This is a genomic window from Brevibacillus laterosporus, from assembly GCA_007833815.1.
Classification (GTDB): Bacteria; Bacillota; Bacilli; order Brevibacillales; family Brevibacillaceae; genus Brevibacillus_B; species Brevibacillus_B laterosporus_D.
In genome coordinates this window covers 780,858-838,528 of the sequence record CP033464.1, presented here as the reverse complement: position 1 = coordinate 838,528, position 57,671 = coordinate 780,858, and the positions used below count along the sequence as shown (strand labels likewise).

45 protein-coding genes and 4 pseudogenes (1 of these 49 only partly in view) are annotated in these 57,671 nt (G+C 38.4%); 33 read left to right on the top strand and 16 right to left on the bottom strand.

The annotated features are described in order from the left end of the window. Positions 1–96: 96 nt before the first annotated feature. The 7 genes and pseudogenes from EEL30_05150 (at position 97) to EEL30_05120 (ending at position 7,024) form a co-directional block, all read left to right on the top strand. Positions 97–342, top strand: a complete 246-nt coding sequence (locus EEL30_05150) for a DUF3307 domain-containing protein (GenBank protein QDX91809.1) — start codon at positions 97–99, stop codon at positions 340–342. 48 nt (positions 343–390) lie between these two features. Beyond that, a complete protein-coding gene (locus EEL30_05145) occupies positions 391–2,403 on the top strand; it encodes a methyl-accepting chemotaxis protein (GenBank protein ID QDX91808.1) in 2,013 nt (670 codons plus the stop codon). Between the two features lie 387 nt (positions 2,404–2,790). Further along, a complete protein-coding gene (locus EEL30_05140) occupies positions 2,791–3,174 on the top strand; it encodes a BlaI/MecI/CopY family transcriptional regulator (protein QDX91807.1) in 384 nt (127 codons plus the stop codon). Between the two features lie 89 nt (positions 3,175–3,263). Beyond that, positions 3,264–4,744, top strand: a pseudogene (locus EEL30_05135) (M56 family metallopeptidase). A gap of 459 nt (positions 4,745–5,203) precedes the next feature. Next, the gene (locus tag EEL30_05130) at positions 5,204–5,902 is read left to right on the top strand and encodes a DNA-binding response regulator (protein ID QDX91806.1); all 699 of its coding nucleotides are present in this window, start codon (positions 5,204–5,206) and stop codon (positions 5,900–5,902) included. A 38-nt stretch (positions 5,903–5,940) separates the two neighbouring features. Then, positions 5,941–6,081: pseudogene (locus EEL30_05125) on the top strand (vancomycin resistance histidine kinase VanS). Positions 6,082–6,163: 82 nt separating this feature from the next. Next, positions 6,164–7,024, top strand: coding sequence for a D-alanyl-D-alanine carboxypeptidase family protein (locus tag EEL30_05120; GenBank protein QDX91805.1), 861 nt, complete (start codon positions 6,164–6,166; stop codon positions 7,022–7,024). 424 nt (positions 7,025–7,448) lie between these two features. On the opposite strand, the gene EEL30_05115 is transcribed toward EEL30_05120, so the two are convergent. After that, on the bottom strand, positions 7,449–8,003 hold the full coding sequence (locus EEL30_05115) for a helix-turn-helix domain-containing protein (GenBank protein QDX91804.1): 555 nt from the start codon (positions 8,001–8,003) through the stop codon (positions 7,449–7,451). A 162-nt stretch (positions 8,004–8,165) separates the two neighbouring features. Here EEL30_05115 and EEL30_05110 point away from each other — a divergent pair, with 162 nt between their 5' ends. Further along, complete coding sequence (locus EEL30_05110; GenBank protein ID QDX91803.1) at positions 8,166–9,527, top strand: D-serine ammonia-lyase; 1,362 nt, start codon at positions 8,166–8,168, stop codon at positions 9,525–9,527. A 352-nt stretch (positions 9,528–9,879) separates the two neighbouring features. On the opposite strand, the gene EEL30_05105 is transcribed toward EEL30_05110, so the two are convergent. Continuing rightward, positions 9,880–11,547, bottom strand: a complete 1,668-nt coding sequence (locus EEL30_05105; protein ID QDX91802.1) for a hypothetical protein — start codon at positions 11,545–11,547, stop codon at positions 9,880–9,882. Between the two features lie 265 nt (positions 11,548–11,812). Here EEL30_05105 and EEL30_05100 point away from each other — a divergent pair, with 265 nt between their 5' ends. From EEL30_05100 to EEL30_05075, 6 genes are all read left to right on the top strand, one after another. Continuing rightward, a complete protein-coding gene (locus EEL30_05100) occupies positions 11,813–12,541 on the top strand; it encodes an amino acid ABC transporter ATP-binding protein (protein QDX91801.1) in 729 nt (242 codons plus the stop codon). Between the two features lie 42 nt (positions 12,542–12,583). Continuing rightward, complete coding sequence (locus EEL30_05095) at positions 12,584–13,432, top strand: glutamate ABC transporter substrate-binding protein (protein QDX91800.1); 849 nt, start codon at positions 12,584–12,586, stop codon at positions 13,430–13,432. Positions 13,433–13,525: 93 nt separating this feature from the next. After that, positions 13,526–14,179 carry an amino acid ABC transporter permease gene (locus EEL30_05090; GenBank protein ID QDX91799.1) on the top strand — a complete coding sequence of 218 codons (654 nt, stop codon included), beginning with the start codon at positions 13,526–13,528 and terminating at the stop codon, positions 14,177–14,179. Positions 14,180–14,193: 14 nt separating this feature from the next. Beyond that, positions 14,194–14,844: an amino acid ABC transporter permease gene (locus EEL30_05085; GenBank protein ID QDX91798.1), complete on the top strand. Its 651-nt coding sequence runs from the start codon at positions 14,194–14,196 to the stop codon at positions 14,842–14,844. Between the two features lie 80 nt (positions 14,845–14,924). Then, complete coding sequence (locus EEL30_05080) at positions 14,925–16,211, top strand: sensor histidine kinase (protein QDX91797.1); 1,287 nt, start codon at positions 14,925–14,927, stop codon at positions 16,209–16,211. Then, positions 16,193–17,125, top strand: a complete 933-nt coding sequence (locus EEL30_05075; GenBank protein QDX91796.1) for a response regulator — start codon at positions 16,193–16,195, stop codon at positions 17,123–17,125. Before EEL30_05080 ends, EEL30_05075 begins: the two co-directional genes overlap by 19 nt. Before the next feature lie 53 nt (positions 17,126–17,178). Here the strand turns inward: EEL30_05075 and EEL30_05070 are convergent, their stop codons facing one another. From EEL30_05070 to qoxA, 10 genes and pseudogenes are all read right to left on the bottom strand, one after another. After that, entirely contained in the window at positions 17,179–18,513 is a 1,335-nt protein-coding gene (locus EEL30_05070) for an MFS transporter (protein QDX91795.1), read from the bottom strand. 3 nt (positions 18,514–18,516) lie between these two features. After that, entirely contained in the window at positions 18,517–19,569 is a 1,053-nt protein-coding gene (locus EEL30_05065; protein QDX91794.1) for an ABC transporter substrate-binding protein, read from the bottom strand. A 19-nt stretch (positions 19,570–19,588) separates the two neighbouring features. After that, a complete protein-coding gene (locus EEL30_05060) occupies positions 19,589–20,374 on the bottom strand; it encodes a DUF3919 family protein (protein ID QDX91793.1) in 786 nt (261 codons plus the stop codon). A gap of 85 nt (positions 20,375–20,459) precedes the next feature. After that, positions 20,460–21,880 (bottom strand): annotated as a pseudogene (locus EEL30_05055) (sensor histidine kinase). A gap of 8 nt (positions 21,881–21,888) precedes the next feature. Then, on the bottom strand, positions 21,889–22,560 hold the full coding sequence (locus EEL30_05050; GenBank protein QDX91792.1) for a DNA-binding response regulator: 672 nt from the start codon (positions 22,558–22,560) through the stop codon (positions 21,889–21,891). A gap of 116 nt (positions 22,561–22,676) precedes the next feature. Next, positions 22,677–23,627 (bottom strand): mannose-6-phosphate isomerase, class I, encoded by a 951-nt coding sequence (gene manA / locus EEL30_05045; GenBank protein QDX91791.1) that lies wholly within the window; start codon positions 23,625–23,627, stop codon positions 22,677–22,679. A 365-nt stretch (positions 23,628–23,992) separates the two neighbouring features. After that, on the bottom strand, positions 23,993–24,277 hold the full coding sequence (gene qoxD, locus EEL30_05040; GenBank protein ID QDX91790.1) for a cytochrome aa3 quinol oxidase subunit IV: 285 nt from the start codon (positions 24,275–24,277) through the stop codon (positions 23,993–23,995). Between the two features lies 1 nt (position 24,278). After that, a complete protein-coding gene (gene qoxC / locus EEL30_05035) occupies positions 24,279–24,875 on the bottom strand; it encodes a cytochrome aa3 quinol oxidase subunit III (GenBank protein QDX91789.1) in 597 nt (198 codons plus the stop codon). Continuing rightward, positions 24,872–26,809: a cytochrome aa3 quinol oxidase subunit I gene (qoxB, locus tag EEL30_05030; GenBank protein ID QDX91788.1), complete on the bottom strand. Its 1,938-nt coding sequence runs from the start codon at positions 26,807–26,809 to the stop codon at positions 24,872–24,874. Before qoxB ends, qoxC begins: the two co-directional genes overlap by 4 nt. A gap of 31 nt (positions 26,810–26,840) precedes the next feature. Further along, on the bottom strand, positions 26,841–27,803 hold the full coding sequence (qoxA, locus tag EEL30_05025; GenBank protein QDX91787.1) for a cytochrome aa3 quinol oxidase subunit II: 963 nt from the start codon (positions 27,801–27,803) through the stop codon (positions 26,841–26,843). Positions 27,804–28,731: 928 nt separating this feature from the next. On the opposite strand from qoxA, the pseudogene EEL30_05020 reads away from it, so the two are divergent. The 10 genes and pseudogenes from EEL30_05020 (at position 28,732) to EEL30_04975 (ending at position 40,378) form a co-directional block, all read left to right on the top strand. After that, positions 28,732–28,869: pseudogene (locus EEL30_05020) on the top strand (GNAT family N-acetyltransferase). A gap of 150 nt (positions 28,870–29,019) precedes the next feature. Beyond that, complete coding sequence (locus tag EEL30_05015; GenBank protein ID QDX91786.1) at positions 29,020–29,634, top strand: class I SAM-dependent methyltransferase; 615 nt, start codon at positions 29,020–29,022, stop codon at positions 29,632–29,634. A gap of 40 nt (positions 29,635–29,674) precedes the next feature. Then, positions 29,675–31,189: a DEAD/DEAH box helicase gene (locus EEL30_05010; GenBank protein QDX91785.1), complete on the top strand. Its 1,515-nt coding sequence runs from the start codon at positions 29,675–29,677 to the stop codon at positions 31,187–31,189. 159 nt (positions 31,190–31,348) lie between these two features. After that, positions 31,349–32,614, top strand: coding sequence for an MFS transporter (locus EEL30_05005; protein ID QDX91784.1), 1,266 nt, complete (start codon positions 31,349–31,351; stop codon positions 32,612–32,614). Positions 32,615–32,700: 86 nt separating this feature from the next. Next, entirely contained in the window at positions 32,701–33,927 is a 1,227-nt protein-coding gene (locus EEL30_05000) for a Bcr/CflA family efflux MFS transporter (protein ID QDX91783.1), read from the top strand. Positions 33,928–34,334: 407 nt separating this feature from the next. After that, positions 34,335–35,105: a hypothetical protein gene (locus EEL30_04995; protein QDX91782.1), complete on the top strand. Its 771-nt coding sequence runs from the start codon at positions 34,335–34,337 to the stop codon at positions 35,103–35,105. 86 nt (positions 35,106–35,191) lie between these two features. Next, positions 35,192–35,881 (top strand): 23S rRNA pseudouridine(2604) synthase RluF, encoded by a 690-nt coding sequence (gene rluF, locus EEL30_04990; GenBank protein ID QDX91781.1) that lies wholly within the window; start codon positions 35,192–35,194, stop codon positions 35,879–35,881. Positions 35,882–36,107: 226 nt separating this feature from the next. Next, positions 36,108–38,945: a response regulator gene (locus EEL30_04985; GenBank protein QDX91780.1), complete on the top strand. Its 2,838-nt coding sequence runs from the start codon at positions 36,108–36,110 to the stop codon at positions 38,943–38,945. A 30-nt stretch (positions 38,946–38,975) separates the two neighbouring features. Beyond that, a complete protein-coding gene (locus tag EEL30_04980; GenBank protein ID QDX91779.1) occupies positions 38,976–39,821 on the top strand; it encodes a protein-glutamate O-methyltransferase CheR in 846 nt (281 codons plus the stop codon). 308 nt (positions 39,822–40,129) lie between these two features. Further along, on the top strand, positions 40,130–40,378 hold the full coding sequence (locus EEL30_04975) for a hypothetical protein (protein ID QDX91778.1): 249 nt from the start codon (positions 40,130–40,132) through the stop codon (positions 40,376–40,378). Here EEL30_04975 and EEL30_04970 read toward each other — a convergent pair. Then, entirely contained in the window at positions 40,367–40,894 is a 528-nt protein-coding gene (locus EEL30_04970) for a hypothetical protein (protein QDX91777.1), read from the bottom strand. The two genes, EEL30_04975 and EEL30_04970, sit on opposite strands and share 12 nt — an antisense overlap. Positions 40,895–41,337: 443 nt before the next feature. Here EEL30_04970 and EEL30_04965 point away from each other — a divergent pair, with 443 nt between their 5' ends. Next, complete coding sequence (locus EEL30_04965) at positions 41,338–41,685, top strand: hypothetical protein (protein QDX91776.1); 348 nt, start codon at positions 41,338–41,340, stop codon at positions 41,683–41,685. 33 nt (positions 41,686–41,718) lie between these two features. Here EEL30_04965 and EEL30_04960 read toward each other — a convergent pair whose 3' ends face one another. Then, on the bottom strand, positions 41,719–42,270 hold the full coding sequence (locus EEL30_04960; protein QDX91775.1) for a hypothetical protein: 552 nt from the start codon (positions 42,268–42,270) through the stop codon (positions 41,719–41,721). A 579-nt stretch (positions 42,271–42,849) separates the two neighbouring features. Here EEL30_04960 and EEL30_04955 point away from each other — a divergent pair. Together EEL30_04955 and EEL30_04950 are read left to right on the top strand one after the other, a co-directional pair. Continuing rightward, positions 42,850–43,410 (top strand): sigma-70 family RNA polymerase sigma factor, encoded by a 561-nt coding sequence (locus tag EEL30_04955; protein QDX91774.1) that lies wholly within the window; start codon positions 42,850–42,852, stop codon positions 43,408–43,410. Beyond that, positions 43,388–44,734: a hypothetical protein gene (locus EEL30_04950; GenBank protein QDX91773.1), complete on the top strand. Its 1,347-nt coding sequence runs from the start codon at positions 43,388–43,390 to the stop codon at positions 44,732–44,734. The genes EEL30_04955 and EEL30_04950 overlap by 23 nt, the downstream gene beginning before the upstream one ends. Here the strand turns inward: EEL30_04950 and EEL30_04945 are convergent. Both EEL30_04945 and EEL30_04940 read right to left on the bottom strand, forming a co-directional pair. After that, positions 44,677–44,955, bottom strand: coding sequence for a hypothetical protein (locus EEL30_04945; GenBank protein ID QDX91772.1), 279 nt, complete (start codon positions 44,953–44,955; stop codon positions 44,677–44,679). The two genes, EEL30_04950 and EEL30_04945, sit on opposite strands and share 58 nt — an antisense overlap. Positions 44,956–44,989: 34 nt before the next feature. Then, the gene (locus tag EEL30_04940; protein ID QDX91771.1) at positions 44,990–46,126 is read right to left on the bottom strand and encodes a fused response regulator/phosphatase; all 1,137 of its coding nucleotides are present in this window, start codon (positions 46,124–46,126) and stop codon (positions 44,990–44,992) included. Positions 46,127–46,340: 214 nt separating this feature from the next. Between EEL30_04940 and recQ the strand changes: the two genes are divergently transcribed. From recQ to EEL30_04910, 6 genes are all read left to right on the top strand, one after another. Next, positions 46,341–48,113 (top strand): DNA helicase RecQ, encoded by a 1,773-nt coding sequence (gene recQ / locus EEL30_04935; GenBank protein QDX91770.1) that lies wholly within the window; start codon positions 46,341–46,343, stop codon positions 48,111–48,113. 325 nt (positions 48,114–48,438) lie between these two features. Then, positions 48,439–48,861 carry a hypothetical protein gene (locus EEL30_04930; GenBank protein QDX91769.1) on the top strand — a complete coding sequence of 141 codons (423 nt, stop codon included), beginning with the start codon at positions 48,439–48,441 and terminating at the stop codon, positions 48,859–48,861. Between the two features lie 18 nt (positions 48,862–48,879). Next, complete coding sequence (locus EEL30_04925) at positions 48,880–51,156, top strand: hypothetical protein (protein ID QDX91768.1); 2,277 nt, start codon at positions 48,880–48,882, stop codon at positions 51,154–51,156. A 270-nt stretch (positions 51,157–51,426) separates the two neighbouring features. After that, positions 51,427–52,896 carry a toxin gene (locus EEL30_04920; GenBank protein QDX91767.1) on the top strand — a complete coding sequence of 490 codons (1,470 nt, stop codon included), beginning with the start codon at positions 51,427–51,429 and terminating at the stop codon, positions 52,894–52,896. Between the two features lie 38 nt (positions 52,897–52,934). After that, positions 52,935–54,653 carry a hypothetical protein gene (locus EEL30_04915; protein ID QDX91766.1) on the top strand — a complete coding sequence of 573 codons (1,719 nt, stop codon included), beginning with the start codon at positions 52,935–52,937 and terminating at the stop codon, positions 54,651–54,653. A 477-nt stretch (positions 54,654–55,130) separates the two neighbouring features. Next, on the top strand, positions 55,131–57,671 hold the 5' portion of the coding sequence (locus tag EEL30_04910; protein QDX91765.1) for a peptidase. The gene runs 42 nt beyond the window's last position; only the first 2,541 of its 2,583 coding nucleotides appear in the window; its start codon is at positions 55,131–55,133; its stop codon lies beyond the right edge, outside the window.

Sequence of the window (57,671 nt, the reverse complement as noted above, 5' to 3'; positions counted from 1 at the left end):
AGTATGAGTATAACATATAAAAAACCATTCCTCGGTTGAATACGAAGAATGGTTTGCTTTTTTCTAAAGCTGTAACGTCCATAAAAAGGCTGGGGGATGAGGGGTTTTATATCCCGTTCCCATGGTTTCAAAAATAATAGCTGTACCACCTGGACGAAGAACTCGCTTGATCTCACTCATTACTTGATAGATATTATTCAGGTTTTCTGCTCAAGAAGAGAAGGGGTCTTTATGCTAGATCAGACAAAGATTTTGTTTGTGTTAATATTTATAAAATTTAAAATAAAAACTGTAACAGTTTGTCTATGGATTTTGTTACTCATTTGTACGATTAAAGTATAGTAGGAGAAATTCGACAACAAGGATATCAGAGAAAGTGGAGGGATTACTTTGAATTTTAGGTTTCAGTTTAAATCGATTAAAGCGCAACTGCTTTTCATTATTGGGGGGTTGCTCATTACCACATGTATTGGTCTTACGTTGCTAGCTTATTTTACAGCTCAAAAACAAATAGAACATACAGCTGAATTGATGCTTTCTCCTCTCGCTCAACAAACCGCCAATTACTATGAGGATAAGCTAATAAATGAGGTTACGTTCATCGAGGGGGTAGCATCTCGGAAAGAGATTGAAAACTATCAAGCAAACCCAGCAGAAGCCCAAGCTAGTGTTGACAAGCTTATAAAAAAACGGGGAGGAAGTACATGGGGAATTGCTGATCTCTCAGGAAATATTGTCTTGGGGCCTCAATCTAATACTAATATCTCACAGCGAGAATATTTTAATAAAGCGCGTGTTGGTCATTCCAATACGTCAGATGTGATTGTTTCCATGGACGATAATTCATTAATCATTATTTTCGCGACCCCTATTTACTTGGGAGAGAAAATAAATAGCGTGTTGTACATGGAGTATAAAGTTAATAAATTATTGGAATTAATTTCTGATCTTACTTTTAGCCAAACGGGACGAGCCTACGTTCTTAATAATCAAGGAACAGTAGTAGCCCATGAAAATATGGATTTAGTCTTTGCCCAAGATAATGTACAAAAATCAGTCGAAACCAATCCAGCCTTACAAGGATTAGCTGAGTTGGAAGAAAAGATGATCAGTGGGGTCAATGGTACGGGGTCGTATGAATATAACGGTGTGAATAAATATGTAGGTTATGCCCCTATTCCACTTACTGGAGGCGGACTTGGGATTTATATTGAACAGGATGACTTATTGAATGGAACCGTTCTAATGCGAAACTATTTACTGGCGATTTCTTCTGTCTTCCTATTACTTGGAGGCATTGCTGTTTACTACTATTCTTACTCTCTTTCGCGTTCTATTCAAAGCTTTAAAAATATCTTTTCGTTCATGGCTAAAGGAGAGTTATATACAGCCGTTGATCCGAATCTATTAAATCGTCGTGATGAAATTGGGGATATGTCACACATGTTACAAGACATGAAACATTCCTTTAGCAATTTAATTAGCGTTATTCAAAAGCAATCCAATGAAATTGATCGTTCTTCCCATAATTTACGTAACATATCTCAAGAGATGAGTACCGCTACTGAAACCGTTTCTACTTCTATTCAAGAGGTAGCCTCTGGAGTTTCTTCTCAGACTGAAGAACTAATCGAAATTAGTGAAATTCTTACTTCGTATGGTGAAAGTTTGGATGACATGGTATTATCCATCGAGGATGTCGATCATAACGGGAAAAACATTCATGCAAGAGCAAGCGACAGTAACCAAAATATGAATCAGCTCATTACATCGGTGGATCAAGTAAATCAAGTGTTCCAAGAGTTCATTGGTAGAATCGTTGCAGCAAACGAAAATTTAAATGGTGTTCATCATATCACGTCCGCTATTAATGAGATTGCAGAACAAACCAATTTATTGGCTTTGAATGCTGCCATAGAAGCTGCACGTGCCGGTGAGTCAGGAAGAGGTTTCGCGGTGGTGGCAGATGAGGTACGCAAATTAGCAGAACAATCTCGTCAATCTGCCCAAATGATCGCAGATATGATTACCTCTGTCTCTTCTGATTCCGATCAGATGCTAGAAAATGCAAAATCTATGAGTCAAGCTATGTCTGGACAAAAAACGGAAATGGATTTAGCGATGAGCTCCTTCCGGGAAATTATTCAGGAAATTGAAACTATCAATCCAAAGCTGGAGCAAATTAGTCTCTCCGCCCAGCAAATGCAAAAGCAAAAAGAAGATATTTTAGAAAAGGTGGAAACAAGCTCCAGCATCTCAGAGGAAGTAGCTGCTTCCTCGGAAGAAATCGCTGCAACTTCTGAGCAAGCATCTGCATCAGCTCAGGAGGTCCACGCAACGGCAAGTTTACTTGCTACCATGACAAAGCAAATGCAGGAAGAAGTAGAGCGTTTTAAAGTGTAAGGATTGACCCATTATCGTTAAAAATGGCGCTTCTCTTCGTAATTACCTTATCTAATGTTTCCTTACACAATGACTGCTTCTCTCTTGAAGAGGCACCGCCAGCAAAACGCGGATTTACAACAGTAAGGAATCCCCTTTCCTACATTTTTTTAAACCCCTGCTGGTAAAGGCGGGGGTTTTTTATATCATCTTAGCTAAACTTATTTGGCAATCTGATGGATCGGTTAGAGATCCATCACCGCAATGCAACCAAATCATTTTGCGTTTATCGGGACTCAATTTTTATCATCATTTTTTCTTAACGAGTTTGGTTGACACCTGTAGATTACGGGTATAGTATAAACAAAATGATTACATTTGTAATTATAAAAAAGAGGGTGAGAGTGTATGACAGAACGTCCGAAAATTTCTGATTCAGAATGGGAAGTAATGAAAATCCTGTGGTCAAAAAAATCACCTCAAACAGCTAACGATATTATCAAAGCTCTTGAGGGACACAAGGATTGGATGCCAAAAACAATACGAACGCTAATCAATCGATTGGTTCAGAAAAACGCGATATCCTATCACCAAGATAAAGGCAGGGGCTATTTCTACTATCCCGTGGTTTCTCAGGATGACTATTTGCAAGTAGAAACCAAGTCTTTCCTTCAACGCCTTTATGGCGGGGCATTACAACCATTGCTTGTGAACTTCTTGAAAGACGAGAAATTGTCCAAAGAGGAGATCAGTGAACTAAAAAACATCCTTGATAATAAGAAAGAATCCTAGCTAAGGACGGAACGAAGAAAGGAAAGATAAGCGTGGAATTCGTCAATATCTATCTTTTACCCTTCTTTAGTTGGGTGTTACAGACTTCTATGATGGCTAGCGTGATGGTAGGTCTCATCTTATTGATTAAGGCTGTGCTTGGAAACAGACTGTCCCCAAGATGGCATTATCTGTTATGGATGCTGGTTATTCTGCGGTTGCTCCTCTTATGGGCACCTGAGAGTTCGTTCAGCATCTATAACATGCTACCCTATAGTCACGAAACATCACCAACGTTCCACATAATATCTTCGCTTCCCTCAGAGGAGTCAGTTGTCCCTAGCTCATCTATGCACCATGAAGGAAAAAAAGTGGAATCAGCTAGCCTTTCCCTCTATACGCTGGGGTTATTTATTTGGATAGTGGGTGTCTTTTGCTTTGGTATGGTAGCCATTGTTGTAAATAGACGAGTATATTTGCATATCAAAAAACAATCCATCATTACCGATCCACGAGTGATTCAGCTCTTTGAACGCTGTAAAAAGAAGATGTCAGTCAAACGCTCCATTCCTTTAGTCGTATCAAATGGAATTTCAAGCCCTACGGTTTTTGGATTTATGCGCCCCCGCATTCTCCTGTCTGATACGCTCTTACAAACGCTTGGAGATAAGCAGCTACAGTTTATTTTCTATCATGAATTAGCTCACATTAAACGAAATGATGTGGGGATCAATTTGCTGATGAATGCTTTGCTCCTCTTGCATTGGTTCAATCCACTTCTGTGGTATGCGTATTACCGCATGCGAGAGGATCAGGAAATTGCATGCGATGCACGTGCGCTCACATACATTGATTCCGAACAAAAAATCGAGTACGGTCATACGATCATCCGTTTACTGGAGCATTATTCAAGAAATCAGCATCTTCCTAGTTTGGCAAATTTAGTAGGGAGTAAAAACCAACTAAAAAGAAGAATTCTCATGATTAAAAACTTCCACAAAGGATCGTATCGTTTGTCAACCCTAGGATTGGTTGCTGCCATTGTTATATCTGGCGCTTCATTAGTAAATGCCAAAGCCCCTTTTCAAAAAATCGAGAAATTGTATGCAGGAACTTACAAAAAAATCACATCTTCCGAGGCCCTTGCGGACAAGGATGTGAAAGCAGCACTCGATAGAGTGCTCAGTTTCCAGAAACAAAATCCTATGAGATTAGTGCTTATGAAGATGTGGTATCAGGCGAGCATCCGCATGATAAGTATGTGATTAGACTTGAAAAAGGTTCAGAGGAATTTTTTCACTTTGCAGTAGATTCGAAAACAGGGGAAGTTAGCTATACCATACAATCATTGACGGCTTCTGAAGTTCTTTCATACGAGAATGCAAAATCCGGGGTAGATAAAATCCATGCCTTGCATCCAGAAACAAAATCCTATGAGATTACAAGTGCCAATGTTATAGACAACTTTGTAAGCAATTTTAGCAGATATAACATTACGTTTAGTGAAAAAGATTCCAAAGACTCTATCACTTTTGGAATAGATGCGAAAACGGGAGAGATTATTCCCGATAAAAAAGAAGATAACCTGTAAAAAACTCTCCATTTAAAATGAAGTGCACCCCTTGGAAATCCGATTCAAGGGGTGCATTTTTGTTTAACAGCAACAAGCGCCCGAAATTAGGAAATCGGACGCTTGTCTACATAGTACAACTCCTGATTTCATTGGATGGGCCGTCTTAAATAGAAGAGGGTTAAAAAGGGAGAGCCCATAATAACTCTTTTTTTAAATCCTCTTATTTGAATGTTTATTTACGTAAAACCTACTATCCGATCTCGTGATAATCCATTAATGTATCTCAAAAAATGGGGGTTAAGAGTAAAAGACAAGTTGCAACTAGAGACAGAATAATGGTTGTTGAATCGTTGCCGTACCTCTTTATTGTACAAACAGAGCAGACTAGTTTAAAATCGAGCGTGTGAAAATATATAATGAAAAAAATTTTTTAGAGTGCCAGTCGAATGGCAATGAAATGATATAGGGGTGTAAAAAATGAAGCAAATTTCGATTTTGGTAGCTGACGATGAGGCAGAAATTGCTGATTTAATTGCGATACATTTAGAAAAAGAAGGCTACCATGTCGTTAAAGTAGCTGATGGGCAAGAAGCTATTCGTGTTATTCAATCTCAACCAATTGATTTGGTGATTTTAGATATTATGATGCCTAAAATGGACGGTTATGAAGTAACGCGTCAAATTCGTGGGCAATATCATATGCCTATCATTTTCCTGAGTGCGAAAACATCTGATTTCGATAAGGTGACAGGACTTGTAATAGGTGCAGATGATTATATGACCAAGCCTTTCACTCCGATTGAATTAGTTGCTCGTGTAAATGCTCAGTTACGACGATTTTTACTGTTAAATCAACCGAAATCGGATGAAAATAAATTCGTTTTGGAAATTGGTGGAGTAGTCATTTATCCTGAGCAACGGACAGTTAGTCTTTACGATGAACATATTGAGTTAACGCCAAAAGAGTTTGATATTTTATATTTATTAGCGAGTCATCCGAAGAAAGTATATAGTGTGGAAAATATCTTTCAACAAGTGTGGGCCGAAGAGTATTACGAAGGCGGAAATACAGTTATGGTACATATTCGTACCTTACGGAAAAAACTTGGAGAAGATAAGAGGAAGAATAAATTGATCAAAACCGTTTGGGGGGTTGGTTATACATTCAATGGCTAAAATGGTTCGTTATGAGGATCCTTTAGCTCAATTTCGGTCAGCAAGATAGTACAGATCTTGGTTTATTTATTACGAAAAATATTGTAGAGCAACATAACGGAACGATTTCTGCCGAAAGTAATTTAATACGAACAATATTTGAAGTAAGATTACCAGCGATGGTGCTGAATCGAATTTAATAAAAATTTTAAGTTTACCCCACTTTTTATTTAAATAGTTTTCTCTATCCTATACGTAAGTAAGGTTAAGGAGGAACTAGAAATGAAAAAGTGGGTATTTTTTTCGCTTTTTATATTGTGCACAGTATGTGTTGGTATTAATATAGCACCATTATTTCAAAATGGTGTAGATGTTAAAATTGTGAAAAAGGATGATAAGGTAGCTTCTACACGTACAGAAAAAAAAGAGATTACAAAAGAGCAAATTTATAAAGGCGATTTATTATTAGTCAATAAAGATTATCCCATTCAACCAGATAGTATAAAATCCGATATTATAAATGTATTCCAAAATAAGGAATTAGTAAGAGGTTATGTAGTGCTTGATAGAAACCTTCGCTTATCAATAGATATTGTAAAAAAATTTTTGAAGGTCGTAGATGCGGCGGAAAAAGAAGGTGTTCATCATTTTTTAATTAGCAGTGGTTATCGAGATTTTGAAGAGCAAAGGGAGCTATATCAAAAAATGGGCTCTGATTATGCATTGCCAGCAGGATATAGCGAACATAATTTAGGTTTATCACTCGATGTAGGGTCTACTCAAATGAAAATGGAGAAAGCTCCTGAGGGAAAATGGATTGAAGAAGAGGTATGGAAGTATGGTTTTGTTTTACGCTATCCGAAGAACAAAGCGAACATTACAGGAATTCAATATGAACCGTGGCATATACGCTATGTCGGTTTACCTCATAGTGCCATTATGCAGAAAAATAAATTTACTTTAGAAGAATACTTAGATTTCTTGAAAGAGAAAAAGGAGATTTTAACTAATGTTGAGGGGAAAAAATATACGGTTTCTTATTATAAAATTTCAAAGAGTACGACAGTTAATGTCCCAGTGAATCAGCATCATGAAATCTCAGGGAACAATGTGGACGGAGTGATTGTGACGGTTCATGAATAGTAGCCTACTTTATAAATGAAGCCTGTCACTATGCCAACCAAGGATAGCAATAAAGCCGATTACACACCTTAGCGTGGTGAAAATCGGCTTTATTGCTATCCAGATCCCCTTACCGTTGTAAATCCGCGTTTTGCTGGCGGTACCCCTCTTTAAATAAACAACCCCCCCTACTAAATTTGTATTTAATATGCGAATTAAGTAGGGGGGGTTTATTTATATCCCATTAATAGGGTTCATTTTACTTGGCTGCTTATGAAATTGTATTTAACTCACAAGATTCTTAGCTTGTATTCAACAGGTATACTACCTTAAATAATTAGTCTTTCTATATATAACAGATTCAGGATTCTTTATCTGTATATTCAATATATGAAGCAACAACTAGTTTGCATTTGATTACAATTAACTACAAAAAAATTAGAAATTAAAAAGAAGGAGGAGTTACTCCAAATATAACAATGACGTTTTCAGAAGATACATTTTCCCATTTATGTTTGCCATACGATGGGATTTTTACACTATCTCCTTTATTAAGGGTCAACATTTCGTTGTTTAAATAAAGATTAACAACTCCTTCTATAACGAACGCTACTTCTTCACCTTTATGTTCTATCGGCTCTTTGGAAGATGCGGTTTGAGGTAATAAATTCATAAGGGCCAACTCTAGAGCACCATTTAAACTAGGGGATAATAATTCATACGATACATCCCCACTTTCTGGGAAAGAGATTTTCTTTCTTTGATTAGCTCTTACAACCAATTCTTCAGTATTTGTATCTTCTAAGAAAAAATTAAACAAAGGAATGTTTAATGCTACAGAAATTAGTTTAAGAGTCTGGAGAGATGGATTCGCTATGCCTTTTTCAATTTGGCTTAGCATTGAAGGTGTTATATCAGCTAATTTTGCTAATTCTTTACTAGTTAATCCTTTTCTCTTCCTGAATTCAGTGATTTTTCGAGCAACGCTTATTTCGTTCATATACGTATTCTCCTTAGAATTTCTTTGTTAAATGTAATTAAACTAAATTAAATTAAATTTGATTTTGATTAATTTCATGTTAATCTATACTTAATTATAATAAATATACCTTAATTTTAAAACAGTTATATTTATTATATGAACAATAAGGAGGCTTTATAAATGAGCGACATTTCAACAAAAACTAAAGTAAGTTTGAAAGAAAAATACCCATTAATAAAAAAACTAATTTCAACCGAGGAAATATTTTGGATTAATCCAAATAAGAAAGATTTTGAAGTAGGAATTAAAAACACCGTTTTAACTAAAGATGATGTTAAAGATGCTGAAGATAGATTAAAGAGATTTGCTCCATATATTGCAAAAGTTTTCCCCGAAACAAAAGGGATGAACGGTATTATTGAATCTCCATTAGTGAGAATTCCTTCTATGCAACAACATTTAGAACAGGAGTATGAACAGGAAATCTTAGGTCAATTATTACTAAAGTGTGATAGTCATCTTCCTATATCAGGGTCTATTAAAGCAAGGGGAGGAGTTTATGAAGTTCTTAAACACGCTGAAGATTTGGCGCTTGAACATAACTTATTAACTGTACAAGATGATTATTCAATTCTTGAGAGTAATAAGTTTCGTAATTTCTTTTCAAACTATTCTATTGCAATGGGTTCAACAGGAAATCTAGGATTAAGCACTGGTATCATGAGTGCAAAATTAGGATTTAATGTAACAGTTCATATGTCAGCAGATGCAAAACAATGGAAAAAAGATTTACTCCGAAGTAAAGGTGTTACAGTTATTGAATACACAGCTGATTATAGTAAGGCTGTAGAAGAAGGTAGAAAGCAAGCAGCTGAGAATCCTATGTGTTATTTTATTGACGATGAAAATTCAAGACACTTATTTTTAGGATATGCAGTAGCAGCCTCCCGTTTACAAAAACAATTAGATAACCTTCAAATAAAAGTGGACGAAAATCACCCTTTATTTGTTTATCTGCCATGTGGGGTAGGCGGAGGTCCAGGAGGAGTAGCATTTGGTTTGAAATTATTATACCAAGATAATGCGCACGTTTTTTTCGCAGAACCTACCCATTCTCCGTGTATGCTACTAGGTTTAATGACTGGACTGCATGATGGTATATCTGTACAAGATTTCGGCATTGATAATGTAACAGATGCAGATGGACTGGCAGTTGGAAGAGCATCTGGGTTCGTGGGGAAAATCATAGAACCTTTTTTAAGTGGATCTTATACAGTTAGCGATAATCAACTTTATAAGTTATTAAAGGGATTAGCTGATACAGAAGGAATTTATCTTGAACCATCTGCGCTAGCTGGTATATTAGGACCTAGTCAATTATGTAAAGCAAGAATTCAATATCTACAGAAGAATAATTTGATACAAAAAATGAGTAAGGGTACACATATTGTCTGGGGAACAGGTGGTAGTATGGTTCCTAAAGAGGTAATGAAATTGTACTATCAAAAAGGAGTTCAACTGACACAAGAAAAACAAATGTAATAAAACCTATGAGGTGGGATTACCCTCTGTATTATAAGTATTTTAAATGCTATATAGAAGTAGCTGTAGATAAGGTCCGATTGAAAGAAAGACCTGTAGAAGGTATTTAATAAACTAGAAATTTAATAGAAAGAAGTGGATTTGAGTCAATATCTTGGACACAACAAAGAACGCACCACCATTTACCTTTTAGTATGCTTAGCTTGATGGCGATGTGGCGGTACCCCTTGAAAGGAGCAGTTTTTTCATATTTCCGTCTAACACTCTAAACATACTACCCTAACAGCAAAACCTCCTTGTGCCCTTTGTAGCGGACAAGGAGGTTTTTGCTGTTTGTTCCTACTTTAATTTCTTATTTACCATAATAACCTCTTAGCGCATCGGCGATTCCAAGCGGATTCTTCCGAAGGTCTTTGGCGCTAAAGAATACGTCCCCCTTTACCTGAGGGAACTGAGTATTGTACTGCAATTGATTGATAATCTCCTGAGCCGACTGCCAACCTACTTCTTTTGTTCCCAGCTTGTAAGGGGAATGCCCAACATATAGTTTTACATTCGTTCCATTCACTTCATTTGCCCACCAGGTAACCAGCTTGTCGTACTGGGCAGCAGAGAAAGAGAAACTCCAGTAGATTTGTGGCATGACATAATCAACCCAGCCTTGTTTAATCCATGTACGTACGTCTGCATTCATGCTGTCATAAGCGGTTACACCAGCTTTTGTATCCGATCCTGTACTGTCCATGGATTTATTGCGCCATACGCCAAATGGGCTTATTCCATACTGTACCTGTGGTTTAGAGCTATGTATGGATTCACCTAATTGACGAACAAATTGATTAATATTGTCGCGACGCCACTCTGCTTTTGTAGCAAAAGAGTTATAGTTGTAAGCCTTGAAAGTAGCATCATCAGGGAATACTCCGTCGGACGGATAGAAGTAATCATCCAAGTGAACACCATCGATTTGGTAGCGGTTCACCACTTCCATAATCTCCGTAATGATTTGCTGACGTGCTTCCGGTATACCTGGATTAATGTAAAGCTTGTTGTTCGCGTTAATCGTCCATTCTGGATGGACCTTTGCTACGTGATTAGCAGCTAACTGATCAGTTTTGGCATCAGTGTTAGCTCTAAAAGGGTTAAACCAAGCATGAAACTCCATACCACGTTTGTGTGTCTCTTCAATCATAAAAGCAAGTGGATCATAGCCCGGATCTTTTCCCTGTTTTCCAGTCAGGTATTTAGACCATGGGACTAAGGCGGATGGATAAATGGCATCCGCAGCAGGACGAACCTGTACAAATACAGCGTTTAATCCCATTCCTTGTATGGAATCTAGTAATTGTATGTATTCCTGTTGCTGTTTGACCATATTGCCATAAGAGGTGCTGGATGGCCAATCCAAATTATAAACGGTGGATACCCAGACGCCACGTAAGGAACGGTCAGTATCATTCGAGGTTCCAGGAAAAGTCGTGTTGCCAGGGTATGTATTCCCAGGGTTCGTATTTTCTGGACTGAAGTCATTGCCCGGACCTACAATATCTGGTGGTACCTGATTAGGACTAGTTTGGTTTCCTGATTGTAGCGTAATAGTTTGTGTGGGTTGATCCCAAAATACTTGGAGACCTAGTTGCTGACTAACAAAACGCAAAGGAACGATAACACGGCCTTCTTTGTTTTCTACTGAAGAATCTAAGTTAACCTTGGTGCCGTTAACCGTCGCATAATTTTGTTTGACGGTCATGCTTATCTTGGTTTGCGGGTTACGAATGGTCGCTGTTTGGTTGGACTGATCCCAATTTGCTTCGGCACCTAGGCTTTCACTGATGACACGAAGCGGTACCATGGTGACATTTACTTTTGGAATGATATACGGCGACACATCACTATTTATTCTTTGTCCATCCAGGTAGATGCTGATTCCCTGGGAAGCCTGAGCTTGCACCGACTGGCCCATCATTGGGACGCATAGTATGAACAAAAGAAGCAGGGCGAATAATTGGCGAAGCTTCATTCTCACAATCCTCCAGAATCAATAGATTTTTTTTAAAAAATGCTCTATTAGCTTTAGACGTTCTAGTAGGAAACTTTGTTACGTCTGATTGTCAAAACATGTTGAAAAATATAATGTAGGAATCGAATAAAAGAGTGAGCGTTATCTTTCCTTTTGTTTAAAAATTCAAACAAAAAGAAAATTCTTTGTATTTTCTTGTAGAATCGGGTAGGTTCTACCTTACGATACGAAATATAAAACATATATCATATAAGGGGGATTCTGGTTGATTAGTTTTCATCAAGTGAACAAACATTACGGAAATTTCCATGTTCTAAAAGACATTAACCTGCACATCAACCAGGGAGAGGTTGTCGTGGTGATCGGGCCTTCTGGGTCTGGTAAAAGCACATTAGTTCGTTGTATGAATCGCCTTGAAACGATTTCAAATGGTGAACTGATTGTAGACAACATAAAGGTAAACGACAAAAAGACGGACATTAATCAGCTCCGTCGAGATATCGGCATGGTGTTTCAGCATTTTAATTTGTATCCACACAAGACTGTATTGCAAAACATCACATTAGCTCCCATTAAAGTGTTGGGTATCTCTGAAAAAGAAGCAAAAGAGACAGCCATGTCCTATTTAGAGAAAGTAGGAATACCGGATAAAGCGGATAAACTACCGTCCCAATTATCTGGAGGTCAGCAACAACGGGTCGCCATCGCCAGAGGGTTAGCGATGAAACCCAAAATTATGCTGTTCGATGAGCCTACATCTGCACTTGACCCGGAAACGATTGGGGAAGTTCTTGATGTTATGAAGAAGCTCGCCAAAGAAGGAATGACGATGGTTGTTGTAACCCATGAAATGGGCTTTGCGCGTGAAGTAGCTGACCGAATTGTCTTTATGGATCAAGGCCAGATATTAGAGGAGGCACATCCTGATCAGTTCTTTGCCAATCCGTGTGAAGAGCGAGCTCAGCTATTCTTGAGTCGTATCTTAAATCACTAATCTGTTCTATATAAAAAGAAAAACAGGAAAAGGGGTAATCAAATGAAAGCAAATAAAGCGTGGAAAAAGGTATTGGGAGTAGGCTTGGCACTAATGTTGAGTGCAACTGCATTAACAGCTTGTGGATCTAGTAAACCACAAGATGGCGCTAGTTCGGGCGGGAAAACTGCAACAACAGGAACAGTAGCTAAGATTAAAGAACGAGGCAAGTACGTGGTTGGTGTTAAGTATGACTTGAATTTATTCGGTTTAAAAGACCCGGCATCGGGGAATGTTGAAGGCTTTGATATTGATATTGCAAAAGCAATCGCTAAGAAAATCCTTGGCGATGAAAATAAAATTGAGTTGAAAGAAGTAACTTCCAAAACACGCATTCCGATGCTGAAAAATGGAGAAATTGACTCCATTATTGCAACAATGACCATTACTGATGAGCGCAAGAAAGAAGTAGATTTCTCTGACGTATATTTTATGGCTGGTCAATCCTTCCTAGTAAAAAAAGATAGCACCATTAAAGGTCTTGAAGACTTCACGAAGGGTAAAAAAGTAGTTACTGCAAAAGGCTCTACTTCAGCTAAAAATGTACGGGAAAATGCTCCAGAAGCAGAAGTTCTTGAATTCGAAAACTATGCAGAAGCCTTTACCGCATTAAAAGCAGGTCAAGGTGATGCATTAACCACAGATAACGCTTTGTTGTACGGCATGGCTAAACAAGATCCAAACTTCCGCGTAGTAGAGGAAACGTTTACGGAAGAGCCATATGGGATTGCTTTGCCAAAAGGTGATACAGAATTCGTAACATTGGTTAACGATCTCTTGAAAGAAATGAAACAAAATGGTGAGTATGACAAGATTTACGAAAAATGGATTGGTGAAAAACCACAGAACTAAGTGGGTTTGACTTGAAGACTTGAATGGGATGGGCGTTCTCCCTACCGCTCATTCCTTTATGTCATGAAGATAAAAAGGGGGATTACATCAGAGATGCTCGACTTTTCTATTCTTGTAGAACACTCAGATCTATTTATAGAAGGCTTTGGAAACACGATTAAAGCGAGTTTGTTGGCATTAGTGGGAAGCTTGCTTTTAGGAACGCTTATTGCAGTCTTCTGTATTGCACCTCTGCGCCCGTTAAATTGGTTGGGAGTAGCATATGTGGAATTTATCCGAAATATCCCACTCATTCTGGTTGTCTTTTTGTTCTTTGTGGGACTACCAGCATTGGGAATTGTGTTAAACCCCTTTCTTGCCGGTACGATGGGGCTTACAGTCTATACCGCTGCGTTCATTGCGGAGACGATACGCGCGGGGATCATGGCCGTACCCAAAGGGCAAAGTGAGGCAGCTCGTTCGTCTGGTCTTACCTACGTACAAACGATGCGTTACATTATCTTGCCGCAGGCTTTTAAAGTTGTCATTCCACCGATGGGTAACCAGTTTATTAATCTGGTGAAGAACTCCTCCATACTTGGGGTTATTGCTGGTCTAGATTTGATGTATTTCGGTGACCTGATATCGGCTGAGACTTTCGTAACATTTGATGTCTATATTTTTGTTGGTATTTTTTATCTCATGATAACTCTGCCGTTAAGCTTCCTCGTAGGATATCTGGAGCGACGCTTGGCGAGCAATAGATAAAGGGGAGGGCACATATGGATTTTATCGGGGCATACTCTCCTCAGTATCTTGTTTTTTTAGTAGAAGGGTTTGGTGTTACCCTTAAAGTAGCGTTTATCTCCATCGTGTTAAGCTTTGCCATTGCGATCATGATAGGGACTTTGCGCTATGCTCGGATTCCTGTTGTTTCGCAGGCACTTGCTACTGTGGTGGAGCTGGTTCGCAATCTGCCTCTTCTCTTAATTATCTTTTTCACGTATTTTGCCTTACCGGAAGTGGGCATAAGGCTAGATAAAGTAGCCGCAGCTATTTTGGCACTGGTGATTTTTGAGGCAGCCATGCTATCTGAGATTGTTCGTAGTGGTTTGAACTCGGTTGATAAGGGACAGATAGAAGCAGCACGTTCTTCTGGCTTAACCTATGTACAAACGCTCTGGCACGTTGTTCTTCCACAAGCTTTGCGCCGTATGGTCCCGCCTATTGTTAGCCAATTTATCTCGTTAATAAAGGATACATCGCTTGCTGTTGTCATCGCACTACCAGAATTAATGAACCATGCTCAAATTATTAACGGTAGAAACGTTAACTATGTTATACCGACATTTTTGCTGGTAGCTATCATGTATTTTGTAGTGAATTATAGCTTGTCGCGTGTCTCCAAACGTCTAGAAAATAAACATATATAAAGGAAATGGTTTTGCAGATCTCTTTTTCCTAGTAAAATAGGGGAAGGGGATTTTTCTTTTTTCCGGGAAAAGGAGGTTTTATGCGCGAACGCCTGCTGTTATTGCTGATTATTATGCTAGCAACCGCCTTTTTTGGTGAGATGAAGGTGAATCCATTTGGGGGACCGTTTCGTTTTTCTTTAGGAATTGCCGCTTTCTTTTTTGGTTTATTGTGGTTCCAGTCCGTTCCGGTATTGTTGATTGGATTTTTGACTGGGGCTTTTACCATGTGGTTCCGGGTAGGTTTGGACGTTGTAGCATATGGGGCTGTTTGGCAAGAAAGCTTGTTCACTCATGTACCTTCCGCTTTTTACTATTTTAGCTTTACTTTGCTTTTTCAATTAACGAGGGCACGCCGCTATGTAGAATCTCCTTTACTGTTAGGATTGATAGGAGCTACTGTAGACTGTGCTTCGAACCTAGTAGAGTTATTGGCACGAGAGATAAGCGGTGTAGCTCCAGCTATTACATGGGAAAGTATTATGATGCTCTTGTTCTTTGGAGCATTGCGTAGTTTCTTTGCCGTGGGTCTATATAACAGCTTTTCTATTCGCCAAGTACGTGCGGTAGGAGAAGTTCGTCAGCAGGAATTGGAAAGATTGCGGATGATTAACACAGGTTTGTATGAGGAAACCTTCTACCTACGTAAATCCATGACGCAATTGGAGGATATCACTAGAGAGAGCTATCAATTATATCGGCACCTTTTGTCGTCAGAAAATACTGAATCATCAAGGGCTCTACACATTGCAGAGCATGTACATGAAGTGAAAAAGGATTCTCAACGGATGTTGGCTGGACTGTTGAAAATTATTAACCAAAAGGAATTATCTACTCGCCTGTCCATATCCGAATTATGTGGATTGGTCATACGTGCAAATCAGAAGTATGCAGAAATGCTGGGAAAACAGATTCTGTTTACCGAGAAATGCAATATTATTCTGTCTACCAGTCAAATTTATGAATTGCTCTCTGTGTTAAATAATCTCGTAGCCAATGCAGTAGAAGCAATTCCTATTTCAGGAAAAATTGAGCTTTTGGTGGAATTTGAAAAGAGAGATATCATCTTTCATGTTATCGATAATGGATCAGGTATTTTACAGGAAGATAAGGGATGGATATTTGAATTAGGTTATACCACAAAGTATGACAGGGAAGGCAAGCCATCTACAGGCATTGGGCTTACGCATGCAAAAGGAATTATTCATAGCTTGGATGGTATGCTTACAATCATACAAGAATCAGAACCACTCACACATTTTGAAGTACGAATACCAACCGATCAAATATTAAGAAAGGAGGGGGTCATGTGCTTCGGTTTTTCCTAATTGAAGATGACGCTGTTGTGCGTAGGATGTTGGAGAGACTCATTCATGAAAGTAAGTTAGGTGAAATCATTGGACAAGCTAACGATGGTATACATGTCTCCATTGACCAGTTATACGGTGTAGATGTCGTTTTGATCGATTTATTAATGCCAGGTATGGATGGCATACAGACGATTAAAAAACTGCAAGGAGAAGGCTTCAGTGGAAGATTTATAATGGTGTCCCAAGTAGAAAACAAAGAAATGATCGGAGAAGCGTACTTACAAGGAATAGATACCTTTATTCAAAAGCCGATTAATAAGCTGGAAGTGCTCTCTGTATTAAAAAGGGTAGCTGACCATCTTTCATTGGAAGCGTCTTTGCAATCCATTCGTAAATCGCTCCAGATATTAGATATTAAGGGGCAAGATAATACGAATCATGGATACCAGGGTACAAATGCCACTGGTCCTGGATCATACGAACAGAACCATCTGGAACAAAATGCACGTCAACTTTTACTACAATTAGGTATTGCGGGTGAGGCAGGAGCACGTGATCTTTTTTCTATCATGCAATGGTTAGCCGCGGAAGAGCGCGGGGGTCATTTGCTACGGGACCTACAACTAAAAGAGCTTTACACGCAGGTGTTGCGGAGAATGCCCAGTAAGATGGAGGAGCAGGTACTCTTAAAAGAAGTACGGGCCATGGAGCAACGCATTCGCCGTATGGTTTTGCAGGCATTTACTCATTTATCCTCGTTAGGATTAACCGACTACGCCAATCCTACCTTTGAACATTTTGCACCTCGGTTATTTGATTTCAAAGAGGTGAGGTTACGAATGAAGGAATTGGAGTCAGGGGAAAAGAATACGAAATGTCGCATCAATGTAAGGAAGTTTTTATCTGTATTTTTTATGGAGGCAAAAAAATGAGGGATGTCTCAATAATAAGAGACGTCCCTCAACCTTTAATTGTTAAGCTAATGTTACGCTAGTTTTTCCTTTTGTTTCTTTTGACCCATTTGAATGATGATCAAGAAAGCACTAGCTAAAACACCACCAGCTAGCAATAGCATGAATCCGCCATCCCAACCAGAAGCATCAACTAAAATACCGATTACTGCATTAGCTACGAAGCTACCGCCTACATAACCAAACAATCCAGTCATACCTACAGCTGTACCTACAGCGAACTTCGGCACAAAATCAATAGCAGATAGTCCGATTAGGAACTGTGGCACGTAGATCAAACAACCGATAACAGATACAGCAAGACTGATTGCCAATACGTTGGAAGACTGCCAGTAAACCAATGTAGCGAGAACAACCCCTACCATACTAATGATACATAGTGGCATACGATTACCTTTAAACAAACGGTCACTCAACCAACCAACAAGTAGAGAGCTTGGAATAGCAGCCCACTCAAATGCAGCATAGGCCATATGAGACTGTGCTTGTGTAAAGCCTTTTACATCAGTTAGATATAGAGGAACCCAGTTCAATACACCGAAACGAATCAAGTAAACAAATGCGTTAGCAATACATAGGAACCAAATAAATTTGTTTTTCACAACGTATTTCATCAAAATCTCTTTAGGAGATAGATCAGTGCCAGTTGTGTCTTCTTTCACATCATCATAGTCGTTACGATACTCATCAATTGGAGGAAGACCACAAGATTGAGGTGTATCTTTACCACAGAACCATACGAAAATTGCAATTAGAATAGCTAGAGCAGCTGGGAAGAGGAATACCCCTGCTTGCCAGAATTGTGTACCGAAAATACCTAGACCCACACCAACGATTGGCGCGATGATGCCGCCACCGATGTTATGAGAGCAATTCCAAATACCCATTTTGGTTCCACGTTCTTTCTTGGAGAACCATTTTGCCATTACGATACTGCAAGGTGGAGCTCCCATACCTTGGAACATACCATTCATGAACAATAGAACGATAAATAGACCAAAGCTAGAGGAGAAACCAAAACAAATATTAGCCAATGCAGATAGCAATAAACCAAATGCAATAAAGCGTTGTGTATGGGCTTTGTCCGCCAAGTTACCCATAAAGAACTTACTTACTCCATAGGTAATGGCCATAACAGAGCTTAATAGACCGATTTCAGTTGTACTAAAACCAAATTCACTTTTCAAGTACGTTGTAGATAGCGCGAAGTTACTACGAACTAAATAATAACCAGCATAACCGATGAAAATCCCGATCAATGTACGGATACGGAAGATATTGTACACCTTAGCGATCATATGTTCAGGTAGACGTGGTGCAACTGGAGCTTGCTTTAACCATCCAAACATGAATCATTCTCCTTGAGGTTGTTTTGTATCTCGTAATTTGTTCCAAAGTTTGATGATGGTATCATGCCATTTCATAGACTCATGAATCTGGATAACATCCATATTTAACCTATCCATCTTATCTTGTTGCACGGTAGGAATTCCGTATGAGACACGCTCTAATACTTTTGCTGCCTGTTTGGATAACGAATAATCGATAAATAAATCAGCAACAAGTCCGTTTGGTGCATGCTTAATCTTAGAGAGAGCATTGACTGCCAATCCCGTATCATCAGGAACAATACTGATCAGAGGGAAGCCAGCTTCACGTAGCTTTCGCTGGTCTCCTAGAAAGTTAATTCCAATTAAATACTCGCCGGAACTAACCAACTGTGCAGGCATGTAGCCGTTTACAGTTAGAGCAGCAATATTTGCATGAAGACGTGTGACATAGTCGATTGCTTGCTTTTCACCTAATGTTTCAAACAAGGATAAAATAAACGTGTAGGCCGTGCCGGAGTAATTGGGGTTAGACATCACGATTTGGTTCCTATAAGCAGGATGCAACAAATCTTCCCATTTTGTAGGGAATGGAAGTCCTAACGGCTCAATCTCTTTGTGCCAGCGATCATTGTTAATAGCTATAGATAACTGCTCGATCTCATAACCGTACCAGTATCCATCCTCATCCTTAGTTTCCGAGGGGATAAAGGAGCCATTCTTGCTTGTAACAGGCGCTGACAACTTCTCATTTTTCATTGTGATATGAGCGTCAACCGTACCGCCGATAACTAAATCAGCTTGTGGGTTATTTTTCTCCTGTGAAACCCGACGCAGAATGTCTTCTGTAGATAGTCGCATGTATTCATACGTACAACCGGTTTCTTGGCAAAAGGATGAAAGCAAAGCATTTCCTACTTCTTCACGAGAAGCAACATAGGCAACAAGGTGATGACCTTTTAAACGAGGAATTCCATGATTATCGTAGGTTATAGGATTCGCTTCTTTGGAACAACTAACAAGCAATAATGAACATATACTTAACAGCAAGAAAAAGAATAAACGTTTCATCATCATAGATCAGCCTTTACTTTCTTTATAAGAGTTCTGCTAAACGCCCTGTCATATAAATGGAATTTCCATTATCATCACCTAAATACTGGACAATAAAGTAAGTATCATAAACGATAAAATTTAAGATATCGTTGCGATCATTCCTTTTCTGTTTGCCATTCTTATAGACGGTGATGATACCGAGCGGCTGTTGTTTCTGGAAGGTGAGTTGCTGAATTTCGGATGTATCTTTAATCTCGTACGCCTGTCTTAGTTTTTCAGTTAAGAAAACCTTTTCATGAATGCGTTTACCGGGATCGGCAACCGTTTTTTTAATAAAAACGTCTTTGGCTTCTTGTATAAAATCAGCAAAGTGATTCGATGAATAAAACAAGCGAAGCAAGTGTGTCCGAAAAGCAGATAGAATCGGTGTATCATGTTGCTGACCATACGTTAGCTCATCGAAGGTAAAAGCGTTTTCCAAATAGAAGGAATGCTCAACCCCATTTAAGTAACGAATCGTGCCAGAGAACATGGTCCTTCTCTTATCTTCTGAAACAACAAGCGGATCATTTTCTTTTTTAATGAGATCAATGTAAGAAATGATTGAGTATAGCAAAACCTCATCAGTAATGTTCACAACACCCCATTTTTCGTGGTGAATGATAGCTTCCACCGGAAGGGAATCGCTTACTTTTTTCAACACTTCATTTTTATCCTCTATCACGACTACCTTACGATATAGACTTTCTTGCAATGAGTAGCCTAGAGAAGATAAAAGAAAAAGGATTGTGATGAAAAGAAAGACTGGTCCTAATAATTTTTTCATGTTTTCTTGCTCTCCTCATAAGATAACCAACGATTATTTCTGAATTACAACCCAATTGTTTCGTAAATGTATTATTTAAGCGGTTTCAGTTAGTCATATGCTCCAATCCAGCTGGAGTCGGGAAAATTAATTTCACTGTCGTACCGATCATTTCATCTGAAGAAATGTCCATGCTACCACCCTGTTTTTTCATGAGCTCTCGGCATATTAACAAGCCGAATCCATTGCCGAAACTAGACAGAAGTGCTTCGCCTGGTTGAGTGTGTTTCATTTGATCAAGCAATTCCTCACTGATTCCAATTCCATCATCCTCAATGACAAGGGTTACGCTGTGTTCGGTTATCTCTAAATCAAAATCAATGAAAGAAGCGTCACTATATTTAATCGCGTTATCTAACAGGTTTAAAAAAATTTGCTTTGTTTTATCTTGATCAGCCACTATTTTTACTGATTCTACGTGACTATGAATAGTGATTTTGTATTTATTCAACCGTGGCTGGACGATAAAAATAGCTTCTTTTAGAATCGGTTGAATATCACATATAGTGGGTGAGACGCTAAACTGACTGTTACCATACTTAGAAGTTTTGAGCAATTCTTCTACTAATGAGAGTAATCGTTCGCTTTCTACAGATATGTGTCTCAGACAATCTTTCACGTCTTGTTTATTTTTTAATCGGGGGATTAAATTGGCGTAACCCATAATAGCAGTGAGCGGTGTCTTCAATTCATGAGTGACACGATCCAAAAAATCCTTTTGTTTCACTTTTTCCTCTTGAAGCTGTGTTATATGTAGCTCAATCGCATGAGCCATCACATTAAAGGATTGAGCAAGCTGTTTAATCTCTTCATAATCCTGTAGCTCGATCTTACATTGGTATTGTCCATTTGCTAGCTGTTGGGCCATATCGCGTAATTTCTCAATAGGTTTACTAAGAGAGACTGCGAACCGATGAGCAAAGAGCGCCACAGCGACAAACATAAGAATACATGAGATTATAAACGTCTTATTGAAGTTGCTAATTAATAACGCCTCTTGTTCAAGCTTATGAATAAAGCGAACAACACCTGTCACTTTTCCATGCACATAAATAGGACTAGAAAATAGCAAGACGGGTACTGATGAAGTTTTTTCAATGATGTATGCTTTTTTGCCATCCAATGCTTGTACGATATCGAGATTTAAGTTGGGGAAAGCGGTTCGCTCGGTATCAGCTAATACTTCACTATTTATGCCGATGATTTGAGTGCGCGTACCTAAGCGTTTAGACAGATAGGAAGCGATTAGGGGGCACCATTTTGCAAAGTAACAGCGGCATCCGATTTTTCTCGTTCCACATAGTTAATGCTATAGATTTGTGCTTCCACGCTTAGTTTTTGTAAAGAGGTGACCGCATTCGTAAAAACATTTTTCTGTAAAGTAACGATCAAGACGACGTACAACAGAAGCATGACAGGAATTAATATGGCTAAGATTGTTACATTTAAGCTTTTTTTTAGTGTCATACCCTCACCTAGCAATCAATTTTATAGCCTACACCATATACGGTTTTGATTTTGTCACCGTACGTACCTAGTTTTTTGCGCAAGCGTTGGATCATGATATCAACAGCCCGTGTATTGTCTGGATATTCGAACTTCCAAACTTTCATCAGGAGATCATCACGTGTAAACACACGTTGTCTGTTTTTAAGCAACAAAAATAATAAATCATATTCCCGATACGTTAAGGTGATTTCATTTCCATCAAGAAACACTTTTCGTTCGTTAGGATGGATCATAAAGCGATCAATTTTAACATTATCCGGGTCTGGCTTCTCTTTCATTTTTTCCATACGACGCTCAATTATTTTGATTCGAAGTAAAAGCTCCGTACTATGAAAGGGCTTGGTGATATAATCATCTGCGCCTAGCTGTAAGCCTAATAACTTATCATTAATTTGCCCTTTGGCTGTTAACATGATGATGGGGATGTCGCTATCCTTCTCACGAAATTCACGCAATAATTGATAGCCATCTATGTCAGGTAGCATGACATCTAGGATGATCATGTCCGGTTGTTGGTTCCATTGCTCTAATGCCTCTACTCCATTAGTTGCCACTAATACCTGGTATCCCTCTATCTCTAATGTTAGGCGTATCAGGTTTAGTAAACTATTTTCATCGTCCACAACTAATACTTTCATACCAATCTCCTCTCCAGTGAAAGGTAAGCAAGAATTCACTAGTAGTATTGTTTCAATAAGAGTCAAAAAGTAGCCTATTGATTTCACAGGCTACTTTTTGCTCAATTGAATTTTATTTATGGATGAGAAATCATTACTTCTAAGGATCCAGATAGCGTATAGGTTCCAAATTCGGCTGGAAGGATAAAGTGATCGCCCTTCTTCAATGCAAAAGCTTGGCCGTCTTTTTCAAGAGTACCTGCTCCGTCTAGCACACTTGCCAATAAGAAAGATTGACCTTGTTCAAAGGAGGCTGTGCCATTGATTTCCCATTTATATACAGAGAAAAATTCATTTTGAACGTAGGTCGTGATGGTAGCAGCATCGTTTTTTTGTACAGTAATCGTTGGATTTGTATCAACATGAGGAGCTGTTGTTACATCGATTGCTTTTTTTAGATGTAAATCGCGCTTTTTCCCGTGATCATCCACACGATCGTAGTCGTACACACGATAAGTGGTGTCGGAGCTTTGTTGTGTTTCTAGCACAAGCGTTCCTTCACAAAGGGCATGGATCGTTCCGCTTGGGACATAGAAGAAGTCACCTGGCTTGATTTTCACTTTGCGTAAAAACGCAGACCATCTTCCCCCCATGATCATCTCTTCTACTTCTTCTTTTGTTTGCGCATTATGACCAAATACTAACTCAGCATCTTCGTCACAATCGATGATATACCAGCATTCTGTTTTTCCATACTCACCGTTTTCATGTTCGTGAGCATATTCATCGTTAGGGTGTACCTGTACAGATAGATCATCATTGGCATCTAAAATTTTGGTCAACAGTGGGAATTTTTCACTTTGATGATGACCGAACAATTCTCGATTGTTTTCCCAGAGGTCTGCTAGCGTTTTACCTTTATGAGCTCCGTTTAGAACGACGCACATACCGTTTGGATGGGCAGAAATTGCCCAGCATTCACCGGTTTTATCAGAAGGAATATCGTATGGAAAGCGATCACGCAAGGCTGTTCCACCCCAAATGCGTTCTTGAAAAACAGGTTGTAAAAATAGTGGCTGTATATTCATTATGTTCATCCTTTTCGCTAACATATCGTATTACTTGAGGCTAAATAACAGTCTTCATTATACAAAAAAAATATAAAGGAACAACCTTATTTTAAGGAAATGTAGATAAGTTATCATAGGTAAACCTATCCTGTGGGGATAAATAGATCAATAAAAGCAAAACAACACCCCGTAGATTATTAGTGTCTACAGGGTGCTGTTTCTATAGAGAGGCATTTGTAAAATGGTTTAGCTCTATTTATTTCGTAGAAGTCAAGGATTCTTTAACCATATCTACTGGTACATACATGCGTGTAAATAATCGGTTATTTCTGCACACTGACTACGTAAACTAGCAACTATTCGTTTTCAAGGAAGGATAGGAATTAATATCCCCAAATCATTGTAAACAAGGTACCGAAAATGGTGACCAAGCCTACAAATAGGGCGTACCCAACATTGATATATAGCGAGTTTGCTGTTGAATTTTCTTCATTAATATGCATGAAGACGAACAACTGCAAGGACGCTTGAATAATCGCACAGACCGACAAAATGACCATTCCTACTACTGGTGACATGTTCCAAAAGACGACGGATAGGGCAACCAGTGAAAGGACGAGGGAAAAGATATATCCCATGACGTGACGAATCGGGAATAGCTGTTTCATGTTACATCAATCCTTTCAAGTAGACAAAGCTGAAAATAAAGATCCAGACAACGTCAAGGAAGTGCCAGTATAGGGAGAAGATGAATGACTTGTTTGCTGTAGTCCCATTTAGACCTTCACGCTTAATCTGCATGATGATCCCAATTCCCCACAAAAGACCAAAGCTAACGTGCGCACCGTGAGTGCCTAACAGAACAAACAAGCTAGATAGGAAAGCACTGGTTTGCAAAGTAGCACCTTCATGAACGTAAGTGAAAAACTCGTAAATCTCAACGCCTAGGAAGCCTAATCCTAATAAAAGGGTAATAGCCAAAAAGACTAATGTAGGCTTTTTCAAACCAAGACGCATGCTGTGAATAGCTAATCCGCAAACGAAACTACTGGTTAACAGGAGAACCGTCTCGATCATAACGCCACTCAGTTCAAAAATATGGGAGGCAGTAGGGCCGTGTCCAGTACGCTGCCATAAGGTAAGATATACGGCAAATAGTGTAGAGAACAATACGATCTCGGCGCCTAAGAACAACCAGAATCCAAAAATCTTTAATCGGTTTTCTTCCGTACTGTATTCAAGCGGAAGGGAATTATCTATTTTCATACACGATCACCCCGCAATCTCTCTTCAGTCTCGATGATTTCCTTAACGGGAATGTGTCTGCCATGATCTCGTTCAAACGAGCGAACAGCTAGCATGATTATCACGAGAATTCCGGTGATAATCGCAGGAGTCCACCAGCTAAATACAAGGAAGAATCCTAAGAAGAAGAAGATTACACCAAGAATAAACGGTTGGCCGCTGTTATTTGGCATATGAATCTCTTCAATTTTATCCGTAAACATCGGTAGATTATTCTGTTTCGCAAACCAGAAAGAGTCACGACCTGTGTGATTAGGCATCACAGCAAAGTTGTACTCAGGTACAGGACTGTGCGTGCTCCATTCCAGCGTACGACCACCCCAAGGATCTCCGTTTAATTCGCGAGGACTGTAACGGCAGCTCCAATAGATGTTGTACACCAATAAGACAAAGCCAATGGTTAGTCCAATAGACCCGATGGTAGCGATCATATTTAGTGGACCAAATCCAGTTCCTGCTGAATATGTGTACATACGTCGTGTCATTCCATTCAAACCTAGGAAGAATAGAGGTAAGAATGTCACGTTAAAGGAAATAGCAATGACCCAGAAACTGATTTTACCTAAACGTTCATTCAGTTTAAAACCAAAGACTTTCGGGAACCAGTAGTACATACCAGCAATAACCGCAAATACCGTACCCGGAATCAACACATAGTGGAAGTGAGCTACTAAGAACATTGTGTTGTGGTATTGGTAATCGGCACTAGCCATAGCAAGCATGACACCTGTTACCCCACCAATAGTAAAGATCGGGATAAAGGCTAGTGAATAGAGCATCGGTGTTGTAAATTGAATTCGTCCCTTACGCAGTGTAAAGAGCCAGTTAAACATTTTTACCCCTGTGGGGACTGCTATGGCCATGGTTGTGATGGAGAAGAACCCATTCACTGCGCTACCGTGACCCATTGTATAGAAATGGTGAGCCCATACGACGAAAGAGAGTAGGGAAATGGCTACCATACTGATAATCATGGACGTGTAACCATACAAGTTCTTTCTTGAGAAGGTAGAGATGATATCACTATAAATACCGAACGCAGGTAGTACAACGATATATACCTCAGGATGACCCCAAATCCAGAACAGGTTGGCCCATAGCATATCCATACCGCCATTAGCCATTGTAAAGAACTGACTATCAAATAGACGATCAAACATCATTAGTGCCAACGCTACTGTTAAAACAGGGAAAGCAAACATGATGATAACGCAAGTGATTAGAACAGACCAAGTAAACATAGGCATGTCCATCATTTTCATGCGAGGAGCACGCATTTTTAAAATGGTAGCAGTAAAGTTAACACCGGTCATCAGTGTACCAATACCTGCGATTTGTAAGGCAATAGAGTAGTAGTTGTTACCTACTGTAGGACTGAATTCTTTACTTGCTAGTGGGAAGTAAGCAGTCCAACCAGCGTCAGGCGATCCCCCAATAACAAAGGAGATGTTAAATAGCATCGCACCTGCAAAAAACAGCCAGAAGCTAACCGCGTTAAGACGTGGGAATGCTACGTCTCTAGCACCGATTTGTAGAGGAATAACAACGTTCATGAGTCCGATGATAAACGGCATCGCCATAAATAGAATCATGATAACTCCATGTGTTGTAAAAACCTCATTATAATGTTGTGAATCTAGAAATTCCATATCAGGTGCAGACAGCTGAACACGCATCATGACGGCATCTACGCCACCACGGAATAGCATGATTAGAGCAGAAATGATGTACATAACACCGATTTTTTTATGGTCAACTGTAGTGAGCCATTCTCTCCACAAGTAGCCCCATTTTTTAAAGTAGGTTAAACCACCGAGGATAGCGAACGTAGCAAGAACAATACTTGCCATGGCGCCATAGATCATCGGTTCACCCGTAACGAAGAATTCGTCCATTTCATACCGATTTGACTCCTTTCTGAGCTAGTTATTTCTTATGCTGGTCGTGATTCATTTCGGAATGCTCGGAGTGCTCGGAAGAAGAATCAGAATGCCCGGAATGCTCAGAAGAAGAGTCTGGTTCCGATTCAGTTGTAGTTCCGCCTCCATGATTATGTCCACCATGGGCACCCTCGGGCGCTGGTCTAAATGTTAAGTGTGTGGAAGCATACGTCTTTCTTCCTACATGTTCCATATCAAGCAAGCTATCAAACTCAGGCTCTGTCAATGCAGGAGCCGTTTGCTTTACTTCATCTACCCATTTGGAGTAATCAGCCGGAGACATAGCTAGTACTTCAAACTCCATATGTGCAAAGCCTTTACCGGAGAAGTTAGAGTTTTTCCCCATAAAAGAACCCGGATGGTCAGCTGCAAAGTGTAATTTGGTAACCATGTCGGACATTGCGTATTTTTGACCACCAAGCTGTGGAATCCAGAAGCTTGTGATTGGTCCGTATGAATACAGGCGGAATTCAATTGGACGGTTTGTAGGGATATTGAGGTAGTTAACCGTCTCAATGTTTTCCTCTGGATAACTAAAATGCCATTTCCAGTTAGAAGAGGATGCGTAAATGACGATTGGATTTTGATCATCATACCCTGCTGGCTTTGTTTCCACTTGATCCAATGTTTTTACAGTAATAACCGACAGAATCACTACAATGATGATCGGGATAGCTGTCCAGGTAATTTCCAGTAGTTTACTACCTTCTTCGTGAGGAGGCTCATAGCCCTCGTTGGCTTTGGTAGCGCGATATTTAACTAACATGTAAACAAACAAAACATAAACAACAAGCAAAACAGCAGCCATAACCCACATGGAAAAAATAATGGTGTCCGATTGAATTTTGGCAACAGGTCCTTTTGGATCAAGTACCATTAATGGCTCACAACCGGATAATAAAAGAGTAAGACAAAAAAACATGAAAAGTAACGACCCTTTGTGTCTCATAAGTGACCCCTTTCTCTGAGATGTGTATTAGTCGAAGGAAGACGGGAGGATTTCTGCCCTAGGTAAAAGTCGTTTACCAATGTTCTATGTGATTACTTTCACTATGAAAACTCGTAAAAATATGTTTTCTAGTAGTATCGATAGACTTCATTTATACGGAATGTTGAGCTGAACGCCTTAAACGTAAGGGAGGATTACTACAAGTGAGGGATACTCCATGTAGAATAAGTTGTGGTTTTTTCGGTATGAAATGAATCATGGTTGACCTCCTAGGGTGTGAAATCAGTGGTGATTGAAAACAAGAAAGCCTCATGCAATAAACTATATTGGAATATTGCGCAAATGTTAAAAATAACAGTATAGAATCATTTTTAAGTTAATTCAATACGGTTTTTTCGTGAATACATTTGAGCAAAATACCTAACTTGGAGCTTCTAACAATGTTGGCATATGTTAGATAACCCCTGTATGAGCATACAAAAATAATTTTGATATGTTCCCATCTACCTCGAAAAAGTAAAAGCGCTTACTGCCCATCTTCATTTTATGCTTTCTTATCTAAATGGCAAGCACCTGATTGTGGTAGAGATGGCGCTATTACACATTAGATGTTAAAAATATCACAAATTCGCCACGAATTTTATCAATTTCATGTCATTTTTGTCAATTTTGTTATGTGAAAAAAAGTACAAATGATTTTTTGGTTACTTTTGGGAAATGGGGCATTTCGTTGATTCACTTCCAAAAATCAAATTGAAAAAATTTTTGTAACATTTCCTTTTATGCTTTCCCGGAAGAATAGAAACAACGCCTTAGCGTACTCTCCTTACGTCCATTTGACGACATTTTAGCTCAAGCTGTACCATTGAAGGATAAGCTAATGAAAAATTTGACAGCTTACAAACTATTCATATGGGGTGGAACTTATCAGCGAAGCATCGTATGTACATTGGAAACACAAAATCCTGGTAATATTGCTTTATATGAGCGTTACCAATTCACCACAATTGAAGTAATTCCCTTGCCTGAAAGTAAGCTAGAGCAGTATTGCATGGTTTATCAGTGAACTTAAATAAACCATTTTATTAGATATCTTTTCATTAACAATCATACCTGTCGTTCGCGATGATAATAATCCGGGCGACAGTTTTTTTTATTGTCATGGCATCTGTATAATAAGAAGATACAAGAATCGGATATAGAAGGTGATCGTGTTTTGCTAGAATGGACAGGAGAACGTATTATTCCAAAATTACTCAAGCCGATGAATGGAATGCTGTTGGAGCATTTGGCAAGGTATTATTTTTCTACTCCGTATTGTCATGGTAGAGTACTGGATATTGCCTGTGGTACCGGTTATGGGTGTCACATGGTTGTGAAGGAGCGAAAGCGGGAAGTAACGGAGATGATCGGTGTAGATTCGGATAAGGAGACCTTGTCTTATGCAAATCGTGAGTACAATCATCAAAAGGTTACATACTTACAACATGATGCATGCGATCAGGCACTTCCAGAAAAATTGGGTCTGTTTGATACGATTCTGAGCTTTGAGACAATTGAACATGTGGCAGATGATCAGATGTTTATGGAAAATATATATAATATGCTAAAGCCTGGAGGTACGTTGGTTCTTTCTAGTCCGTTTGGGAGAGGAAGAGGAATGCCAACCAGTGAACCCTTTCATGTTCACCAGCTTACTCCTGAGGAATTTGAACAGTTATTTGTTCGCTTTTCCGAAGTGGAGATTTATTATCAGCGTGGATTAACGTTTGAAAAACCACGTGACGGGGTTCGCTATTTTATTGGAATTGCTGTGTGCAAAAAAAGATAGGCAAAAGTTTTGTTATTGGTAACAGGAAGAGGTGGCGGTTTTGCCAAAGTTTCATACATTAGGAATTCAGGCTTCATTAGAAAAAGCACTACAACAGAACGGATTACACACACCCACAACTATTCAGGAGAAAGGAATTCCTGTGGTTTTGACGGGTGTAGATGTCATCGCACAAGCACAAACAGGTACGGGTAAAACGTTGGCATTTATTCTGCCTATTTTGCAGATGGTTGACCCGGAAAACCCAGATGTACAAGCCTTAATTGTTACGCCGACACGGGAATTAGCGCTACAAATTACTGCCGAGGTGAACAAGCTCATTTTCACACAACCTGGCGTACAGGTGCTAGCGATCTATGGCGGTCAAGATGTTGAGCGACAACTGAAGAAGCTAAAAGGTAGTAGACAAATCGTTATTGCCACTCCAGGTCGATTGCTTGATCATATGCGACGAGGCACAATTCAGCTTTCCCAAGTATCTCAGCTCGTTCTTGATGAAGCTGATCAGATGTTGCACCTTGGCTTCTTACCTGAAGTAGAGGAAATTATCCGGGCAACGTCACCGACGAGACAGACGCTACTATTCTCGGCGACCATGCCAAAACAAATCCAAAGTCTAGCAAAAGGCTTCATGCGCCAGCCTGTCACTATTCAGGTAAAGAGTGAAAAGGTCACGGTAACCAACATCGAGCAACGAGTAATTGAGACGACCGATCGGGCTAAACAAGCCGCCTTGCGTGAGGTCATTGATGAATGCCGACCTTTCTTGGCTGTTATCTTCTGTCGGACGAAACGGAGAGCTACTACTTTAAACGAAGCCTTGCGAGGATTCGGATATGCAACAGACGAGCTTCATGGCGATTTATCACAGTCCAAACGCGAACAAGTAATGAAGCGTTTTCGGGAAGCCAGCCTGCAATTTTTGGTGGCAACGGATGTCGCAGCACGGGGCTTAGATGTTGAAGGGGTCACGCATGTGTTTAACTATGACATTCCTCATGATGTAGAGAGCTATATACACCGTATCGGTAGAACAGGTCGAGCTGGTGGCACAGGGGTAGCGATCACGTTCGTTTCTCCTAAAGACCGTATGTTCTTAGATATGATCGAAAAGGGTATTGGGCAGTCGTTGAAAAAAGAGACATATAGTGGTTCTCATTCTCATGAGATTGATCATGAGGAAGAAGTGGGATACAACAAGGAAAGACAGACTGGACGATCACATAATGGGCGCCAGTCAAAAGGGCGTGACGGCAATCGCCAGAAGTCAACAGGATCAAGAGCTGGATCTAGATCGGAACCGAGATCAGCAACAAGATCAGGCAACGCAAAAACTGGGCAAACGAGACCGGGACAAAAATCTGGAGTAAAGCAAGGGGCAAAACCTACAACAAAACCCGGATCAAGACCTGGTTCACGTCAAGAAACAAAGTCGGGAGTTAAACCGGGAGCAAGACCGGGAACGAAGCCTACAACGAAATCAGGAGCAAAACCAAACCGACCGTCTGGTACGAGCAGATCCTCATCGGCTCAAAAAAGAACGAGAACCAGATAACATAGGAAGTAAAAGGCTGTTCAGTATTATTGCTGAACAGCCTTTTATATGCTGGACGGGTGGGAAACAAAAGTTCATAATATAATAAACATAATTATTTACAAAGTATACAATATAAAGTAGGATAGGAAGTACTAAAAGGTATGGGTGGGTGTTGCGATGGGCGAGGTGTTTGCGAATCGGAATTTCCGTATGCTGTTCTTCGGAAACTTATTCTCTGGCTTTGGGCAAGGCATGACCATGATCGGGATTGCTTGGTATATGGTACAGACAACTGGAACCGCTACCTTACTAGGCTCTACTATGTTTTTTTCGGGCTTAATCATGCTCATGTTAGGGCCGTATCTGGGTACTTTAATTGATCGGTTCTCACGTAAAAAAATATTGCTTGCGGAAAATTTATTAGGCTTTTTGGTATTATTTTTACTAGCAATTTGGGGCTATTTCGGCGAATACGCGAACAGTTCTCTTATCGTTATTTACATGGTGACCACGCTTATTTTTCAAGTACATTATCCTGCTCTAACAGCTTTGGTACAGGAGCAGTTTGAATCCAAGAACTATAACGATATCAATAGTTTACTTGAAATTGAGAGTCAGACGTCTGCCGTGTTGGCGGGTGGTGTAGCAGGATTTCTTCTGAGTCACATAGGTTTGCAATATGTGCTATTTTTTAATGCATTAACCTATCTATTTGCCTTTTTGATGGTGCACAGTATTTCTTATACCTTTACGTTGGAGAAGGAAGTAAAGCAGAATATAAATAACTCCTGGGTGGAACAATTTATGCAAAGCTGGGACTTTGTTCGAGAAAAGCGTGGCTTTTTCTTGTTCGGGATTGCCGTGATGATGCCGTTTGTAGCAGTGATGGCAACTAACTTTCTTGGACCTGTCTTTGTAGCACAGACATTAAAGGAAGATGTTCTTATTTATTCGTTAGGGGAAGTGGCTTATGCCATTGGAGCCATAGTAGCAGGTATTTATATCTATCATGTGATGAAAAGACTGGGTGAGTACACCTCTATGATTGGCAACATTCTGATATTTTCTCTTGGTTTAGCGGGGATGATCATCTTCTCCGTAGGATGGATCTATGTTGCCATGTATATTATCGTTGGCTGGGCCAATGCCTCCACCCGATTAATTAGACAATCACTCTATATGAAGCTCATTCCTAAAGAGCTAATGGGTCGAGTCATGAGTTTTTTCAGCTCAGTTGGAATGCTTATGCGTCTGATTTTAATCGGAGTATTTACCGTTATTACTGATAAAACAGGAGCGGTATTCGGACATATTGTCCTTATTGGATTGTTGATGCTGAGTGCTGTGGGAATTATGTGTTCTTTACGTCTTTTGTTACAGGCTTCGGGTGAGCAGTTCCCTCTGGAAAAGGAGACAGAATCTAATCCGGGACTTTCCAGTTAAAAGCTTGACAGATGTTTTGGGGTGTAACTATAATCGTTACAATTGTAATCTTACCTACTCGTTTTAAGAAAGGAAAGTAACATCTTATGAATTCTTCTTTACAGCAAGCAGCTCCAGTAGCTGCTGCAAAATCAAATCGCTTATGGTTAGCGGTTGTGTTAGGTGCTTTGTCTGCATTTGGACCGCTATCGCTCGATATGTATCTGCCTGCTTTGCCTGCAATGACTAAGGATTTTCAAACGACTGCTTCATCTGTGCAGCTTAGTTTGACTGCTTGTCTGTTAGGTTTGTCGTTAGGTCAGTTGTTTGCAGGACCATTAAGTGACATTCAGGGACGTCGTAAACCGCTAATGATAGGGCTAGTGATTTATGCAATCGCTTCTCTGCTGTGTGTATTTTCTACTTCTATATGGGCTTTAGTGGCTCTCCGTTTTATTCAAGGCGCGGCTGGTTCAGCTGGAATCGTTATTTCACGCGCGATGGTAAGGGATATTTATGTAGGACCAGAATTAACTAAATTTTTTGCTCTTTTAATGCTAGTTAATGGAGTTGCTCCTATTGCTGCTCCGATTTTTGGAAGTCAGCTCTTACGCTTTACCCCGTGGGAAGGCGTATTTGTAGTATTAGGAGCTATAGGTATTATCATGCTACTGGTTGTTCTGTTTGGATTACCTGAGTCATTACCTGTCGAGCGCCGATCCAAGGGCGGACTAAAAAGTACTTTGATTACATTTAAAGGCCTATTAGCAGATAAAATGTTCATGGGCTACGCTCTATCACAAGGGCTAGTAATAGCTGCCATGTTTGCTTATATATCCGGCTCTCCGTTTGTTTTGCAAAATATGTTCGGTGTATCAGCACAAATGTTTAGTGTGTTTTTTGCTATCAATGGTGTGGGAATCATACTTGCTAGTCAAGTTACCGGGAGATTAGCTGGTAAAATAAGTGAGAGTAAGCTGATGATCAGTGGTTTAATTTTAGCAACAATCGGTGGCGTTAGTTTACTGATTGTTACCTTGCTGGGTGGCGGATTATTTGCTATCTTGCTTCCTTTATTTGTAATCGTATCTTGTGTAGGGATTGTCAGTACAGCAGGGTTTTCTCTAGCGATGCAAAGTCAAGGGAAAGCAGCAGGAAGTGCCTCAGCTTTGTTAGGTGTTTTGTCTTTAATCTTCGGTGCGCTTCTTGCTCCACTAGTAGGTATAGGTGGAGATGGAACGGCTGTACCAATGGGTGTAGTAATAGCAGCAGCAGATGTGGGTGCACTTTTGTGCTATTATTTCATGGTGCATCGAGGCAAACAAGCGAACTAACACAAATGGAATCATTGAAAAGCAAGAAGGAATCATACTGTACACTTTTGCGTACAGATATGGTTCCTTTTTTCTCTATGGGTGGGTTCAAACCTATTTTGATTGAGCTGAATCATCTTAGCACATAATATCAACAGGCTATGAAACTTTCCTTGGTCAACCACGTAAATAGTATTACGTAAATTTTATGTAGAAAAATCCATTATCCGCTTGCTTACATTCTAAAGGGGAGTAGCTCTTGCAATAAAGTCGTCAATACGGGAAAAGTTCTTCTCCGGCTTTATTGGCAACCATACAGGTTGTTAGCAAGACCTTTACTAAGTTGAGCCAACGCCTATTTTTTATGGAAGACGTTGGTCCAGCTTAGTAAAGGTCTTTTTTAGATAAAAATAAGGGAGGTTAACTAGATGGATGTATCGCTACTAATGGAGTATGGATGGGTGCTGTTGATTCTAATTGCTCTGGAAGGAATTCTAGCCGCAGATAATGCACTCGTTTTAGCAATTATGGTAAAGGATTTACCTGAGGAACAGCGTAAAAAAGCTTTGTTTTATGGACTAACAGGGGCATTTGTCTTTCGCTTTGTCTCGTTGTTTATCATTTCCTTCTTGGTTGATGTGTGGCAAGTGCAAGCGTTGGGTGCTGTCTATCTCTTGTTTATCTCTATCAATCACATTTTTCGTAAAAAATATTGTAAGCCCAAAGATAAAGGGCAGACGGATAAAAAAAAGGGAGTCGGCAGTTTTTGGGGTACTGTAGCAAAAGTAGAGCTGGCCGATCTTGCCTTTGCAGTAGACTCTATTTTGGCTGCTTTGGCGCTTGCTGTTTCATTGCCTACTACCAACCTGCCTAAAATTGGAGGTATGGATGGAGGGCAATTCCTAGTTATCTTTACAGGAGGATTTATGGGGCTGATCATCATGAGATTTGCTGCCAATTATTTTGTTGCGTTATTAAAACAGCGACCTGGATTGGAAATAGCCGCTTTTTTAATTGTAGGATGGGTTGGTATTAAATTGCTGGTATATACGTTCTCGCATCCGAATGTTGCTTTTTTACCGGAGAGCTTCGCAACCATGACAGCTTGGAAAATTACGTTCTACGTGGTGCTAATTGGGATTGCCGTAGGTGGATGGTTTTTATCCAAAGAAAAAACGACAGAGCCAGATAGATCATAAATCATGTATAATTAATGATGCCTTAGATCATTTTGAGCCAGAGATTCCTAGGCTGAAATATCTGCTATGGAAGAAGGATACGATACATGAGAATTAATAAGTTTATCAGTGAAACGGGCTACTGTTCTCGCCGAGAAGCAGACAAGCTGATTGAAGCCGGGCGAGTCACGATTAATGGAGTGGTGGCAGAGCTAGGGAGCCAAGCGGATCGTGGAGATGACGTGAACATCGACGGGAAAGCTCTAGGGACGAAGAAGGCGTCTGTCTATATTGCTTTGCATAAACCTGTCGGCATTACTTGCACAACAGAGCGGCATATAAAAGGAAATATTATTGATTTCGTCAATCATCCAGAGCGAATTTTCCCCATTGGCCGATTAGATAAAGACTCCGAGGGACTGATCCTGTTAACCAATGACGGGGATATAGTGAACAGGATCTTGCGAGCGGAGAACAACCATGATAAAGAGTATATTGTGACGGTCGACAAACCGATTACGGATGCTTTTCTAAAAGGAATGGCTAGTGGGGTACATATTCTTGGTACCATGACTAAACCTTGCCAAGTGAAGCGTATTAACGAACGATCATTTCGGATCATTTTAACCCAAGGATTGAATCGACAAATTCGCCGAATGTGTCAGGCGTTTGGCTACAGTGTTCAGCGTTTGCAACGTATTCGTATTATGAACATTCATTTGGAGGGGATAAAAAAGGGTGAGTGGCGTGAGATAAGTACGAAGGAATTAAATCAATTACTGCAAAACTTAACGTAAAGTAACCCAATTGATGTAGAAAAAGAAGGCACTTTTTTGTTTACTGCTAGCATACCAGGCAGAGGCAATGGAGTGCCTTTTTTGTGAGTTGGGAGGGACAACAATGCTACTGACGATAGCCACGACGTAAGCTGATTCAAGCTAATTTATTTAGGGTAAATAAGAGGGAATTTCATATTTTTACGTAAAAGAGGATGATAGAAAATGAGTATGGGATGGGAGAGACATGACTTTTCGTAAAAAACAAATGCTTGGTTATGGCTTCATTTTGTTCTTATTACTTATCCTAGCCTCTCTGGTTATCTTTATGATTAATAGTATTAAAGATAACGTCGAAGAGATTGCTAATGATCGTGCAGTGAAAATCAAGCTAGTCAATGAATTGCAGTCCAAATTTTTCCATGTGGATCAAGAGCTTAGCTATATCATCGCAGAGAATAATATACAATTAATAAACCGAAAAATTGAAAAAATGAATCAAGAAATTTTAGATGCTAACTCTCTCATGAATGTAATCGGTATTAGAATGAATACAGAGTCTGGACAACAATTATTAGCACAAATCAAAACCCACTATACCGACTATCTCACCTATCAAAAGCAGATTGTGGCCTATGTTAAAGAGGGTAACAAGGAAATGGCCAGAGGAATGTATGTAGGTGGAAAAGAAGAGACGCGTAAAAATGTTATGGAGAAAACAGAAGAATTTAAGAATCGCCAACAAGAATTAATGGATGAAGCAGCTGATGAATCCGTACAAACCTACTATAACATGCTGTTAATAATCGTTTCGAGCGTCATATTCTGTTTAGTATTAGGAATTGGAACTGCAAGTTGGGCTATACGCAGTACTTCACGCAGTCTTGGTCATATTTCCAATACGATTTCTGGAATTGACTTTAAACAAGCTGAAAATCTGCCTCGCATACCAGTTTTAACAAAAGATGAAATAGGGAACATTTGTGAATCATTTAACGAGATGGCATCATCTCTGGAAGATCATACGATTAAGGTAAAAGAATTTAATACGAGAATAACTGAGCAAAGCTGGGTAAAAACCCAACAAGCTAATATGGCTAATTTAACGCAAGGAATGCAAGATTTTGATTCATTAGGACAAGAATTTATTTCTAAGCTAGCCTGGATCATAGAGGCTTCCTATGGTGCCTTTTATTTAGCATCTGGAAAAGGGAAAAGCAAGGAATTTAAAAAAATTGCTACTTTTGCAACAAGTAGTGAAGACGTTGGAATTACTAGTTTCCGTCTAGGTGAGGGGCTAGTAGGTCAATGTGCGCAGGAGAAGAGAACGGTCTCATTAAAAGATATACCTGATCAGTACATCAAAATTACGTCTGCTTTAGGAGAAGCTGTTCCAAAACAAATTTTGATTGTTCCGGTTACTTTTGAAAATGAAACGGTTGCTGTGATTGAAATGGCTACATTAGAGACGTTTTCTGACTTACATAAGCAACTGATGGAAGACGTCACAAGTCATCTGGGAACCACTGTAAATCGGATTTTCGATCGTTTAGAGGTAGAGCGCTTATTGCGTGAATCACAAGCGATGACAGAAGAGTTGCAAGCACAATCCGAAGAGCTGCAGACGCAGTCTGAAGAATTGCAGATGCAAACAGAGGAGCTTACTAGCATCAATGAAAGAATAGAAGAGCAAAAGCAATATGCAGAAGAGAAGGCACGAGAGCTAGAGCAAACAAAGATAGAGCTAGAGGGACAGACAGAAGCCCTATTGAAGAGCTCTCAATACAAATCTGAATTCCTAGCTAATATGTCACATGAATTGCGTACGCCACTTAATAGCATTCTAATCCTCTCTGAAATGCTCTCTGAGAATCTTAATGAGACTCTTACCTCAGAAGAGCAAGAATATGCTCGTGTTATTAACTTCTCTGGTTCTGACTTACTCAGCTTGATTAATGATATTTTAGATCTTTCTAAAGTAGAGGCTGGTAAACTGGAAGTCATTTTTGAAGAGGTAAACATCAGTGAATTGCCGATGTTTATGGAAAGTCACTTCTCTCACATTGCGGCCCAGAAAAATATTGACTTCCATGTTGAAGTACATCCTGATGCACCTGATATTATGTACACCGATGAACAACGACTTCATCAAATCTTGCGGAATCTACTATCCAATGCCTTTAAATTTACCAAAGAAGGTTCAGTAACTTTACAAATAAAAAAGGCAGACTCCTTGCTTGTAAATATCATAATGCCGGGGGAGGCTTATGCAGATTACTATTTAGAGATTTCCGTAACGGATACAGGTATTGGCATAGCAGAGGACAAGAGAGAACACATCTTTGAAGCCTTCCATCAAGCAGATGGAGCAATCAGCAGAAAGTATGGAGGGACAGGTTTAGGATTATCAATTTGCCGGGAATTTGCCCGTCTATTGGGCGGTTGTATTACCTTGGAAAGTGAAGAGGGTTGCGGTAGTACCTTTACCTTGTATATCCCCAATATGCAGGAGGGCATGACACAGGAGCTGGTTACTGTTCGTGCGGAAGCTGCGGTAGCCTATATGGGGGAGGTCAATGAAGAGAGCTCACAATCTCCTGCATCTGACTGGCAAATGGAACTGTCTATGCAGCAAAGTCAAGTAACTATAGATCAAACCCAATTGGTTGCTCAACAAACGAATAAGGTTGTCCAGCCAGTATCAAGCTTGTTTACAGGCAAACGTGTACTGGTTGTCGATGATGACAACCGGAATGTCTTTGCGCTAACGACCATTCTTGAACGTGAAGGATTTGAAGTCGTCACAGCGAGTAACGGAAGAGAGTGCCTTGAAGTTCTAGAAAATGATCCAGAGATGGATATCATACTCATGGATATTATGATGCCAGAGATGGATGGATATGAAGCAATGCAGGCTATTCGCCAAAAAACTGACATGGAAAATGTCCCCATCATTGCTTTGACGGCAAAAGCTATGAAATATGATCGAGAAAAATGCCTGAAGGCTGGAGCTTCCGATTACATCAGTAAGCCGTTAAAGATGAGCCAACTTCTATCAGTTATGCGTGTCTGGCTGGTGAAGTAGGTGTATTAAACAGATGGGGGATATAGATTGATGACTTCTTTGACCGAGCAAAGTGATTATCAGATGGACGAACGAGAAAGTATTGAAATTGATCTTCTGTTGGAAGGGATATATCGGATGTATGGGTTTGATTACCGTGATTATGTCAGATCATCCATTCGAAGGCGTATATGGAATCGCATGTTGCAAGACAGGATTCCTACTATTACAGCCCTTTTGGAAAAAGTGCTTCATGATCCTAAATATGTAGATAAATTGCTACATGATTTTTCGATCAACGTAACAGAAATGTTTCGAGATCCTAGCTTTTTCTACGCTTTTCGTAAAAAGGTTATTCCTGCTCTTCGCCAGCTTCCTGAAATTAGGATTTGGCATGCAGGCTGTTCAACAGGAGAAGAAGCATATTCCATGGCTATCCTCATAGAAGAAGAGAATATAAGTCATAAGACTAAAATTTATGCTACAGATATGAATGAGGAAGTTTTGAAACGAGCGGAAAAGGGCACCTTTTCTTTAAAGAAAATGCAGAATTATACTAGGAATTATATACAAGCAGGTGGCAAAAAAGCTTTTAGTGAATATTATTCGACTGATTCGGAGTTTGCAATATTAAACCAATCCATCTTAAAAAATGTTACCTTTGCCCAACATAATTTAGTAACAGATTGTTCTTTTAATGAGTTTCATGTGGTGATATGTCGGAATGTCTTGATATACTTTAATACTGATTTGCAGAGCCGTGTCTTTCAACTATTTGATGGGAGCTTATCTACTAATGGCTTCTTTGGATTAGGAAGTAAAGAGTCTCTCGCTTTTGTAAAAGATATGGGGCATTATCAGGAGATTGAAGGAGTAAGAATATACCAAAAACTGTAACTGTAAACATTTTATTGTTACAGTCTCCCTTTCCTAGGGTAAAGCATACCTTCGGTGAAAAAGAAAGCTAGTCGGCAAGCTTCAAGAAAGGCTACATCTACGCTGGATATTGATATCTATAGTCTGACTCATCCGGATCATTACGGACGAACAGCAGTCTAGCGGAAAAACACAAAAAGAGGCTTTGAAGATTGCCACAAAAGGTTCATTCAACATTCAAAGGCTGCAAGTACAAAAAATGATATTTTCTTGTTGAAAGTCTCTTAGTGTACAAAATTTCCGAAATGTTGGAGATCACTTTAAGGACAATGAAAAGGACGGCTCCCTACTGTTTACTAGGGAGCCGTCCTTTTGTCTTGCAGGGAATCAGCTCTTATATACTATTTAATGGTTGGTTTACGCTCGGTTTTTACATAAAAAATAGCGCGAACTGCGCCCAACAAACCAGGAGCTTTTTGCTCAATTTGCCAAAAAGCGAGCCTAGCAGAAAAATGGAGCTAGAGGAGATCAAGTTCTTTTTTGTAAGAGCGCGGCTCAACCGGAGTTTAATTTTTTAGGGTGAATTCCTTATTAAATTTAGTTATTTTTTCAATATATGCATCGATCTTGTCAAAACCTTTTATGTACAATTCAGCTTTACCACCTTCAGTATCGGTTTTATCATAATAAGTTTCATAAATGATCGTTTCTAGTTCTTGTATTAGACCCTTGATTTCAATTAACTCCTTTATTTTATTCTTATCAACTGAAGTATTAATATTTTCAAGATGTGAAAAAATCTCATTAAACTTAAAATAGATTGTTGTTAAGTCCCCACGACCTATAGCAGTGTCAATAGTTGATGAGAACTCTTTTATACTTTCATGCTTCTTTTTAACATTAATAATAATGTCAGTGCTTTTCTTATCTGAATGAAGCAAATCTTGTATTCCATCGTAAGTAGTTAATAGAAGAAATAAATTATGCCCTGCAAGACTCTCCAGTCTTAACTCAAGTTCCTTTTTTTCGATTTGAAGATTAATTACATAGATGCCAATCAATAGAAATAGCACTATTCCGATTTTTTTTACCATGTAATTGCAACTCCCCCACTTAATACCTAATTGCTACTAATCATTTTGACGATTATTCTTTTCCAAAAGTTTCATAAACTAGTCTCCTTTCTTCTTCGAGCGGTAACGTTTATACATAATGCTTATTTTCAGACATGGTTTTTCAAAAAATTTCGTAACGAGGGTGCTAAACCTCTCCTTTTTTTACCTAGTAGATGAAAGCGACAATGACCGGTCAAAAAGTCGTCTTATCTAATTTGCTAAAAGGAGAGATTATTTATGGCATTGAAATCAATTCCAACGGAATCAGTTAAAGTTGACGGTGTGCGCGATACTTATGTTGACTTGAATCCAAATACAAATGCAAATGATAAAGTGCAAGCTTTTTCGTTGATGCTTTCAGACGAGTAGCTCAAGACGCTAGCAATGATTGTTATGGTTTACCAGTTGAAGTGATTCTTGCTATGTGGGGAGGAGAGTCAGAATGGGCTTCTAAAAAGTTGCAACGAGATAACCAAAATTGGTCAAATATGAAGTATGTAAGTAGTTCTAATCCTCCTGGAAATTATGGAAAAGGAGATAAAGGCTGGGCTTATTATATTGGTCGTAGTACTCATGCAGAATCCTTTGGGAAGTTCTTTCAAAATAATGCACGCTATTCTAAGTTGATCGATTATCTGAAAAATACAGACCAACCTAATTCAAAAAAATGTATTCGATTCATTTCAGATGCTGGATATGGGGGTGGCGATCAATACTATGATGACGTAATAGACTATCTTGATACACTACGTAGACGAAGTGATATATAAAAAAAGAAGGAAGCACACTTTGGTGCTTCCTTTTTAAAGTCCCTTGTGTAGGGATAAATATAAATCAATTTCTTTTTTTAGCCAGTTACCATAGTTCTTCACTATATAAACCTCCCATTCATCCAGTTTATTTGGGTTTTGTACACCAACAAAAACATCGTTTGGATACTGTTGATCAATATAAAGTACAATATCTTTTCTAGGAAATGTATTTACCCCCTCTTCTGGAATAAAGGGAGTCTGTATAAGTCTAATATACGTATAGTCGTTCTTACTAGTTCCTTCTTCTTGTCTTTCTTGAAGGAATCCCAATTCTTGTTCGTTTTTCACTACTATATTCTCATCACTTTTTCGATATGTTAGGCGAAATAAATCCATAGCATTTACTAAAATCCCCATATTTTGCGAGGGTTTTGTGAACTCAAAAATGTCATGTCCTCTTTGTATAACAAGTTTTTCAATGGTAGATTTATCTGTTTGTTTTTCCTCAGACTGTGCCCCTCCCTGATGTATCTCACCTTGAGTAGGAACTGTACATCCACTTAATATTCCAATCAATACAAACGAGAGAAAAATTTTTTTCATTTACGTAACACCTTCCCAATCAAAATTCGATTCATCCCATTTCTTTGACGAGCGTTCATGCATTCAATTTAAATCTTTTTGAAGAGGCGATAGAACTTTGTATGCACGTTGTAGAGGAATATACTGAGGAGGATAACTTCAAGGCTGGCGCCTTAATGGCAATTATAAATTCATATTACAATCTAGGTGATTATACATGTTCTTGGGAATATCTACATGTATTTAGTAAGTTGCCACAGTGCAATGGATGAGTTTGAGTAAGTGGAAGTAAAAATAAAAGATATAAAACTTGTAACTCCATATAAACGCCCTCTATTTTCAGGCGCGTGGGGAACCTTTCCTACCTCAACGATTCGTGTTATTAGCTTGCCTGTCAAGATTTCTCGACAGGCACAAGCCACAGAAATACGGATTTTTTTAATCGTAATGGATACATGCGGTTTCCTCTGAATTTTACGGAGAGACTTTATAGTCCAGCCATACGTATCCACTCATCCTGTTTTCCCCGTTCATCTGGAATTTACCTTTAAGAGAAAAGTGATATTTGGTGCGTAGTAATATATAAAGGGGGTGAATATTTTGGAATACTCGCAGCATGCGCTTGTAGAAGGAATAAAAAACAAAGACACACTTGCTTATGAGTATATGATAAGCAAGTATACAAAAACAATTTATTTCCTAGCCCATACAATTTTATTCCCGGCATGTAGTAAGGAAGATATTGAGGAATGTGTGTCTGATGTTTTTCTAGATGCCTGGCTTAAAATTGATGAGTTTGACCAGGAAAGAGGAAATTTTAGGACATGGCTCTTGATTAAGACAAAATATAAAGCACTTACGTATAAACGTAGAAAAACAGTGACAAATGTTGTTGATATTGAAGAGTTTGAAATCAAAGATAACTATAGCTTGGAAAAAGAGTTTTTTTTAAGGCAAGATCAGGAGAAGGTCATAGAAATAATTAATTCTTTTAATGAAGTGGACAAAAAAATATTTTTCAGAAGGTACTTTTTTGATGAAAAGATAAGCGATCTGGCAAAAGCTTTTAATTTATCAAGGTCTGCTGTAGATAATCGACTTTTAAGGGGCAGAAGAATGATAAAGGAGGGATTGAATTGTGAACGAAAGGAAAATATTTGAATTGTTAAACAATATAGATGATGATTTGGTTGAAAAAGAAATTGATAAATTATTAGAAGGAGTGGAAATAGATATGGATGCTATAAACAAAAAAGCCCACCAAAAACTTACCAACAATAATAAAAAAGGGAAACGTAGAAAAAGATATTCATATGTTGCTGCTGCTGCTTGCGTATGTTTACTAGGTGTAACTACTGCATATGCCAGTGATATTTCTGAAACAATAAAGTCATTCTTTAACAAAACTCCAATATATTCAACCATTGTTGATGGAGATGCGTATTACTTAAAAGAAAGATACGCTTTAAATAATGAGATTGCAATAGAAAACATAATGGTTTCAAAAGGAAACCTAGAGATGGAAATAACTACAGACCTAAGTTTATCTGAGCTTGGTGAGATAAACATTATCCCGCAAAATGATGCTAGTACCGTGTATTATCCAGGCGGTTACTCTGAGGAAGGTAAAAAATACCATTTTAGCTTTACGAATAAAACAGAAAACAATTATAACATTAAACCCTTTAAAGATTTTAAACTTGTAATTGGGAGAGACTCCTATAATGTCTCCTTAGAAAAGGCTAAAAGCCTAGATTTAAACAGCAAGATTTATACGTCTAATGCTGGGGAAAGCAATATAAAAGGTGTAAATATTGGTGCTAAAGTTATTGATGAAAATGGAAAATCAAACATTCAATTTATTACATCATTTGAAGATAAGAACTTGAAATTAGCAGGCTTAGGCAAACCAATTGAAGCAAAAGTAGTATCTACAGTTGAAAACCAGGGTAAAGACGGTATGATTTTATTTTCCACAAGTAATCAAGCTGAGGAGCTCTATGTGTTTGATGAAATGGATACGAAATATAAACTTGAAATTCCAGAGAATTCAAAAGGTCATCCAGTAACAACATTTGAAACAAGCGCCCCACAAGACAAAAATCTAAGACTAAAATTGCCTGCCCTCGTTGCCTCATTTGACAAAACTATCGCCTCTATTCCACTTAGTATTCCTAAGGAAGGAGAAGCGACGTTAAACAAAGAAATTGATTTTACGATTCAAAAAGCGGTTGTTAAAAAAGTTAAAAGAGTATCACCAACCTCTGCTCAGATAGAATTTGAATTAAATACAGATGGAAATAAAAATATTGATATAAGGTCATTTGACCTTAATAGTCCTGATATAAAAAAGATGTCAGCTGAATTTAATGGTAATAAAGCTATCATGACTTTAGAGTTCGATAAAAAACTTAATACTACTAATATTCAAATATCATACCCGCAATTTGTAATGAATGGAAATTGGGCAATTGATATAAAATAGAGACAAATTGAACCTCTCGTGGCTTTAGCCATGAGAGGTTCAAACAGCTTTTCAAGGGATTTCTTGATAGTCTCAGGTAGGGCAGCCTGCTCTTGTTTAGTAGAGGATGTTGTTGTAGTTGTTTCCGCAGCCCAAACGGGTGTAACAGATAGCATGCTGACGGCAAGTAAAGTAGCGAGCGTTGTGTGAAGCTTCTTTCCGTTTTTTGATTGATCGTACAAGCAAGAAGATTTGAACTCCTTTGCTTAGGGTAAATTATTTAGCACGAATCATTAACAGACACATATCATCATGCTGGTGCTCCTTTGCTTCAGGAGGCAATATATTCTCGATCAGCTGTACTGGTGTTTGGGGCTGTTTAAGAAGCTCTGTTTTCATTACCTCTGTACCATCCTCGACGGTATTCTCTAGCACTTCTAGTAGACCGTCCGTGTACAAGACCATTTGCATGTTTTTCTTGTAGGGGATAACGGTTTTTTGTACCTCAATTTCTGAAAAGAAACCAACTGCGGAACTACCTTTATCCAAATAATCCACCGATATATCGTCTACGAGCATGATTCCTTTCGGATGCCCAGCATTGACGTATTCTACGGTCTTTTTATCGGTATCGATCACTAGATAGATAGCCGTGAAATAATATTGTAGGAATCTTTCCGTGCTATTTAATTGATACATGTATCTGTTTAATTCCCGGATGACCTGCTCTGGGTCCGTAATTTTCGTAATGGTATCACGTAGAACGGATGAAATATACATACATACCAAAGAAGCTGCAATTCCATGTCCCATCATATCTAATAGAATCACTCCATAGCGATTCTCATCAATTGGTATCCAGGAATACATATCTCCAGCTAGCTCAAATGTGGGCAGATAAGCTGCACTAATCTGAATCTGTTCATCATTAATCGGATGGCTTAACACGCTTCGTTGCACCTGTTTTGCGAGATGAAGCTCATTCTGAATGACATTGTCACGTTCTCGATGCCAGTCGCTTTCGTGCTTTAAGCGTAGAGCTACGCGAATACGAGCCAATAATTCAATTTTATTAATGGGCTTCATCACATAATCATTAGCTCCTACGTTAAGTGCTTCTGCCATTTTAAAGGAGTCACCCATAGCAGTAACAAAGATAATGGGGATATGCTTTACTTGGTCATTTTGTTGAATACGGCGACAAGCTTCAATTCCATCTATCTCTGGCATCATCAAATCAAGCAAAATGAGATCTACACTGCGATGGATTTTATGCGGTCCATCGATTTGCAGATAGTCAAAAAGTTCATTGGCTGAATGGAGGAGTTTAATGTCTGTATATCCCTCACTGTTTAAAATCTTTTCAATGATGGTTAGATTAATCGGATTGTCATCTACGACGAGAATGCTCATCACATATTCTCCTTCTGTAAGACAGTATAAGTACTCAGTTAATCGTATCATAGTTACATTATGAATAAAGCGGATGTGAGTCACTGATCTATTTACCCCCAAGCCAAATCTTTGAAACAGGAGCAGCATAAAATTTTGTCTCTCTTCTTTTGGTACAATAGAGGAAAACATGGTGGCAAACGAAAGTGGCCACGCAAAAAAGTGGTGATAATGAATGCTAGGTAAAGCAGAGGAACTTCTCCAAAAATATTACGGATATTCTTCCTTTCGACAAGGGCAACAACAGATTATTGAAAGCATTTTGACCGGGCATGATACGCTAGGCATTATGCCTACTGGCGGGGGGAAATCCATTTGTTATCAGATCCCTGCTCTATTGTTTGAGGGTATTACGCTTGTGATCTCTCCCTTAATCTCTTTAATGAAGGATCAGGTAGATGCATTGGTTAGCATGGGTGTGCCTGCTACGCAGATTAATAGTTCTCTTTCTTATCAAGAGGTACAGGAAAGAATGCGTGATGCTAGACAAGGAAAATACAAATTAGTTTATATTGCTCCTGAGCGGCTTGAGTCTGAGCAATTTCGCGATATGATCCAGGAGATGCCCATTTCATTGTTGGCAGTTGATGAAGCGCATTGTGTCTCACAATGGGGTCATGATTTTCGTCCCAGCTATCTAGCAGTTGCCAGCCTTGTAAAGTCATTGCATTCCCGTCCTATTGTGGTGGCATTAACCGCAACGGCTACACCGGAAGTAAAAGAAGATATTAGTCGACTTCTTTCTCTTGAAGAAGGTCAGGTTTTCGTTACTGGATTTGGCCGGGACAATCTTATGCTGGCTGTACGTAGAGGGGAAGATAGGCGTTCATTTGTCTCTGACTATGTGAAAGCCAATCATGGACAAGCGGGGATTATATATGCTTCTACACGTAAAGAAGTGGAAAATCTCTATGAGTTTTTGCGACAAAAGGGGCATCGTGTGGGCAAATACCACGCAGGTCTCCCGGAAGATGAGCGAGTAAGAAATCAAGATGCTTTCTTATTTGACGATGTGAGTGTCATGATTGCGACCAATGCGTTTGGAATGGGTATTGATAAGTCCAATGTTAGATACGTCATTCATTACAATATGCCGAAAAACCTGGAGGCCTATTATCAAGAAGCTGGGCGTGCTGGGCGTGATGGAGAACGTAGTGAATGCATCCTACTGTTTCAGGCGCAAGACATCCAGACTCAGAAATTTTTTATTGAACAAAATGAGCAAACCGATGAAAGAAAAGAGCAGGATTACAAAAAATTATATGCAATGAGTGACTATTGCCGAACCTCGCGTTGTTTGCAGCAATACATTTTGGAGTATTTTGGTGATCCCAATGCCAAAGAGTGTGGTACCTGTGGAAATTGTACTGATGACGCAGAATTAATAGATATTACGGTAGATGCACAGAAGATTTTTTCGTGTGTGAAGCGGATGAAAGAACGTTTTGGGACTGTCATGGTCGCTCAAGTTCTTAGAGGCTCTTCCAATAAGAAGGTTCTACAATTTGGTTTTTCCACGCTACCTACGTACGGAATTATGAAGGACTATACGGAAAAAGAGATTGTGGAGATGATTCAGTGGTTGATTGCAGAAGGATATATGAGTTTGACTGAAAGCCAATATCCGGTTGTTATGCTTGCAGACAGAGTGGTTGGAGTATTAAAAGGAGAAGAGCAGGTATGGCACAAACAGCGGGCTAAGCCGATTAAGCGACAAGAGGATGACCAATTGTTTGATGTCTTACGTCAACTGCGCAAATCAATTGCCGAACGGGAAGGATTGCCGCCATACGTTATTTTTCATGATAGTACCTTAAGGGAAATGAGCGAAATTATCCCTACTGATAAACGTACAATGCTTACGATAAAAGGTGTGGGTGAATCAAAGTGGGATAAATACGGTGAAGAATTTATAACATGTATAACCGAGTATAGTCAGCAAATATAGCAAGAATAGAAATTGCTTTATTTGCTGGAAAATAACCTTTATCTTTCTTATTATATAGACTCAGCTAAAGGTTGATGGGAATGCCGTGGTTTCTTTTAAAAAAGTATCTTCACAAAAAAAGGCATACAAATTTTCATCTATAAATGAAAATTTGTATGCTTTTTTAAAAAGATTTAGAGATATACTTTGTTTGTAGACGAGGGGGGATATATTATAAAAAAACGATAGACGAATCATGTTGTATTGTGTATCAATCAAATAATCTTGGATCCTATAGGTATATTTCTTTAAAACCCTACATTCATTATTCGAGGAAGTGAAAAAAATGTCTACTGTTTTTCCCTATTATTTTGACGATGGGCAAACCACATTCCATGGTACATTTTCAATAAGCAAACTAAAACAAGCCTACCATGATAACTATGATTACTTTCAGCTTCATTTTTTAGAAGGTACATTTTTCATCAAGGATGTGTATCAAACTAAGATATATGAAGAGAACTTCAAGGGAAAAAAAGCTGTTATAGCTTTAAAGAAAGAATATTTACAAGAAGAACCTTCCACTTATGAAAAACAAATTTGTTTCACTAGTCCAAATCGAGCAAAGAGAAATCAGTATGAGGTAATGGTAGTAAATGCTGATATGGAAGAGAAGCTTCCTACTAAAAAAATGTTACATTGGTTGTTACATGATCCAATAAAAAATCTTTTTATTGGAAATGAAAAGTATTTGGTAACAATTACATGATGGAAGAGGAGGATATATATGAAGAAAAGAAATGTAGATAGCCTTAGAATGTATGATTGGACTAAAACGATTGAGGATGTAAAAAATCGAGATAGTAAAATGTTGAGAAATGTACCAAGTTCGTTCTATCAAGAAATGAAAGATTCTTCTATGAGTGCAAAAGTACAAGGAAATTGGGGCAATTGGGAGCTAACGGATGAAGGATCGGGACAATATCCCATTTTTAAATGTTATATAGAAAATGGAACCTTCGAAGTAGATACAAACAACGGAAAAACTACGCATCATTTACAAAATTCCTGGATTAAAATTTGTCTAAAGATTGAAGATAGTCAAACAGAAATGTATGTCATTTCGGAAAAAGAAGATACTTTATACAGCATCAATCATTCTTTCCATTTTGATAGCGGGCATGGAATGGTATCTATTCTACTAGAAAAGTTGCTTGTAACTTGGTTTAAAGAACATAGACATCTATTACATCAGCAAATTAATACCTATAACATTCAATATAGTACTTCAAATGACTTATCATTGATTGGATGGGATACCAGTTATGTGACTTCGTTCTCGAATGTAAATAAAAATATTCAACAAAAAAAATTATACCCCCAAAAATTCAATTATGAATTCACGGATACTTCATTAGGATTCCCGTTTCAATTCAGCATGGACGGAACATTTGATTCATGGGAAATCACAACAGGGGCAGATGGCCAAAATGTAAATTTCATTTGTAAAATTGGTGAAAACAGTTCCATTTTGAATCACTCTGCGAATGCAACCTATGAATTTGCTTCTGATGCCTATGTGAAAATTCAGTTAAAATTACAATACTTGAATGCAAAAGAAACAACTATTGAAGATTCTACTGGTGTAGGAGATGGGCATCAAGTTGATTTAAAAGTGAAAACAGATCAGGATGGAAACCAAGATCCACCAGTAATCCTAGTAAATTACCGCTATTCAGATGCGATAACTGGTACATTAGAAAGCTTCGTAACTGCCATGTTTAAAGAATGGTTTACAAAAAACATCGATCAATTCGAAAATATCTTTGCCCATTTTATTTTAGAAGAAACTGCCAAAGATGAAAATTTTCAATGGCTAAAGCCAACTGATAAGTATTATGGTGTAGCAGAGGGAAAGGATGAAAATGGGCAACCAAGTTTAGATAAAAGTGTATTCTCCGTTATGTCAATGGTAGAAAATCGTAAGAATAATTACCCAAGCCATACAGTAGATGCCCGTTTATTACACGCAGTTAAGAATGCAAAGGATACAAATGACTCAGCCTTTGGCATCGATATGCCATTATTCGTAGATAAATGGCTGGGACGAGGTCTCAATATTATGCAGGTTGGTACACCAGACCAATTCGAGAAAACGGACAACGGTTTGTTTATTCAAAACAAAGAGAGAATTCAGTTCGGCACGGTATACGATCATAACGAAAATGAGGTACCTTCTTATGTTGATCCTAAAAAATTTAGACTAGGCATTACAAATAATCAAATGGTCTTAGATATAGAGGACCTTACATGGGAGCAAGCTAGGGGAATAATTGGACATGCCAACTATACACAACACTATAGTCTTAGTCTTAAGAGTGGTGTTGACGAGTTAGGTAAAGAATACAAAAATGTATTAGTTCCAAATGAAGAGGGTGAGGCTACACTTACACTCACTTATACAGTTGAAGATTGGTACGCAAGAGAACAATTAATTATAGAAATTGCTACAGGACTAGCCTTGTCAATCGCAGCAGGAGCATTTTTTTCAGCTACCAGCGCCGTATTTAGACAAGCAAGTGCCTATATCAGTCAACAATTCTCCAGAATCGGGACCACTATGATGAGGGCAGTCATTTCTCTAAAAGAGCTATTAAAAAGAGCAGGAACCAGTGCTTCCCAAGCAGCCAGAAATGAAATGATAGAATTAACCACTTTCAATATTAGCCGGGCATCTTCCGTTGCTGGGCTTAGCTCATCACAAGTGATGTACCAAGTGCTACAACAGCCTCGTTCACTCTGGTCAAGAATCTGGGAAATATCATCAAAATCAGCCCTAGTATTTACTCAAATGGCGGTAATTGGAGCTGCAGGAATGCTACCAACTGCGATAGCTAAATACCTTGAATATTTAGCAAAAGAACATTATTCCGAACTTCCAACCATCGATGCGTTTCTTGCTAATTGCGTAGGAGCTGTAAAATGGCCGGATAATAGCGAACTTCAAGTGGAAACGGCCCAGCTCCAAGGGATTTATTTAATGGGTGGGAAATTAATTAAGTAATAGGAATCATTGGATAGGAGTGATTTGAAGTTTACACTTGACTAGACTTCTACGGGATGAAAAAGGTTGAATATTAGTAACAGAACATACTGAATTTTCATACAATCGATGCGAGCATGTCATATTACATTTATTCTTCTAAAAAAATGAAGCATTAGAATAGATGTTGGCATTGCTCGCTTATCTATTACATTACTAGGTTAACACACGAAACCCCATACACATTATTACAATCCGACCTAGATAAATACAGAAGGGATATGATGATGCATGACAATTACTCATTCGACTAGTACTTTGAATTGGGATACGGTATTTGCCATTCCTATTGCGGAAGTGAATCGTATGATAAGGGAACAAAAAAGCAGTCCGAAAAATTTTGAATTAACTGATTCAAATGGAAATGATTTCAAAGGGGAATTTAAGGACTGGCAAATTATCACGGGTGGGGATGGAAATAGTATTCGAATGAACATACCTGTTCGAGATTTCCAAACCATCTTACAGGATTTTTTCATAGGAAAATTTGGATTTCAATCTGCAGATTTACATGTTCAAGTCAAGCTTACCTATCTTCCGCACGAAACAGTCACAAAAAATGAAGGAAATGAACAATTATATGGTTTGAAAATGAAAACAAAGAGTTCGGGTCCAATTGATCCTGTCGTGATAGGTATCTCATTAAAAAATGTGACAGGTATATTCTATCCAGGGTCATTGAATCATAATGTATTCATTGATCTTGAGGAGATTCTAAAAGAAATATTCATGAGTCAAATTATTACATGGTTAACGTTACATCTCGAACAATTTACCCATACTTTTAATGTAGTCAACTTAAATCTGTATATTAGTGGTGATGAAGCATGGGCATGGTGTAGGCCTTCCTACGTTGATTATGCCTATACAGATATTGAGGGAGACGTAGAAAAAAGTTTATTAGGAGTCTTATGTATGACAGGAGGCAGAACAGGAGGAATTCATCAACAACAAAAATTAGATGCCTATGTCATTCCCAAATCCTCAAATGCGGGATTTTTAATTGCAGAAGAACGATTTTTACGAGACGTATTATTGCCAACGTTACCAATGAAGTTTACAAAGTCAAAAATCGATGACTATGAAGTGATTAATGCAAGTGGTCAAGCAGGACAGTATCAACATATTCTCCAACTGAAAGACGGAAGAAAAATAGAATTAGAGAGGGTACAAGCGAATGGATCAATGTATACTCCTTACCTGGAAGAATTGAAGCTAAGTTTGATCGGGGATGAAATGAAACTGGAAACATATACAGAGACTCATATATTTGACGGTATAAAAGCATATTGTCGTACCACTCATCATTATCGGATTGTATTAGCTACTAACAAAAAGGGGGAGCAAACCATCACGTATGAACAAGTAAAAGAACCGACACTGTTACAAGGAACGATAAATGGAGGTTCTGCGTTACCATGGATAATGCTTGTTGCGGGAATCATTGCGTCTGTCCTTTTAGCTGTGTTTACAGGAGGAGCAACATTGCTTATAGCTGGAATTGTTGTATCACTAATATTTGGAACCATTGCTTTGTTACCTACAATTTTTGAAACGTTAAATGTTGAAACGTCTCCAAGCATAGACCTTTTGTTAGAAAATACAACTTCTCAAATTATTTGGAATGCTAGTGAAACCTTTGAATTAGATTATGCTGGCTTAGCAGGACCACTTCAACTAGGTGGAAAGTTTGTGATATAGAAAGTCCACGATAGTTTATAAGTAAATAAGTAGAGAGGATGGTTATTTTGGATACGCATGGTTGGGATGTTGTGTATGTAGGTACTAGGGATTTAATGAATAAGCAATTAAGAAAATATATGAATGATAATAAAATCACGTTTACGTATGTAGACGAAAATACATCTGTTACATTGACCTTTGATAATTGGGAGATTGTTCCTGGAGGAGCAAGTAAATTATTGAGAGTGAAGACCCTCGTAAAAGAGGGGGAGCTAATCTTTATGGGGAACTCTACAAAGTTAGACGGTATATGTCCTTTATTAGAACTTCAGCTGGGATTTTTTCAGCAATCTAATATGCAGAAGTTAGCTTTTAACTTTCTAGTAAAAGGAGAAAGAGAAGGAGACCAACGAGCAGGCGCTGTTACTGTAATCAATCCAGATATAAATCAAGTATTTTCTCAGGGAAGTATGGTTTATACATTTTTAAACTTAACGTTAGCAGATATGTTTATAAATAACAAAGACAGAGTATCCCATATATTCGCAGAATTAAATGGATCATCTAATATTTCATGGATGCAACCTGAAAAGTATAAATATTCGTATTACTCCCCAACTAATAATCAAGAGAAAGGTTTTTTAGTGATATTTTCTGTGGTAACAAATCGAGACATATCTAATCTAAATGAATTGATTGATGGCGCGATACTAGATAATAATCATGAGACATTCTTGGTTCTATCTGAAAAATTGTTTTTAGAACATATGATTATGCCTGAGCTGCCCAATTCATTTGGTCATGGAGCAACCATCAATCACTTTAGATTTGAAAGTACATCACCTACAACTGGAGTCATTAAGAATACTAGGAATTTAAATGCTGCCCCAGTTCGAGTGGGAGCAATCGATTACTATCCAATATTTACAAATTTTAATATGAAGGTTGAAGGTAACAAGCTTCACATGAAGGCATCAGGAAAATGTGATGTTACTGGTCTAGCAGATACGTATGTATTATTTGATGTCGAAGCAAAATATAGTCTTTATTATGACCAAAATAATAAGAGGATTCAACTTAGTCTAGACAGTACTCCAAAGGTAAATACTGAAAAAGTTATTCCATGGTGGGTATGGATTCTTGGTGCTGTAACGATTGGGATTATAGCTGCCATTGTATCTGCACTTGAAAGTTCCCTTGCTACCGCTCTCAGAATTAACTTAAATACTAATATTGGTAAATTAAACGCTGATGTAGTGAGATGGAGTGGTATGGATCAGGAAGAGATTACAGATTGTGTGCTTGATGTAGCTTTTTGTATAAAAGGGAACGGTGAGAGTGTTATCTCTGGTAATTTTCAAATTGTAACTGCTTTAAATAATAGTAGTGTTTTAGATTTAAATGGACCTAATAATGTTACATTATGGAGTAACAATCAGGGAAATCATCAAAAATGGAAATTTGTATATGATAAACAAAAAAATGCATATCAAATATATAGTGTAAGCAATCCTAATCTAATTCTTGCCTGGAATGATATTCCAGGTTCTAGAAATGTATTTGCTACACCTAATCAACAAAAAGAAGAACATTATTGGATACTACAACATTTAGAAGATGATTACTATATAATAAAAAATAAAAAGAGTCCTAATTTAGTATTAGATGTAGATAATGCTAATACTAATAATGGTACAAATATTAAAGTAAATGAACAACATGATTTGGGTAGTCCATATAGTAAGGCTCAAAAATTTAATTTAAAAAGGGTGTAAAAATATCATAATGTGTTAAATACACACGAAAATGTCTATCTGATTTTCATAATTGTGTGATTTGACGAAAAAGGGCAAGAAAAAGCACTCAAATAGGAGTGTTTTTTCTTTGTGGAATTCTACTTAGTGTACGAAATTCGCGTTTGGGTGGTGCTACCCCATCGCCATCAAGCTAAGAATTTCTTAGTAAGCGTAAAAAATAGTCTCTATCCTTTCTCAAGGTGGGGACTATTTTACGATTATTTTTCATCAATAGAGGAAAAATCGTATGCTTTTTCCGGAAGATTCAGAGATATACTTTGTTTGTAGATGAGGGGGGATATTATAAAAAAACGATAGACGAATCATGTTGTGGCTGTAGTCAATTTCCAAATTAGCAGATACGTATGGATCAAGAAGAGATTACAGATTGTGTGCTTGATGTAGCTTTTTGTATAAAAGGTACTATTACATCAAAAAAGAAAAGGAGAGCGAATCATGAAAAAGAACGGTGTTAAAAAAGAAGAAGAACAAGGAACCCTAAAGGCTGTAGGTCAATTTTTCTATGGAGAGAATTTTAATGAACCGGCCTTTGTTGTTGCACGTGGTATGAATGGTTTTAAGGTAGATAAAAAAACATTACATGACATTGGTTTACAAAAGAAAGTACAATCCGTTCGTTGGATGGCTAACTTTACTCCAAAGAAAAGTGGTGCCTATCAGTTTACCATCCATCCCAATCTATTTACTCATATTCTTATTGATGGTGAGAATGCTAAAGAACAAGAAGTGCAGTTAGAAGCAGGAAAAAGGTATAAATTCATGGTAGCTTATTTTGAAAATCCAATGCTTGAACAAGAAGAGTTGTTTCAATTAGACGTACACTATACTTTTAATCAACAAGAAAAGAAAGAAATTGAAGCTGAAACCTTCTCTATCCCTGAAATCGCCTCTTTTGAAGCGTTCTCAAAAGAAGCGATGCCTATAAATATGCAGGATGAAGAACCTATGTTAGATACAGATAACGACGGCATCTATGACGAATGGGAAGTGAATGGATATACCGTAATTAACCATGTCGTTTATCCTTGGAAGGCTGAATATGCTGCCCAGGGATATAAAAAATACGTTTCAAACCCTAATGAATCTCACACCGCTGGAGACCCCTATTCTGATTTAGAAAAAGCAAGTGGAGCGCTTGATCGTACAATTAAAAAAGTTGCTTGGGACCCTCTTGTTGCGGCATATCCAAGTATTACAGTTGGCATGGAAGAACTTGTTCTCTCAGATAATAAAGAGGTGAGTTCAACAGCAGGAAGGTCCGTTAGTCGTTCTACTTCTTCTAGTGCCAGTACCTCTAATACGTTAGGACTCGATGTGAATGTGGGGGTTTCTCTCTTTACTGGAGTTTCAGCATCCGTTACCGGTCATTATTCACATACTTCTACGCATACCGTTGACTCTACAGACACTTCAGGACAAGATTGGCATCAACAATTAGGTTTAAACACAGGGCAAACGGCTTACATGAATGCAAATGTGCGCTATTACAATACAGGAACAGCTCCTGTATATAACCTGGTTCCGACTACAAATTTAGTGTTAGGGAAAGAGACAATCGCTACAGTTACCGGACAGCTGAATCAAAAAGCTTTGAGTTTAGCTCCTGATCAAACGTATCCTAAAAAACATCTACATGGACTCACATTAAATACATTAGATCAGTTTAGCACGACTCCTATTTCACTCAATATCAATCAGTTGGATAGATTAGAAGCGGGAGAAAAATTAAAGTTAGAAACGACACAGTTTCAAGGAGCATTTGCGAGAAGAGACCCTGCTGGTGGACAAGTAGTAATGGAAGAAAATGAGTGGGCTGATTATATGCCACAAATTGAAAATGTAACGGCCGGAATCTTGATTAATATTGACGGGAGACGAGTAATTGAACGGCGTATTGCGGCAAAAGACCCTGATAATCCCAATGATCGAACTCCAGAACTTACACTAAAAGAAGCATTGGAAAAATCAGTAGGTATGGTCTATAACGAAACGGATAAAAATTTTTATTTTGCAGATGAGGAGACAGATGAAGAACATATTTTGAGCTCGAATCTGGTCCATTTTGTGTATGATAAAAGGACAGAACAAGTAATAAAGGCGGAACAAAAAAGGAAGAAAAGCGAAGATATCTATCATATGATAATCCGACCTGGTATGAATATACAGATAGATGTCCCTGTATTGTATGACGATTTTGGAAAGAATTCCGCCAGATGGTCCGGAGGTGCATATGATTCATCTAATGGTTTGAATAATAGTAGATGTTATAGGATAGAAGACTCGGTGACATTCAAAAATTTTAATCTACAGGATAAGTCTATATATCTAATTATGATGGACGTTAAAGGAAGTAGTGATGGGGATGTTTCTATAGATATTAAAGGAGTAGGCGAAGGAGGAGAAAAACAAATAGGAAAATTTCAAGTTTCTCAAGTTTACAAAAAACAAATAGTGATGCTTGAAGCATTTGAAGTTATAGAAAAGTCGTTGGAGCTTACTATTTACAATGATAGTAATGGTTCTGTATACATTGATAATTTTTCTATTGTAAGAGTAGGAAGAGGTATTGATAATTTAAAAGAGGAAAACGCAGATTATGCTAAGGAATATGAAAATAAAAAAATTAAGTTCCCCCTAATAGATTTGCTAAGATATATTACCAATTCTGAAGATAAAGCTGTTATCAATATAGTGAATCAGAATCTCCAGCAAGAATTTATGTTGGGCTATAACCCAATTAAGGGCGCATTTTATATTTATGATTTTAAAGATACAAATAATCCGAAGGTCTTAACATGGGACACAAAAACATCAGAGTTAATTTTTACGAAATATCAAGGGACATTACATCAGCTTTGGTTTTTTCGAAAAGGCGACAAAGGTTTTAATATTATAAGTTGTGCTGATAGAAGCTTCGGATTAGATTTTAACTATGAAAACCCAGCTGATAAAACATCAATAAAAATAGAAAAGCTA

Coding starts and splice junctions, on each gene's coding strand:
- EEL30_05150 (QDX91809.1), top strand. CDS start 97: ATGAGGGGTTTTATATCCCGTTCCCATGGTTTCAAAAATAATAGCTGT.
- EEL30_05140 (QDX91807.1), top strand. CDS start 2,791: ATGACAGAACGTCCGAAAATTTCTGATTCAGAATGGGAAGTAATGAAA.
- EEL30_05130 (QDX91806.1), top strand. CDS start 5,204: ATGAAGCAAATTTCGATTTTGGTAGCTGACGATGAGGCAGAAATTGCT.
- EEL30_05120 (QDX91805.1), top strand. CDS start 6,164: ATGAAAAAGTGGGTATTTTTTTCGCTTTTTATATTGTGCACAGTATGT.
- EEL30_05115 (QDX91804.1), bottom strand. CDS start 8,003: ATGAACGAAATAAGCGTTGCTCGAAAAATCACTGAATTCAGGAAGAGA.
- EEL30_05110 (QDX91803.1), top strand. CDS start 8,166: ATGAGCGACATTTCAACAAAAACTAAAGTAAGTTTGAAAGAAAAATAC.
- EEL30_05105 (QDX91802.1), bottom strand. CDS start 11,547: ATGAAGCTTCGCCAATTATTCGCCCTGCTTCTTTTGTTCATACTATGC.
- EEL30_05095 (QDX91800.1), top strand. CDS start 12,584: ATGAAAGCAAATAAAGCGTGGAAAAAGGTATTGGGAGTAGGCTTGGCA.
- EEL30_05090 (QDX91799.1), top strand. CDS start 13,526: ATGCTCGACTTTTCTATTCTTGTAGAACACTCAGATCTATTTATAGAA.
- EEL30_05085 (QDX91798.1), top strand. CDS start 14,194: ATGGATTTTATCGGGGCATACTCTCCTCAGTATCTTGTTTTTTTAGTA.
- EEL30_05080 (QDX91797.1), top strand. CDS start 14,925: ATGCGCGAACGCCTGCTGTTATTGCTGATTATTATGCTAGCAACCGCC.
- EEL30_05070 (QDX91795.1), bottom strand. CDS start 18,513: ATGTTTGGATGGTTAAAGCAAGCTCCAGTTGCACCACGTCTACCTGAA.
- EEL30_05065 (QDX91794.1), bottom strand. CDS start 19,569: ATGATGATGAAACGTTTATTCTTTTTCTTGCTGTTAAGTATATGTTCA.
- EEL30_05060 (QDX91793.1), bottom strand. CDS start 20,374: ATGAAAAAATTATTAGGACCAGTCTTTCTTTTCATCACAATCCTTTTT.
- EEL30_05050 (QDX91792.1), bottom strand. CDS start 22,560: ATGAAAGTATTAGTTGTGGACGATGAAAATAGTTTACTAAACCTGATA.
- manA (QDX91791.1), bottom strand. CDS start 23,627: ATGAATATACAGCCACTATTTTTACAACCTGTTTTTCAAGAACGCATT.
- qoxD (QDX91790.1), bottom strand. CDS start 24,277: ATGAAACAGCTATTCCCGATTCGTCACGTCATGGGATATATCTTTTCC.
- qoxC (QDX91789.1), bottom strand. CDS start 24,875: ATGAAAATAGATAATTCCCTTCCGCTTGAATACAGTACGGAAGAAAAC.
- qoxB (QDX91788.1), bottom strand. CDS start 26,809: ATGGACGAATTCTTCGTTACGGGTGAACCGATGATCTATGGCGCCATG.
- qoxA (QDX91787.1), bottom strand. CDS start 27,803: ATGAGACACAAAGGGTCGTTACTTTTCATGTTTTTTTGTCTTACTCTT.
- EEL30_05005 (QDX91784.1), top strand. CDS start 31,349: ATGGGCGAGGTGTTTGCGAATCGGAATTTCCGTATGCTGTTCTTCGGA.
- EEL30_05000 (QDX91783.1), top strand. CDS start 32,701: ATGAATTCTTCTTTACAGCAAGCAGCTCCAGTAGCTGCTGCAAAATCA.
- EEL30_04995 (QDX91782.1), top strand. CDS start 34,335: ATGGATGTATCGCTACTAATGGAGTATGGATGGGTGCTGTTGATTCTA.
- rluF (QDX91781.1), top strand. CDS start 35,192: ATGAGAATTAATAAGTTTATCAGTGAAACGGGCTACTGTTCTCGCCGA.
- EEL30_04985 (QDX91780.1), top strand. CDS start 36,108: ATGACTTTTCGTAAAAAACAAATGCTTGGTTATGGCTTCATTTTGTTC.
- EEL30_04980 (QDX91779.1), top strand. CDS start 38,976: ATGACTTCTTTGACCGAGCAAAGTGATTATCAGATGGACGAACGAGAA.
- EEL30_04975 (QDX91778.1), top strand. CDS start 40,130: ATGAAAAGGACGGCTCCCTACTGTTTACTAGGGAGCCGTCCTTTTGTC.
- EEL30_04970 (QDX91777.1), bottom strand. CDS start 40,894: ATGGTAAAAAAAATCGGAATAGTGCTATTTCTATTGATTGGCATCTAT.
- EEL30_04965 (QDX91776.1), top strand. CDS start 41,338: ATGTGGGGAGGAGAGTCAGAATGGGCTTCTAAAAAGTTGCAACGAGAT.
- EEL30_04960 (QDX91775.1), bottom strand. CDS start 42,270: ATGAAAAAAATTTTTCTCTCGTTTGTATTGATTGGAATATTAAGTGGA.
- EEL30_04940 (QDX91771.1), bottom strand. CDS start 46,126: ATGAGCATTCTCGTCGTAGATGACAATCCGATTAATCTAACCATCATT.
- recQ (QDX91770.1), top strand. CDS start 46,341: ATGCTAGGTAAAGCAGAGGAACTTCTCCAAAAATATTACGGATATTCT.
- EEL30_04930 (QDX91769.1), top strand. CDS start 48,439: ATGTCTACTGTTTTTCCCTATTATTTTGACGATGGGCAAACCACATTC.
- EEL30_04925 (QDX91768.1), top strand. CDS start 48,880: ATGAAGAAAAGAAATGTAGATAGCCTTAGAATGTATGATTGGACTAAA.
- EEL30_04920 (QDX91767.1), top strand. CDS start 51,427: ATGACAATTACTCATTCGACTAGTACTTTGAATTGGGATACGGTATTT.
- EEL30_04915 (QDX91766.1), top strand. CDS start 52,935: ATGGTTATTTTGGATACGCATGGTTGGGATGTTGTGTATGTAGGTACT.